This is a genomic window from Bradyrhizobium sp. ISRA430, from assembly GCF_029909975.1.
Taxonomy (GTDB): Bacteria; Pseudomonadota; Alphaproteobacteria; order Rhizobiales; family Xanthobacteraceae; genus Bradyrhizobium.
The window spans coordinates 3,844,378-3,901,064 of sequence record NZ_CP094516.1; the positions used below are offsets into that span (position 1 = coordinate 3,844,378).

At 60.2% G+C, this 56,687-nt stretch carries 57 protein-coding genes and 1 pseudogene (2 of these 58 only partly in view); 27 read left to right on the forward strand and 31 right to left on the reverse strand.

What is annotated here, in order from left to right; all coding sequences use genetic code 11:
• The 3 genes from MTX21_RS18320 to MTX21_RS18330 form a co-directional block, all read right to left on the reverse strand.
• Positions 1-454, reverse strand: partial view of a bifunctional DNA primase/polymerase gene (locus MTX21_RS18320; RefSeq protein ID WP_280966174.1) — the 5' portion only. Its footprint begins 2,141 nt before the window's first position; the window shows 454 of its 2,595 coding nt (coding positions 1-454); it begins with the start codon at positions 452-454; its stop codon lies off the left edge, out of view.
• 63 nt (positions 455-517) lie between these two features.
• A complete protein-coding gene (locus MTX21_RS18325; protein WP_280966175.1) occupies positions 518-760 on the reverse strand; it encodes an AlpA family phage regulatory protein in 243 nt (80 codons plus the stop codon).
• A gap of 81 nt (positions 761-841) precedes the next feature.
• Positions 842-1,606 (reverse strand): hypothetical protein, encoded by a 765-nt coding sequence (locus MTX21_RS18330; RefSeq protein ID WP_280966176.1) that lies wholly within the window; start codon positions 1,604-1,606, stop codon positions 842-844.
• Between the two features lie 335 nt (positions 1,607-1,941).
• Between MTX21_RS18330 and MTX21_RS18335 the strand changes: the two genes are divergently transcribed.
• A complete protein-coding gene (locus MTX21_RS18335) occupies positions 1,942-2,277 on the forward strand; it encodes an AlpA family phage regulatory protein (RefSeq protein WP_280966177.1) in 336 nt (111 codons plus the stop codon).
• A gap of 13 nt (positions 2,278-2,290) precedes the next feature.
• Complete coding sequence (locus MTX21_RS18340) at positions 2,291-2,428, forward strand: hypothetical protein (RefSeq protein ID WP_280966178.1); 138 nt, start codon at positions 2,291-2,293, stop codon at positions 2,426-2,428.
• A 111-nt stretch (positions 2,429-2,539) separates the two neighbouring features.
• On the opposite strand, the gene MTX21_RS18345 is transcribed toward MTX21_RS18340, so the two are convergent.
• From MTX21_RS18345 to MTX21_RS18355, 3 genes are all read right to left on the reverse strand, one after another.
• Positions 2,540-3,082: a DUF4760 domain-containing protein gene (locus MTX21_RS18345; RefSeq protein WP_280966179.1), complete on the reverse strand. Its 543-nt coding sequence runs from the start codon at positions 3,080-3,082 to the stop codon at positions 2,540-2,542.
• 20 nt (positions 3,083-3,102) lie between these two features.
• Positions 3,103-4,137, reverse strand: a complete 1,035-nt coding sequence (locus tag MTX21_RS18350) for a hypothetical protein (RefSeq protein ID WP_280966180.1) — start codon at positions 4,135-4,137, stop codon at positions 3,103-3,105.
• Between the two features lie 182 nt (positions 4,138-4,319).
• Entirely contained in the window at positions 4,320-4,862 is a 543-nt protein-coding gene (locus tag MTX21_RS18355; RefSeq protein ID WP_280966181.1) for a thermonuclease family protein, read from the reverse strand.
• Positions 4,863-5,008: 146 nt separating this feature from the next.
• On the opposite strand from MTX21_RS18355, the gene MTX21_RS18360 reads away from it, so the two are divergent.
• Positions 5,009-5,734, forward strand: coding sequence for a hypothetical protein (locus MTX21_RS18360; RefSeq protein WP_280966182.1), 726 nt, complete (start codon positions 5,009-5,011; stop codon positions 5,732-5,734).
• 7 nt (positions 5,735-5,741) lie between these two features.
• Here MTX21_RS18360 and MTX21_RS18365 read toward each other — a convergent pair whose 3' ends face one another.
• Entirely contained in the window at positions 5,742-6,149 is a 408-nt protein-coding gene (locus MTX21_RS18365; protein ID WP_280966183.1) for a hypothetical protein, read from the reverse strand.
• Positions 6,150-6,848: 699 nt separating this feature from the next.
• Between MTX21_RS18365 and MTX21_RS18370 the strand changes: the two genes are divergently transcribed.
• From MTX21_RS18370 to MTX21_RS18390, 5 genes are all read left to right on the forward strand, one after another.
• Complete coding sequence (locus MTX21_RS18370; RefSeq protein WP_280966184.1) at positions 6,849-8,636, forward strand: peptide ABC transporter substrate-binding protein; 1,788 nt, start codon at positions 6,849-6,851, stop codon at positions 8,634-8,636.
• Positions 8,637-9,188: 552 nt separating this feature from the next.
• Positions 9,189-10,196: an AraC family transcriptional regulator gene (locus tag MTX21_RS18375; RefSeq protein WP_280966185.1), complete on the forward strand. Its 1,008-nt coding sequence runs from the start codon at positions 9,189-9,191 to the stop codon at positions 10,194-10,196.
• Positions 10,197-10,804: 608 nt separating this feature from the next.
• Complete coding sequence (locus tag MTX21_RS18380; protein ID WP_280966186.1) at positions 10,805-11,431, forward strand: serine protease; 627 nt, start codon at positions 10,805-10,807, stop codon at positions 11,429-11,431.
• Between the two features lie 322 nt (positions 11,432-11,753).
• Complete coding sequence (locus MTX21_RS18385; RefSeq protein ID WP_280966187.1) at positions 11,754-11,993, forward strand: hypothetical protein; 240 nt, start codon at positions 11,754-11,756, stop codon at positions 11,991-11,993.
• A gap of 243 nt (positions 11,994-12,236) precedes the next feature.
• The gene (locus tag MTX21_RS18390; RefSeq protein ID WP_280966188.1) at positions 12,237-13,211 is read left to right on the forward strand and encodes an AraC family transcriptional regulator; all 975 of its coding nucleotides are present in this window, start codon (positions 12,237-12,239) and stop codon (positions 13,209-13,211) included.
• Positions 13,212-13,216: 5 nt separating this feature from the next.
• Here MTX21_RS18390 and MTX21_RS18395 read toward each other — a convergent pair whose 3' ends face one another.
• The 5 genes from MTX21_RS18395 to MTX21_RS18420 all read right to left on the reverse strand — a co-directional run bounded on the left by MTX21_RS18395 (position 13,217) and on the right by MTX21_RS18420 (position 18,835).
• Positions 13,217-14,833: an efflux transporter outer membrane subunit gene (locus MTX21_RS18395; protein WP_280966189.1), complete on the reverse strand. Its 1,617-nt coding sequence runs from the start codon at positions 14,831-14,833 to the stop codon at positions 13,217-13,219.
• A 166-nt stretch (positions 14,834-14,999) separates the two neighbouring features.
• Positions 15,000-16,301, reverse strand: a complete 1,302-nt coding sequence (locus MTX21_RS18400; RefSeq protein ID WP_280966190.1) for a biotin/lipoyl-binding protein — start codon at positions 16,299-16,301, stop codon at positions 15,000-15,002.
• The gene (locus MTX21_RS18405; protein ID WP_280966191.1) at positions 16,298-16,648 is read right to left on the reverse strand and encodes a DUF3302 domain-containing protein; all 351 of its coding nucleotides are present in this window, start codon (positions 16,646-16,648) and stop codon (positions 16,298-16,300) included. The genes MTX21_RS18400 and MTX21_RS18405 overlap by 4 nt, the downstream gene beginning before the upstream one ends.
• Before the next feature lie 246 nt (positions 16,649-16,894).
• Positions 16,895-17,515, reverse strand: coding sequence for a nucleoside deaminase (locus MTX21_RS18410; RefSeq protein WP_280966192.1), 621 nt, complete (start codon positions 17,513-17,515; stop codon positions 16,895-16,897).
• Between the two features lie 987 nt (positions 17,516-18,502).
• Positions 18,503-18,835: a hypothetical protein gene (locus tag MTX21_RS18420; RefSeq protein WP_280966194.1), complete on the reverse strand. Its 333-nt coding sequence runs from the start codon at positions 18,833-18,835 to the stop codon at positions 18,503-18,505.
• Positions 18,836-19,524: 689 nt separating this feature from the next.
• Between MTX21_RS18420 and MTX21_RS18425 the strand changes: the two genes are divergently transcribed.
• The 4 genes from MTX21_RS18425 (at position 19,525) to MTX21_RS18440 (ending at position 23,615) form a co-directional block, all read left to right on the forward strand.
• Positions 19,525-21,186 (forward strand): arylsulfatase, encoded by a 1,662-nt coding sequence (locus MTX21_RS18425; RefSeq protein ID WP_280971090.1) that lies wholly within the window; start codon positions 19,525-19,527, stop codon positions 21,184-21,186.
• A 131-nt stretch (positions 21,187-21,317) separates the two neighbouring features.
• Positions 21,318-22,094 carry a hypothetical protein gene (locus tag MTX21_RS18430; RefSeq protein ID WP_280966195.1) on the forward strand — a complete coding sequence of 259 codons (777 nt, stop codon included), beginning with the start codon at positions 21,318-21,320 and terminating at the stop codon, positions 22,092-22,094.
• 189 nt (positions 22,095-22,283) lie between these two features.
• Entirely contained in the window at positions 22,284-22,796 is a 513-nt protein-coding gene (locus tag MTX21_RS18435) for a DUF1269 domain-containing protein (protein ID WP_280966196.1), read from the forward strand.
• A 630-nt stretch (positions 22,797-23,426) separates the two neighbouring features.
• Positions 23,427-23,615, forward strand: coding sequence for a hypothetical protein (locus MTX21_RS18440; RefSeq protein WP_280966197.1), 189 nt, complete (start codon positions 23,427-23,429; stop codon positions 23,613-23,615).
• Positions 23,616-23,645: 30 nt separating this feature from the next.
• Here the strand turns inward: MTX21_RS18440 and MTX21_RS18445 are convergent, their stop codons facing one another.
• On the reverse strand, positions 23,646-23,873 hold the full coding sequence (locus tag MTX21_RS18445; RefSeq protein ID WP_280966198.1) for a hypothetical protein: 228 nt from the start codon (positions 23,871-23,873) through the stop codon (positions 23,646-23,648).
• Between the two features lie 415 nt (positions 23,874-24,288).
• On the opposite strand from MTX21_RS18445, the gene MTX21_RS18450 reads away from it, so the two are divergent.
• The 4 genes from MTX21_RS18450 (at position 24,289) to MTX21_RS18465 (ending at position 27,748) form a co-directional block, all read left to right on the forward strand.
• Positions 24,289-24,780: a hypothetical protein gene (locus MTX21_RS18450; RefSeq protein ID WP_280966199.1), complete on the forward strand. Its 492-nt coding sequence runs from the start codon at positions 24,289-24,291 to the stop codon at positions 24,778-24,780.
• Positions 24,781-24,835: 55 nt separating this feature from the next.
• Positions 24,836-25,264 carry a hypothetical protein gene (locus tag MTX21_RS18455; protein ID WP_280966200.1) on the forward strand — a complete coding sequence of 143 codons (429 nt, stop codon included), beginning with the start codon at positions 24,836-24,838 and terminating at the stop codon, positions 25,262-25,264.
• Between the two features lie 340 nt (positions 25,265-25,604).
• A complete protein-coding gene (locus tag MTX21_RS18460) occupies positions 25,605-27,236 on the forward strand; it encodes an arylsulfatase (RefSeq protein WP_280971091.1) in 1,632 nt (543 codons plus the stop codon).
• A gap of 134 nt (positions 27,237-27,370) precedes the next feature.
• Complete coding sequence (locus MTX21_RS18465) at positions 27,371-27,748, forward strand: hypothetical protein (protein ID WP_280966201.1); 378 nt, start codon at positions 27,371-27,373, stop codon at positions 27,746-27,748.
• Between the two features lie 255 nt (positions 27,749-28,003).
• On the opposite strand, the gene MTX21_RS18470 is transcribed toward MTX21_RS18465, so the two are convergent.
• The gene (locus tag MTX21_RS18470) at positions 28,004-29,095 is read right to left on the reverse strand and encodes a transporter (RefSeq protein ID WP_280966202.1); all 1,092 of its coding nucleotides are present in this window, start codon (positions 29,093-29,095) and stop codon (positions 28,004-28,006) included.
• A 381-nt stretch (positions 29,096-29,476) separates the two neighbouring features.
• Here MTX21_RS18470 and MTX21_RS18475 point away from each other — a divergent pair, with 381 nt between their 5' ends.
• Positions 29,477-29,671: a hypothetical protein gene (locus MTX21_RS18475; protein WP_280971393.1), complete on the forward strand. Its 195-nt coding sequence runs from the start codon at positions 29,477-29,479 to the stop codon at positions 29,669-29,671.
• A gap of 288 nt (positions 29,672-29,959) precedes the next feature.
• Here the strand turns inward: MTX21_RS18475 and MTX21_RS18480 are convergent, their stop codons facing one another.
• From MTX21_RS18480 to MTX21_RS18495, 4 genes are all read right to left on the reverse strand, one after another.
• The gene (locus MTX21_RS18480; RefSeq protein WP_280966203.1) at positions 29,960-30,811 is read right to left on the reverse strand and encodes a carbohydrate ABC transporter permease; all 852 of its coding nucleotides are present in this window, start codon (positions 30,809-30,811) and stop codon (positions 29,960-29,962) included.
• Between the two features lie 6 nt (positions 30,812-30,817).
• Positions 30,818-31,792 carry a sugar ABC transporter permease gene (locus tag MTX21_RS18485; RefSeq protein WP_280966204.1) on the reverse strand — a complete coding sequence of 325 codons (975 nt, stop codon included), beginning with the start codon at positions 31,790-31,792 and terminating at the stop codon, positions 30,818-30,820.
• Between the two features lie 70 nt (positions 31,793-31,862).
• Positions 31,863-32,894: an ABC transporter ATP-binding protein gene (locus MTX21_RS18490; RefSeq protein ID WP_280966205.1), complete on the reverse strand. Its 1,032-nt coding sequence runs from the start codon at positions 32,892-32,894 to the stop codon at positions 31,863-31,865.
• Between the two features lie 14 nt (positions 32,895-32,908).
• The gene (locus tag MTX21_RS18495) at positions 32,909-34,381 is read right to left on the reverse strand and encodes an extracellular solute-binding protein (RefSeq protein ID WP_280966206.1); all 1,473 of its coding nucleotides are present in this window, start codon (positions 34,379-34,381) and stop codon (positions 32,909-32,911) included.
• Between the two features lie 332 nt (positions 34,382-34,713).
• Between MTX21_RS18495 and MTX21_RS18500 the strand changes: the two genes are divergently transcribed.
• Together MTX21_RS18500 and MTX21_RS18505 are read left to right on the forward strand one after the other, a co-directional pair.
• Positions 34,714-36,324 (forward strand): glycoside hydrolase family 28 protein, encoded by a 1,611-nt coding sequence (locus MTX21_RS18500; RefSeq protein ID WP_280971394.1) that lies wholly within the window; start codon positions 34,714-34,716, stop codon positions 36,322-36,324.
• A 237-nt stretch (positions 36,325-36,561) separates the two neighbouring features.
• Positions 36,562-36,870 (forward strand): LysR substrate-binding domain-containing protein, encoded by a 309-nt coding sequence (locus MTX21_RS18505; RefSeq protein ID WP_280966207.1) that lies wholly within the window; start codon positions 36,562-36,564, stop codon positions 36,868-36,870.
• A gap of 167 nt (positions 36,871-37,037) precedes the next feature.
• Here the strand turns inward: MTX21_RS18505 and MTX21_RS18510 are convergent, their stop codons facing one another.
• The 5 genes from MTX21_RS18510 to MTX21_RS18530 all read right to left on the reverse strand — a co-directional run bounded on the left by MTX21_RS18510 (position 37,038) and on the right by MTX21_RS18530 (position 41,402).
• A complete protein-coding gene (locus tag MTX21_RS18510; protein ID WP_280966208.1) occupies positions 37,038-37,742 on the reverse strand; it encodes an ABC transporter ATP-binding protein in 705 nt (234 codons plus the stop codon).
• Entirely contained in the window at positions 37,739-38,989 is a 1,251-nt protein-coding gene (locus MTX21_RS18515; protein WP_280966209.1) for an ABC transporter permease, read from the reverse strand. Before MTX21_RS18515 ends, MTX21_RS18510 begins: the two co-directional genes overlap by 4 nt.
• A gap of 5 nt (positions 38,990-38,994) precedes the next feature.
• Entirely contained in the window at positions 38,995-40,392 is a 1,398-nt protein-coding gene (locus MTX21_RS18520) for a hypothetical protein (protein ID WP_280966210.1), read from the reverse strand.
• Positions 40,393-40,400: 8 nt separating this feature from the next.
• Complete coding sequence (locus MTX21_RS18525; RefSeq protein ID WP_280966211.1) at positions 40,401-40,769, reverse strand: hypothetical protein; 369 nt, start codon at positions 40,767-40,769, stop codon at positions 40,401-40,403.
• An 84-nt stretch (positions 40,770-40,853) separates the two neighbouring features.
• A complete protein-coding gene (locus MTX21_RS18530) occupies positions 40,854-41,402 on the reverse strand; it encodes a hypothetical protein (RefSeq protein ID WP_280966212.1) in 549 nt (182 codons plus the stop codon).
• A 300-nt stretch (positions 41,403-41,702) separates the two neighbouring features.
• Between MTX21_RS18530 and MTX21_RS18535 the strand changes: the two genes are divergently transcribed.
• Both MTX21_RS18535 and MTX21_RS18540 read left to right on the forward strand, forming a co-directional pair.
• Positions 41,703-42,386, forward strand: coding sequence for a response regulator transcription factor (locus MTX21_RS18535; RefSeq protein WP_280966213.1), 684 nt, complete (start codon positions 41,703-41,705; stop codon positions 42,384-42,386).
• On the forward strand, positions 42,383-43,798 hold the full coding sequence (locus MTX21_RS18540) for an ATP-binding protein (RefSeq protein WP_280966214.1): 1,416 nt from the start codon (positions 42,383-42,385) through the stop codon (positions 43,796-43,798). Before MTX21_RS18535 ends, MTX21_RS18540 begins: the two co-directional genes overlap by 4 nt.
• Positions 43,799-43,856: 58 nt before the next feature.
• Here the strand turns inward: MTX21_RS18540 and MTX21_RS18545 are convergent, their stop codons facing one another.
• The 4 genes from MTX21_RS18545 to MTX21_RS18560 form a co-directional block, all read right to left on the reverse strand.
• Complete coding sequence (locus tag MTX21_RS18545) at positions 43,857-44,630, reverse strand: hypothetical protein (protein ID WP_280966215.1); 774 nt, start codon at positions 44,628-44,630, stop codon at positions 43,857-43,859.
• A 13-nt stretch (positions 44,631-44,643) separates the two neighbouring features.
• On the reverse strand, positions 44,644-44,877 hold the full coding sequence (locus MTX21_RS18550) for a hypothetical protein (protein WP_280966216.1): 234 nt from the start codon (positions 44,875-44,877) through the stop codon (positions 44,644-44,646).
• 325 nt (positions 44,878-45,202) lie between these two features.
• Complete coding sequence (locus tag MTX21_RS18555) at positions 45,203-45,496, reverse strand: hypothetical protein (RefSeq protein ID WP_280966217.1); 294 nt, start codon at positions 45,494-45,496, stop codon at positions 45,203-45,205.
• 253 nt (positions 45,497-45,749) lie between these two features.
• Positions 45,750-46,049, reverse strand: coding sequence for a hypothetical protein (locus tag MTX21_RS18560; RefSeq protein WP_280966218.1), 300 nt, complete (start codon positions 46,047-46,049; stop codon positions 45,750-45,752).
• 1,219 nt (positions 46,050-47,268) lie between these two features.
• On the opposite strand from MTX21_RS18560, the gene MTX21_RS18565 reads away from it, so the two are divergent.
• The 4 genes from MTX21_RS18565 (at position 47,269) to MTX21_RS18580 (ending at position 49,580) form a co-directional block, all read left to right on the forward strand.
• The gene (locus MTX21_RS18565; RefSeq protein WP_280966219.1) at positions 47,269-47,649 is read left to right on the forward strand and encodes a sulfite exporter TauE/SafE family protein; all 381 of its coding nucleotides are present in this window, start codon (positions 47,269-47,271) and stop codon (positions 47,647-47,649) included.
• A gap of 50 nt (positions 47,650-47,699) precedes the next feature.
• On the forward strand, positions 47,700-48,008 hold the full coding sequence (locus MTX21_RS18570) for a hypothetical protein (RefSeq protein ID WP_280966220.1): 309 nt from the start codon (positions 47,700-47,702) through the stop codon (positions 48,006-48,008).
• An 81-nt stretch (positions 48,009-48,089) separates the two neighbouring features.
• Positions 48,090-49,127 (forward strand): Cj0069 family protein, encoded by a 1,038-nt coding sequence (locus MTX21_RS18575; RefSeq protein ID WP_280966221.1) that lies wholly within the window; start codon positions 48,090-48,092, stop codon positions 49,125-49,127.
• Between the two features lie 159 nt (positions 49,128-49,286).
• Positions 49,287-49,580: a hypothetical protein gene (locus tag MTX21_RS18580; RefSeq protein WP_280966222.1), complete on the forward strand. Its 294-nt coding sequence runs from the start codon at positions 49,287-49,289 to the stop codon at positions 49,578-49,580.
• 96 nt (positions 49,581-49,676) lie between these two features.
• On the opposite strand, the pseudogene MTX21_RS18585 reads toward MTX21_RS18580, so the two are convergent.
• Positions 49,677-49,763: pseudogene (locus tag MTX21_RS18585) on the reverse strand (SOS response-associated peptidase); the annotation flags it as partial.
• Positions 49,764-49,905: 142 nt separating this feature from the next.
• On the opposite strand from MTX21_RS18585, the gene MTX21_RS18590 reads away from it, so the two are divergent.
• Positions 49,906-50,235, forward strand: coding sequence for a hypothetical protein (locus tag MTX21_RS18590; protein WP_280966223.1), 330 nt, complete (start codon positions 49,906-49,908; stop codon positions 50,233-50,235).
• Positions 50,236-50,419: 184 nt separating this feature from the next.
• Positions 50,420-51,529, forward strand: a complete 1,110-nt coding sequence (locus MTX21_RS18595; RefSeq protein WP_280966224.1) for a cytochrome c peroxidase — start codon at positions 50,420-50,422, stop codon at positions 51,527-51,529.
• Between the two features lie 334 nt (positions 51,530-51,863).
• Here MTX21_RS18595 and MTX21_RS18600 read toward each other — a convergent pair whose 3' ends face one another.
• From MTX21_RS18600 to MTX21_RS18610, 3 genes are all read right to left on the reverse strand, one after another.
• Positions 51,864-53,246, reverse strand: coding sequence for an energy-coupling factor transporter transmembrane component T (locus tag MTX21_RS18600; protein WP_280966225.1), 1,383 nt, complete (start codon positions 53,244-53,246; stop codon positions 51,864-51,866).
• A gap of 94 nt (positions 53,247-53,340) precedes the next feature.
• On the reverse strand, positions 53,341-56,463 hold the full coding sequence (locus tag MTX21_RS18605) for an efflux RND transporter permease subunit (RefSeq protein WP_280966226.1): 3,123 nt from the start codon (positions 56,461-56,463) through the stop codon (positions 53,341-53,343).
• Positions 56,464-56,492: 29 nt separating this feature from the next.
• On the reverse strand, positions 56,493-56,687 hold the 3' end of the coding sequence (locus MTX21_RS18610; protein WP_280966227.1) for an efflux RND transporter permease subunit. 2,904 nt of this gene lie beyond the right edge of the window; 195 of the gene's 3,099 nt are visible here — the last part of the coding sequence; its start codon lies beyond the right edge, outside the window; its stop codon occupies positions 56,493-56,495.

Sequence of the window (56,687 nt, forward strand, 5' to 3'; positions counted from 1 at the left end):
TTTGCGCGCCCTTATCCCCGCCCCCAATGCGCAGCTCCAGCAACATGCCCTTGCTCTCAGGGTCCTTGAACGGCAACGAACCCCGCTCAGACGTCGATGCGAGCGACGTGTTGTACAAGTAGTGGCTGTGGCGCTTCGAGGCGCGACCGAAGATCGCGTGTGTCTTCGGCAGCACAGCCGACGCGATCTCGATTGCCTCCGCGCAGTCGAGGTCAACGTCGGTCAACCCGCCCGACTTCGGTCCGAGCTGCACACCAATGTTCTGCGGCGCATCGCCAAAAAACTGATGCGCATTTTCTTGTGTGATGGTGCGGCGTTGCCAGCCTTCGTCCTTCGGCGCTTTCTTCCGATACGGAAGAGGCAGCACATTCCAGCCGCGCTTGATGTAGCCGAGCGCAATGGCAAGCGGCGATGCTTGCGCGCGGGCATCGGCGTTGGTAAATTGACCGTGCATTGAATGAGTTCCTGAACGTAAGAAAGCCCGGCGACGCGCGAACGTCCCGGGCTTTTGCATGCTTTAGGCGTTGATCAGGCCGACCGGCTCGTCGTTCGAGCCAATGCGGGCCGGACGGCGAGCGATGGCAGCGGCGACGTGATGATCGATCTCGTCGGCAAGCCAGCCAACGCGACCGGGGCTGATTTGCACGCGGCGGGGAAACTTGCCCGCGGCTTCGAGGCGGTCGATCTGCCGGCGGCTAAGACGGACGCCGCGAGGCTTCAATTCAGGGAAAATGAGAATTTCCGACACAAGGCGCTCCATTTGACTTCGGATGGCGCGACAGTGCCGGACAAATCGGGGGGCGAGTAATGCACGTTTGGCCCCGACTTGAGCGCGAAAAAATCAGGAAGTCCGCTTGCCCCAAGGCTTTCTGAGCTCTGTTAGCTCTTCGGCAGAAAGGTTCATCTTGGCTTCTTTCTTGCGCAAACGAGACACGGTCAGAACCTTGGTCCCGAACTGCCCGTCGATATCATTTGCCAGCGCGATCAGGCCGGCTTCTGCGAAACCGCCCTTTGGATCGAGGGTCGAGGTATCATTTAGCTCGCGATATGTCAGACCCTTTTTGCCCGCAAGCGCGCGGTAAGCGTCGCGCACCCGCAGCACGAAGATGTCGGTCAGCTTGTCGGCTTCACGCTTGCTTGAGAACCCGCCTTTGGCAAGGGCGGCCTCGATGCGTGGGATGCTGTCTTGAGCTTTCGGGATGACGGCGCTCAGACCGCCGACGTTGACCAGCTTCATATTCCGCGTGTCGAGCGTTGCGCGGTGTCCATGAGTACGGCGAGGTGTCGGAGGCTTGATCATAGACCGAGCCGCGCCGGAGACGCCCAACCATGCTGTCTGCCACTCTTTCGCCGAGCCACCCCGCGCTGCTTTCAATAGCCGCTGCAGATCGTCCTTCAGCCCCCGCGTTGCCGGGACAGGCTCTGCCCGCCTCCTGATGTCTCCTTTGAGCTTGAAGCCGCGCTTGTCGGGGCGTCCGCGCAAGAATTGATAGGCCGTATTGATTTTGCGCGCATGCTCGACGATGAGCCGGGCATCGGCCGACGGATTGATCGCCCTCAACCGATTGACAAGATAATCCAGCTCGGGCGGGACAGGCTCGCCCATTATTACGTTCTCGACCCAAGCAGCGGCAGATTGGCCCTTCATTGCGAGCTACCCAATACACGTTAACCGGCGACGCGGAACGCCATAATCGGACACCGCGATCGAGTTTCACAAGCAGAAACTTGAAAATTTTGCACGCCGGGCGGCGGCGCACCTTGGGGAGAAGCAACGCTCTGGCCGAGCCGCGGCGCGTCGCTTTCGTGCTCAAGACGGGACCAAACGTGCATTACCCAACCCATGGTCCGTCAGGTTAGGAGCCGTTGTTGTTTTAAGGTGTTTCGGCGAGTTGCCCCGCATTCCAGTCAGCGGCGGCAGGCGCTGGCTAGGGGTTCGCGATGATCACGGCAAAGGGAGTAGGAGCGGAAACGGACGACGGCACGGCAGCGGCCAGCGCCGACGGCAGCGCGGATAAATCCCGTCCTCGCCGTATGCTCAACGAGAAGCAAGTCTTGGAGATCGTCCCGGTGTCGAGGACCACGCTTTTTCGGCTGGAAAAGGCGGGCAAATTTCCGCGAGCGACATACATTTCGCCGAACCGCCGCGTCTGGTTTGAGGACGAGATCATCGCTTGGCAGCATGCCGTCGATGAATTCAATCCCCATCGCGCTCGGGGCAAAGGACGCCGCGCGCATACGATCGCTGCGGTTGGGGGCAAACCGGACGCACGCTGACGAACGCGAGACAGTGCGACTGCGCATCGCCGACATGCAGGGCGACGCCATCAAGATCGTGCCGCGCGGCGGGCTTGCGGCGAAGAAGGCGATCCGAACGATGCGGGCTGGGTGGCAATCCGTCAGCCGCATGTTTTTCTCGCCGCGCTAGACAAAGTCGGTCCATTGTCGCTGTGGCGGTGCGGCGGTGACCGGATACGGCGACGGCTTAACGCGGGCCCGGCCGCCAGCGCTGGCGCAGTGACCGCGCCCGCCCAATCACCTAGCGCACGTTTCTTTTCGGAGCCCAGCGCTTCGCGATTTTCTCCATCTCCGCATAGACGTTCTGACTGTTCTTGAGCTTTTGAACGTATTTGATCAGAGGGAGCGCGTTGTTGTGCGCGAGCACCAGCTCTCCCGACCAGAAGTCGTAACACACGCCTTCATCGAAGACGCCGTTGAGAATCCCGACAGCGCATAACTCATGGAGATTCAAATAGTTTCGGATCGCCCAGTAATCCGGCGTATTCGCGAAACTATCCGACACTTCGCCTTTTTCGGTCTCAATCATTTTCAGCTTGTCGATCGCATCGAGGTACTTCTCATGCAGTTGCAGTAGAGCGGTATCCATTTCAGTCTTAAGGAAGAAATCAGTCGCAGCGCGCTTGCGCGCAACTTCGCGCTGGCTCCGGATCGACACGATCGCCGCGATGAATGCGCAGAGCGCAATCAGCACTGTCGCCCATTGCGGAACAGTGCCCCAGTCGGGAGCGCTCCTGACCCACTGCCAAGCCTGAGGAAACCAATTCAACTCACTATGTTCCATTGTAGCTTGCCGCTCTTTACTTACATCCACGTCGCGGCGTAATGTTTGAACAGCGACTTGCAACCGTTGCTGTACGGCTCAATCGACTTAGCCGGTCTCTTCTCGCCAAGCATCTTCGCTATGCGCTGTTCTATCATGCTGACTTCAGGCCCGGAGCGATCAAACGAATTCGCGATGACGGCCGGTCTGGGCGCTACTGCAATATCGGAAACCGTCATCAGGTCCATGTTCTGCTTGTGATAGTGGAAGCCCAAAAAGACGATCCTCTCAGCCGCGTTGATGGTTCCTCGTATGTGCTGAAGAATAACTTGGTCTTCAATTTGCTCATTGAACGTCTTGATCTCTTCGGCCAGAGCTTCAATCTCCCGATAATCTGAACCGCCGAACGCGACCTTTGTCCTTCCCTTCTGTTCCCAATTTAGGGAGCCGACCTGACCGTATGGTCGAAAAATTTCGAGCGAAGCCATTATCTCGGCAGCCTCTCGTTCGTCGAGCCGGTAGAGTCCCATGATGGTGTGATAAAGATAATGTTCGAGGCATCGGTCGTAGTTGAACGTGATGAAGGTCAGGCTCGAGAAAATCTTCCGGATGTCGTCGGCCCTACCAACCCCATCCTGCATGATGTAAAATAGTTCGGGAAACCAAGAACTGGCGACCTTGCTGTTGTTCCTCCAGTTGCCATTATCTCGGAACAGGTCGCAGTCCTTTTCCGCTTCCAAAATACTTTGCACGATGGCCAGCTTCCCGGCGATCTTTACCGCTTCATTCTCCTTATGGGTGTTGAGGTACGCATCGATCGATCGCGTTTCAAAAATCCCTTCGCGGATCGCGCAAGCCTCGGCACGCCAAGCGTTATAATCCAGCCCACGAGCCTTCGTTATTCGCTTCAAGGCGTTAGAGACGGCATAGTCGCCTGTTTGTAGCTCGGCGCCAAAGTCCTTATGCCGGATGTACGTCTTGTCCGCGATGGTGTGGCTGAGCTGGGTACCAACCGGCATGTTTATCTCGACACCCGCTCCTGCCCCGATAATGAAGACCGTCTTCTTGTCGAACATCGCTCCCCCAATCTCCTGCGATTCGCTTATGCCGCAAATTGTAACAGCTCGCACCTTGCGGACGCGCTGATCGCCGTCGCACCTTCGGGTTACGGGCGTTTTCCACAGCGTGCGGCTTCTATCCTGGCACCGATCCCGGCGGTCTGTTCACTTTTGCACAGAACCGTTGCGGCGCGTTCGCCTCAGCCCGCCTCGTCCGAGCACGTCGCCGGTCGCTTGCCGGGCTGTCGCAAGCAGGTGCGATAGCGCCACGGCTCTGCGAAGCTACCCTGCCAGATACCGCGCTTGTGTCGTTGGGCTTCCTGCTGTGCCTCGGCATAAGCCCGCTGGCTGTATTGCGGCCAATCCAGCGCGAGCCCCTGACGTACCATCCAGTCGGCCAGATCGACGCTGCCGACCGAACACACTGAGACACTGCGGCGATACCGATCGCGGTCGACCTCAACGCAATTGACGATGAGGCCACTGATGAAATCGTGAAGCGAATTCGCCGCCTTTGCGCCGCAGCGATAGTGCGCAGCATCCGCATCGCGACAAAGCTGGTTGCTCTCGGGCGCGTCGATGCCCCACAGCCGAAAGCGCGTTCCGTGGATTTCGATCGTGTCACCGTCGATAACGCCGGCACGGCCAGTCTCATCGACCGCCACCGCCGAGGTCGCCGGTAGCGACAGGATCGCGGCCGCAAGCCATTTCAGCAGGGGCTTGTACAGGGGGCGACTCCGCATTAATGAATTCCACCACATAGCTAGTTCCCCCGGTCTATCACGGGCTCTACTTTTCAAGCGATGCCGCCTATGCAATGCCGTAGCGAAGCGCGGGAGCGCTAGGCACAAGCGGCGCGATGCGAATTGATCCATTGAGGGGCAGGCTAATGAATTCCAAATTGGCGCTAGGCGTCGTGGCGTTGCTATGGGTTGGGATCACGTTTGCAGAGGCAACAGCGCAGCCAGAACGCTCACCGGGGGCCACCGAGAAGACCGCCCGGGTCGCGCTTGTTCGCGAGTTCATTCGGGAGATGGAAGTCCTCTACGCCCTGCAGGAAAATGCAAAGAAGGAATTTGCTGAGGACAGTTCGACGACTGGAAAACTAACTACGACCATCAGGGTCGGAGCCAGAACTCTTTTCGAAATGAAAGATGCCGTGAGTCGCCTCGATATGATCGGTCTCGATGCTCGCTGGGGTGAGTTCAGGGACATGCTCAAGGTGTTCCACAGCGATCGAATTGCACTTGTGCAAGAGGTGACCCAAACGTCCAAGGCGATGCTGAGCGGTCCAGCACCCGGTGTGAACTACGGCGCAATGATCGCTCGCGCACCAGAACTCACAGCTCAGGTCGAACAAATCGACAAGAGCATGTTTAAGATGTCGCAGGCCTTGTTCTTTGCGCTCATAGATGAGGGACGAGTGGGAGCCGACGGTAATCTCCATCATCTTGTGTTGAGCAAGAAGGATCGGGCAGACATGATCCGTACAATCGACACTGGCTTCGGCCAGTCGCTAGATGATGCCAAAAACTCCACCAGCTTCGTGAACGCAGCTTGGTCCATAAAGTACGGATTGACGAGGCCGAATTACAAAGCTGCGGATGAACCGTAGCTAGTCGCTAGTGCAAGCAGGCCCTCAGGCCAGCGCATCGAGTGCACACTCCCGTACTTTGGGAAGGCGCCAAAACCATACCAGAAGGATCGATTGCTTGATTTGATTTGATTACGCGCATGTTCTTCTGAACCGTAAGCAAACCAATTGGCGTGCCGTCGGTATTCAGTTCAACAAATGCGACCGCCCCCATGCGGTCGGCGACAACAAAGGCTCGGTCGCCGATGCCGGGCGAGAGGCCGATCCGGGCGTACTGACCGTCGTTTTGATTGGTGTCGGGTGCGGTAGTGATGAAAATGTCTTCGTTGGCGCCTTCGATTTTACATCTCAGCACATCGGCAAGCGAAGGGGTCGACGCGAGCGAGGCGAAGAAAAAGACCGCACCAGCCATCAGCGCGGCGACAACCATTTTCATCGAGGCCCCCAACCTTTGAAGCGAAAAGCATATACGGACCTGACAATGCGTCACAAGGACGGGTACCGGCTGATACACAGGTTGAGGTCGGCTGGCAGCACACCGGCCACCTCACCGAGCGCGCTCCTTGTGAAACTAGGGCCTATTGGGGCCCGCCGGTTTTGCCGAAGGTTGTTGCCGGCGGAGTCAACACAGCGCAAGCCATTGAAAAAACACGGCATTTCGCCATTCTCACGCAGCCTAAAATAGCGCTTGCAGCAAGGACCACACGGTTTTGCCGTACGCACGGCTCGCTTGCTCGCCACAAGTCACCGGCAGTGTGCACACGCGCCGGAGAGTGTTGGCGAGACGAACCTTGCAGCGCCGCTCGTCTGCACGCGGCCTCGGGCTCACAGGGACTACCCGCCCTGCCCGAACCTCTCGTGCCGACGCTGCCGCGTCCACCGCAACCCGGTCCGCGAAACGTGACGACGTACGATCGCCCCTCTTGGTGGACCAAGATGGGCAAACACATACGACAAATCCGAAGTTCGGTAAAGTAGAATATTTTTGTAGGGAGGGATTGACCGGACGGTGGAACGGTGCGTGTTTTGCCCGACGGGCAAATCCTTTGACTCCACGGGGTCCGACGTCGCAAGCTGGAGTGCATGTAAATCACAGCCGGTGGCAGCTTTTCTTTGTGAGGGTGGAGGTCATCTGATGAACGAAAACGACATCCGCGGTTTGATCGCGGAGGTGAAGAAAGGCACGCTATCGCGACGCTCGTTCATCCAGAAAGTGGCTGCGGTCGGAATCGCAGCGCCAGTCGCGAGCCAGCTCCTGGTCTGGAACGACGTGGCGATGGCGGACGCCACGCTGCAATACAAGCCGACCAAGGCCGGCGGCGGCGGCCCGCTCAAGATCCTGCTCTGGCAGGCCCCCACCCTGCTCAATCCGCATTTCGCGCTCGGCACCAAGGATCAGATCGCCTCGCGGATCTTCTTCGAGCCGCTCGCCGGCTGGGACAAGGAAGGTAACCTCATTCCCTGCCTCGCCGCTGAGGTCCCGACCAAGAAGAATGGTGGCCTCTCGGCGGACGGCATGGGCGTGACCTGGAAGCTGAAGCAGGGCGTGAGGTGGCATGACGGCAAGCCCTTCACCGCCGACGACGTCGTCTTCACCTGGACATACGCCGCAGACCTGGCAACCGCGGCCTACACCACGGGATCCTACAAGGATATCAAGGTCGAGAAGATCGACGACCACACCGTCAAGGTGAACTTCAGGGCCCCGACGCCGTTCTGGGCCGACCCTTTCGTCGGCTCGGTCGGCCAGATCCTGCCAAAGCATCATTTCGGCGACTATGTCGGCGCGAACTCGCGCGAAGCGCCCGGCAATCTGAAGCCGGTCGGCACCGGCCCGTACAGGTTCGTCGAGTTCAAGCCGGGCGACATGATCCGGGCCGAACGCAACCCCGACTATCACGTCAGGAACCAGCCGCATTTCGACACGCTCGAAGTCAAGGGCGGCGGCGACGCCGTCTCCGCGGCGCGCGCCGTGCTGCAGACCGGCGAATACGACTATGCCTGGAACCTGCAGGTGGAGGAGGAGGTCCTCAAGCGCATGGAGACCGGCGGGAAGGGCAAGGTCGATGTCACGCCCTCCGGCAACGTCGAGTTCATCATCCTCAACACGACGGACCCTTGGACCGAGGTCGACGGCGAGCGTTCGAGCATCAAGACCAAGCACCCGACGCTCTCCGATCCGGCCGTTCGCCAGGCGATCAACCTCCTGATCGATCGCGAGGCGATCCAGAAATTCATCTACGGCCGCGGCGGCATCGCGACGGCGAGCTTCGTCAACCAGCCCAGGCAATTCAAGTCGAGCAAGCTGACATACGCGTTCGACATCGACAAAGCGAACAAGATCCTCGACGAGGCCGGCTGGAAGAAAGGCGCGGACGGCATCCGCGAGAAGGACGGCAAGAAGCTCAAATACGTCTTTCAGACCTCGATCAACGCCCCGCGCCAGAAGACGCAGGCCATCATCAAGCAGGCTTGCCAGCGCGCCGGTATCGAGATCGAGCTCAAGTCGGTCACCGCGTCGGTGTTCTTCTCGTCGGATGTTGCCAACCCCGACACTTACTCGAAACTCTATTGCGACATGGAGATGTACAATACGACGCAGCCGCAGCCCGATCCGGAACGGTTTTTGAACCAGTGCGTCTCCTGGGAAATCGCCACGAAGGACAATAAATGGCTAGGCCGAAACGTCTCGCGCTATTCCGATCCCGAGGCTGACAAGGCCTACAAGGCTGCGCAGAACGAGCTCGATCCGGTCAAGCGTGCCGCATTGCTGATCAAGGTCGGCGAGATATTCTGCGAGGCCCATGTGTTCCTGCCGCTCCTCTCGCGCCACATCGTCGGCGCCGGCGTCAATAACCTCATGGCCGACATTTCGGGATGGGACGTCACGACGTGGAATCTGGCGAGCTGGTATCGGAGCTGACGGCGGAAGAGCTGACAACCAAGCATCGCGGTCAGTGCAATTCGCGCTGGCGGGCTCCGCCATCTTCAGGCGTGTGGAAAGGCCCAACTGCCAAGAGCGACCGTTAAGGTCAGCCCGGCCTCGTTGGACCCATCATCCTTACTTGCGCGGGGCAGGATCGTGAGCGGCTCTTGGTCAATCTGGCATTCTTGAACTTCGACTCAAAGACACAAGCTCTGGCATTCCAGGAATGACGATTTAGGCGAGGTTGCCGCGAAGACCGCAATTTGCCACGTCACAATCCGTGCGTTGATCTATGTCAAACAACCGCGTCGTTGATCAAAGGTCATCGCTGGCGCGCTCTTTTGCGGCATTTGCCGGAGTAAGTGTCGGCCACAATTGTGTCGCAAACACCACATTGATCAGGGGTAGTGGTGGCGCTAGAGTGCTACGTCCTAAGAATGGGCTTGATCCACGCCGTTCTATGAAAAGCTGACGAATTCATTTTGACGAACTGATTGTGTGTAACCGTTACGTGTAGCAGCGCACTTTTTCGCCTCGGGGGAGGCCGAAATGCCCTGGAGTAGAGTTCTTTCCTTTTCAGATCCGTTGGATTGCCAGGCGGCGATCCTAGCTGCCGATGTCGAGATACTACCAACCACGAAAGATGATTTTGAAGTCGAGATCACGCAGATCGGCGCCAACCGGCTCTGGGTGCAAGGTCTTCACGCATCCGCGCCAACAGTCTGCACTGTCGCCTGCAAACCCGAGCGGCGGTCGATCGGTTTTCTGACCGAATCTAATTCGTCGCCGCTCCAGCACTGCGGGTTGGACGTCTCGCCCGGCGACATCATCGTCAACAGGTCCGACGTCGTCCATCGGCGATCAGGCCACGATTTCAACTACGGCTCGCTCTCTCTACCAACCGACGAGCTGAATCAAGCAATCGAAGCGATCATAGGCCGAGAGCTCGTAGAACAATCAGATCCGCGCATTGTTCATCCACATCCTCAATTGATGTCACGGCTTTTGAAGCGGCATTGGGCGATCAGACAGCTCGCCCATCACACTCCAGATGTACTCCAAATCCCGGAGGTGCTTCGCGCACTGGAGAATGAACTCATCCACGTCATGGTCCGATGTCTCGCCGACGGCATCGCCCTAGAACCCACAACGGGTGACCGCCACCACGATGCGATCGTCGCGCGTTTCGAAGAGTTCTTGGCGGCAAATCCCGACCGGCCGCTTTATCTCACCGAAATCTGCGGCGCGATAGGCGTCGCGGAGCGAACACTTCGCGCCTCCTGCGAAGAGCATCTGGGCATGGGGCCGATCCGTTTTCTCACCCTGCGCCGGATGCACCTCGCGCGTTACGCGTTGCTGCGGGCAGATCCGTTGAAGTCGACCGTCACGCGCATTGTCGCCGATCATGGATTTTGGGAGCTTGGCCGCTTTTCGGTCGCCTATCGCGCGCTGTTCGGTGAATCGCCATCCGAGACGTTGCGGCGCCCGGCGGAGAGGATTGCCGTCCACCTTAATCGGCCATCGTCGCTTGCGGTCACCGAACCTGGATTCGCCTGAGTTCATGGGGCGCAAGCAAGCCCCCGTATGGGAGCTTCCGTAGCTTCCCGATGCCTACCGCGCTCTCTTTTGACGAGTCGCCGTCTGAGACATTGCGCAGCCCACCCGTCCGGCTGCAACGCAGCCCCGTCGTCTCTCGCCCCTGCCGCCGGCTACCGGTAAGCGCGTCTTGTCGTCACCCCCCTGGCCTACTTGAACCTTGCGCAGGAACCAGTGGGCGACGACCAGCTTCAATCGCCAGTCCCGTGGATAGCGCGCCATCAACTTAGGAACGCCGTGACTTTCCTGGCGTTACTCGAGCAGATTGCAAACCGGAATAGGTTGCTCCGGCTGGCTGCTGACACGGGAGATTCTCGACGCCTGTGATAAAGGCGCGACACCGGCCGCGAAACTTTCCGCGCCTTGGAAAAAGCTCCGGATAAGTCGGTCCGCTCTGTTGCCCGGCTACAGAGTCGCTCGTCCACTGCGGCGGGATGCGGAGATTCGTCAACATGCATGGACGTGCCCATCGTCTGGTGTTCGTTTCTTTCCTTCTGTTTGCGACCACCCAGCATGCTCGTGCCGCCTGCATCGATCCCGCACAGCTCGCGCACTCGACCGTCAGCATCATGCGCCATTTCGACGACGCCGAGCGCGAAGCGCGTCCGGATCTCATCGGCGTGCGAGGCACCGGTTGGTTCCTGTCTCCAACGACGATCGTCACCGCCGAGCACGTGGCCGCGGGAATGAAGCTCGCGAAGGAGGAGTGGAAGCCGCTTGAGATCGCGGACGGAGATGGCAGCCAGTCCATTGCTGCTCGGATTCAGCGCCTGGCGGGAGTCCAGGCGGAAAAGCTCGCAGTCATCGAGCTCGAACATGCCGCTTCCGCCGCGCGGAGCGTCGCCATCCGGAGGAAGCCGCTCGTGCCGGACGAGCAGGTCATGACGCTGGCGTATCCGGCCGGCAGCCTACATCCCGTGGGAGGACGGTTCGTTCGTTTCGGGGATGACGGGAAGCTCGCCGGCATGGCACTCCTGGAATTCTATGAAGGCGAGAACCGCTTGGTCATCGACCATGGCGCTTCGGGGGCACCAGTGATCGATTGCGACGGCCGGGTCGCGGCAGTCATCAGCAACGTGCTCACGCAGACTATCGTATGGGCGTCCCGTCAAATACGGATCTCGACGGCGTGGGGAATGCCCAACGTCGTCTCCGTGCCGGTCCAAGCGCTGGATGAATTTGCCCAAGCCAACTAAGACCAAAGTGCAGAACCAACCTTGTTCGCTCGTCTTGGGCGGGACGTAGCGACGAGCGACACCCGTCGTCCGCACGCGCAAGCTACGCAATGCTGTTGATCGCGTGATAAGCTGGGAGCACCCGCCGCAAGCAACCCCGCGTTCGGTCGGTTTGGTAGTCTCCTCTCACCGTCGACCGTTCAGCAAACAATTGCGTATCCTTGCCGTAATTGCATAGCCGCTCCCGCTCCGCCCCCAATATCGTTTCACAGGCGGGCTGACACCTCTCCGGGCACCGCTCGGCGTGCCGGCGAGTTGCCTAGTGTTCGTCGAGGAGGCAAATATGTTCTGGATGCGAACGGCCTTTGCTATCGCTTTACTCGTTCCATGTCTTTCAACCTCACTGCAGGCGCAAACGGCAAAAAAGATGGACGTCAGAGCGGCACGTGCTGAATGCTTCAGGCAGGCTAATGCCGCAGCAAACAACGTGTCGGTCGGTTTTTCCGGCGCGACTGCCGACAGGCAGGCTCTTGGAATGGACGCCTATCGTGATTGTTGCCGCAAAATGGGGATACGGCCATAAACATTCGGTCGTTCTCTGAAAGACCGCCCCTTCAGGGCGGTCTTTCAATTGATCGCCGCGCCTCGTCGAGATCCTTCCCGCCTGCCGAACTTGCATAGTCATCGGACTCCGCAATGCACCTTCGAAGTTCCGAAGGCGCATAGCCGAAAGGCGTCAATTGCCCAATGCTGGCTCCCTCGGTGCGACCTAAGAAGTTTCAACCGGTCGCAAGAACTGTTCCGCCGATCCGACGGGGCATGGGATATGGCCGAAGGCGGTACACGCACATTTTGCGATCCGGATGGTTACGCGGCCGCGTTTGGCAACGTAGGCGTCAACCTCACGATTGCAGGCGCCGGAGACTTCAGGGCCCGGCTGACACGGTTGAAACTGAATCATCTGGAAATTTATCGGTGTTGCGAGAGTCTCCCCCGCATAGCCTATATCTCGCTGCTCCCCGGACGGACCTTCCTGTCGTTTCCAGTCGCCAACGCATCCCTCAGATGCGGCGGATTGGCCTTGCGAAACGGCGACATGGTCCTTCACAGCGGCGGCGAGCGCGTGCATCAACGCTCCAACGGTGAGTGCCAGTGGGGCTTGCTCTCGTTACCGTCCGAGCAACTCGCCGATGGCGGCAAGGCATTGACCGGACGGCTGATCGCGTCGCCACGCCTCAACAGGATACTCCGTCCTTCGCGCGCGACAACGTCAAGATTCCAGAGCCTGTTCAGGCAAGCCTGCCATCTCGCGGAAACCCGAAAGGAGTTGACCGAGCGCCCCGAGATCGCAAGAGCGCTGGAGCAAGAAATGCTTCACGCTGTCACCCATTGCCTGGCTGCCAACGAGGCGGACGACCATCCCAGGAGAAGACATCATCATGCCGCTGTCATGGTTCGCCTCGAAGAAACACTGCGCAAACGCATTGATCAGAAGCTCAACATGCCAACGCTTTGTGCGGAGATCGGTGTAGCCGAACGAACCTTGCGGATGTGTTGCGCCGAGTTTCTTGGCGTGAGCCCTACACGATATCTTTTGTTGCAGCGCTTGAACAAGGCCCGCGCCGCGCTGCGGTCTGCCGATCCTTCAAAATCGAGCGTTGCTGAAGTCGCCCGAAATCATCAGTTCCTGGAGCTTGGCCGCTTTTCGGTGACGTATCGCACCACTTTCGGTGAATCGCCCTCGACCACACTGCAACGCGCTCGGCAGCCTGGAGCACAGGATTCTGCCGCATCGTCCTGACGCATTCACCATTCCGGAGGCCGGACCGTCGGTCCAATGTCTGCGGGCGAAGGAAGACCCGGGGCCGGCGGCTGCGGCTGGCTGGCCGGCGGCAGCAGTTCTCCCCAGTTGGTCCGCGCCCGCATTTGGTCGCGCGTCGCAGCGGTCACGAAATAGCTGTCCTCCCGTATCTGCCATCCGCCCCCGAGCGCGCGGTAGATGGCGGTGGCACCGAGTGCGACATTGGCCAAGGCTGTCGCCACGCTGCTCTCCGCCTGAAACAAATTCTGCTCGGCAGTGAGCACGGTCGTGAAATCTGTAGCCCCTTGCTCGTACTGTTCCGTACCAATTCTCAAGGCGCCGCGTGCAGCGTCGGCGCTCTTGCGCAAGTATCCGACCTGCAGGCGCGACTGCCGGAAGGCGGAAATGCCGTCGTCGACCTGCTGCTGAGCTTTGAGGACCGTGTTTTGATAGTCGACCAACAACTGTTGCAGCTTGGCATCTTGCAGACGCACGTTGTTGGTGATCTGCCCGTAGTTCAGGATATTCCATTGAAACGACGGACCGGCGGCATAGGTCACGCCCCTGGAGCTGACGAGTTGGCCCAGGTTATGGCCGTTGGCAGTACTGGCCGCGCCTCCGAACGTGCCGGTGATACTGATGGCCGGATAGAGCTGCGCCTCGGCCACGCCGATCTGGGCGTTCTGCGCCAGTGCGGCAAGCTCCGCGGCGCGAACGTCCGGCCGGCGACGGAGCAGATCCGCCGGGATGCCGACGGCGATCGTGCTGGGCGGTACTGGTATCCTGCCTCTCGACCGGGCGAGTAGCGCCGCCAGCGAGACGGGTGGGAGGCCGAGCAGCACACGGAGCGCGTTCTCTCCCTGTTGCAACTGGATGGTGAGCTGTGGAATCGCCGCTCGCGTCTGCTCGAGAACGTTAGTCGCCTGAAAGACGTCGCGTTCGCTGCTGCCGCCCCCGGTGTATTTTGCCTTCGCGATCTTGAGGCTTTGCTCCTGTTTGCTGATGTTGGAATGGGCGATCGCGATCAACTGCTCCGTGGTGCGGATACCGATATACGTTGCCGCGACATCACCCAGAAGGGTCACCAGAACGTCGTCGTAGCTCGCGATCGAAGCAAGATAGGCGCCATCAGCCGATTCAACACCACGCCGAAACCTGCCCCAGAAGTCCAACTCCCAGGCAGCCTGTGCGGCAAGCGAATCGGTCCAGAACTGCGTGGGTGTTGCGTTCGGAAGGGCAAGTGGCGTAGCAGCGCTGGGCTGGGTATAGATCAACGATCCCGTCCCCTGTTGCACCTGCGGATAGAACGAGCCGATGGCGATGCCCAGCACAGCACGGGCCTGGAGCACGCGGGTCCCCGCACTCAACAAAGTGAGGTTCTGGCCGTAGGCAATCCGGACCAACTCGTTCAGCGTAGGATCGCGGAACGTCTTCCACCAATCGCGATAATCCTGGTGACCCGATCTGATCGAGCCGCTCTTCGCGCTGAGAAACTCGTCGGCGATCGGGGCTGCCGGCGGAATGAAGTCCGGACCGACCGCGCAGCCAGCCAGCGGTAGAACTAGCGCTGCCGACAGGGCGCGACGTCTTGCTCCGCGTCGGACGAGGCGGAGAATCTCCATTGACGCAACCTCCCCCCAGTTGCTCACATGCCCCCTCTCAACCCTATCAATTTTGACAATCGCCCGTGCCGGACGTTCACGGCGTTGACTACAAAATCGCGCGCTGAGGCATTAATGTCACATGCAAATTCGGCAAATCCATCCCGGGCCGCCAAACAGGCTCGGCCTAACTCTTGGCCACGGTCGGCACGACGTACAGCAGCCACTTCTTCATCCGAATTGCGACCTTGGAGATGATGTGGGTTGGCTTGCCCACGTGGGTGTAGATGGCGGCACTTCCCCCAGAGCCGATGGACAGATTGCGTGAGACGGCCGGATCATCGAAAAGAATCTTGACCGCATAGGCGCCGGTCGATCCGACCCTCGCCGCTGTCGGGATGTCTCCGCTGGTTGTGAATTGACCGCCACCGGAGGCAGGTATGACGGCGTCCACCTTTCCGGTGAACAATCGGCCTGGATAAGGATCGAGCACCAATTCCACGTCGTCACCTGGCTTTACATTCACGAGCCAGTTCTGAGGATATACGGCCCCAACGGCGATGCTTGAGGTGTCGACGAAGGTCCCGGCTGCTGCGAGCGGCATAGGCACCAGCATGGTCCCCGCTTGGACCTGCCAGTTCACCACGTATCCATCAGCCGGCGCCGTCATCCGGCACTGCGCGAGGTTGAAGCGCGCGTCCCCCAATTGCGCCTCTACAGCGGGTACGCCGCTCTGGGCCACGACCACGGCGAAGGCGGCCTGACGCGCCGCTGCTTCCGCCTGCTGCAGCGTAGACTGAGCAGCGGCCAATGCGGCCACCGCCTGTTGCTCGGCAGCCTGTGCCTGCGTGACGCCAGCCGCGGCCTGCTGAACGGCGGCATCCGCCTCCTGGCGCTGCTGCTTGGCCTCGGCCACCTTAAGCTGGCTGATTGCGGCGACGTCAGCTCGCTGAATGTTCAAGGCGATCTGTTCCTGCGTCTTGGCCAGCTCAGCAGCCGCCTTTGTTTTGTTGAGGGCGGCTTGCGCGTTGGCGACGGCCGCTTTGGCTTGTTCAACCGCGGCTTGCGCCTGAGCGACTCCGTCCTTGGATTTCGCAATATTGGCATCCGCCGCTTCCGCACTGGCCTGCGCCTGCTCGACGTTCGCCTTCGATGCCTTGAGCTGCGCCTCAAGCTGATCAACCGTATATTGGTACGGCGCCGGATCGATCTCGAGGAGCAAGTCGCCTTTCTTCATCGGCTTGTTCGCCTCGGCATGCACGGCTCGGACCTGTCCTTTCACATAGGGGACGAGTTGGACGACGTATTGCGTCGTCACCAACCGTCCCGTCAGCGGCGCCGACACCGTCCATGCCACCACCACGCCGCCGATCAGGAGGACGCCGGCTAGGATCATGCCTGCGATGAGGTAAGGCCGCGGCTTCAGGCGCAATACCTTGAAGAGCACCAGCACGACCGCGGCATAGACGATGATCAGAAATGCAATCATTGCCGCATCTCCTCGTGGGCAGGGAGGCTGCGCAGTTGAGATTGCTGTTTGGTGGCCGCCTCTGGTTCGGCCACGTCCGGTGCATTCTGATCGTTTTGGGCTCTCGAAGCGGCCGATCCGGATGGCGTGATGAAGGCCCAGATCAATGCCAGCGGCCACAGCAATCCGCCCGTCGCGATGCCGATCCAGCCGGCGACGTTGACGGCAGAAGCCTGCGGATGCCCCCATTTCCGAGCGAGTCGACCCGGTAGTTGCCCCAAGCTGACGAAGATGATCACCGCCACCACGATCAGAACGGCAAACACCACAAATGCGAATGCGTCCAATACGCCAAATGAGGCATCCATTGTTGATCCACCTTCTGCCGCGACACGACCGTCAGCGGACGAATGGCGCTTAAGGCAACCCCTCGACGTTAGCAGCGCGCCAGCTCCTTCTTGTGCCTGCTGCAGTGCATCGGCGCGCGGAGGGTGCTCCGCTGCGAAGCGAACTCGACATCTCCCTGCTCTCGATTCTGAAGTTCACCGGAGCCAGGGACGGTGGCTATGCAACTTCGGCAAATTCGTTCCCCGGCTGCCCCTCCGGGCAAAATCCTAACTGCGCCAAAGGCGATCGAGAACCGCAGCCCTGACAAAGTTCGCGAGACGGGACCGACGGCCAACGCGCGACTTACTGATCAAAGTGGAGTGCTCAACATCGGGGCTCTCGACGAAGATCTTTCGAGCTTTCATGAATCGCCAGCTAAGCGGATTTCGCTTCTGAAAAATCATCTCAACATCCTGTTGCAGGTATCCGGACAGGACGATGGGCGGCCGAGCAAACACCTCCGGCAGCACCGAGGACAGATTGCTATCGGTCAAAACCTTCCATCGCGAGTGGCCACCCATGAGCGGTGACCGCAAGCTGAACACCACGCGTCCGATCCTGGTTTCGCGGATGGCATAGGAGCACATCGCACAAGGCTCAATGGTCGAATAGAGCGTGCAATCATCGAGGCTTGTCGCGCGGAGCTTCTTCTGAGCCGAAGCAATTGCAACCATTTCGGCGTGTCGCGTAACGTCTCCTTCGACTTTGACCATATTGAGGGATTCGCAAATGAATTCGCCCCGGCGCGCAATGACGGCCGCAAACGGGTACTCCCCGCTTTTGCCTGCGCATTGCGCGAGAGCAACGCAGCGACGCATCATGATCGCATCTGATTCTGAGTCAGACATTCTCATGGCGCGAACAGGCCTTTGCGCAATCGGAGCTGTGGGCGACGCTCGTTTGGTTGCGTGCCCGCGCTACGGGGAAATGCTCCGGCTCTCGATTGCATAATCGCACTCAAAAGTACGTCAGGACAATTTTCCTTCCGATAAATGATGCAAAGCTAGTTTTGGTTCGCAGTGCTGACTATGCAGATTCGGAATCTCGAAGGCCCGCAGCGAGGCGGGAAGCGCGAGTGGCTGAGCGGAAGTTTGTTGAAGAGGGATAAGCGAATTCCGCCGGAATCGCATAGCCGGATGCTAGGCTCGCGCCCAGAATGCCGGCTCTGTGTCCTCGCGAACCACACAGTTCAAAGCGGGGCGCAAGGTCGGCTGTGCCATCCTAGGCCGGAGCGACTGGCTAAGCGCGAACGCGTGGCGAAAACCGATGCGGATTTGCGGGGCCGTTGTTTCAGTGCAGTTCTAGCAAGGGAGAATGGCCAATGTTGCGAAAGGCTTTGATTGGCTTTGCAGCCACCGTCCTTGTAAGCGCAACCTTTGTCCCCGACGACGCGTTGGCCCGCGGTGGTTTCCGTGGCGGCGGATTTCACGGTGGCGGGGTTCGCGCGGCACATTTCCGAGGGGGCGCTGTAGCCGGGCGTAGCGTGGCTTATCGCGGCGGCGCCTATCGCGGGGCGGCTTATCGTGGAGCGGCTTATCGTGGCGTCGCCTGGCGCGGAGGATATTATCCCTATCGTGGAGCGGCGGTAGGAGCGGCGGCGGTGGGTGCGGCGGCGGCCGGTTATTACGGCGCCTACGGCTACAACAGCGGCTGCTATCGTAATGCCTACGGCGCTTGGGTCTGCCCAAATCAGTACTGACGCGCCCTCAATACGCTTCGGACGACGGCACTACCATCGGCAGTTGCCGCCGCCACATCCGTCATCTTCGGTCGTTTGCGCCCGGAGTGACGCATTGTGGCACGCTCGATACCTAGTCTAACATAGGCGTAGCGTTCTATCTGCGTTGGGGCGGCGGCAAGCCTCGTTGCCAGATGGTCCCATTGTCGAACTGAATGACCATACCATTCGGTGAATAGACCGCGCCTTCGTTGAAGGCATCAATCCAGATCCGGCTTGTCGGCGAAAACCAGTCCGGCCATGCCTGGGCGGGGACGCCTCCTTCGGTCAAGAGATTGAGCGCAGCTCCGTTCTGCGTGATATGGGCAGGTAGGTTTCCCCGGCATCTGTCGACGCAAGTATAGATGCCGGTGAGATTGATCGATTGTGCCGACGCCCCCGCGCTGGCAAGGGCGGGCAGGATTGCAATAGCTAGCCACAAATGCCTCATAACTCACTCCATTGGTCAAATCGTGAGACTGGCCTAACTGCGGCGCTAGGCTCTCGTCCGGCCCCACTCCCGCCGCCGTCCATCGTTTTCAGTCCGTGTGCAGCGTTAGCGCAAAAGCCAAAAGTACTCTTGTTTGTCAGCAGGAGGCCTCAACTTACGAAATATCTAGTATCCAGCTTGCAGCGCCGTCTATGCAGATTCGGAAGCGTCAGGTGCCGATTTACTGTCGTTTGATTGCGCTCCTACTGGCTGCCAGCGGAGCCAGCCTGCGTTGGGATCGTGGCGCGCACAATGCAGATTCGGCACGTAGCCGCTGAACGAGCCGCCGCTAAGTAGACGTTCGGAGTGGGAAACGAGCTAATCCCGACGGCGCCAACTTTGGTGTTGGCCCCTCCCCCGCGAAAATCGGAATGCCTCGGGTCGCCCAGTATTTTTTGGAAGACTGCTTCTGAGACGCCGCATTGCGCTTGCCGGAATCGCATAGCGCATCGAGGCCCCTTCAGCCAATTTCGTGCGTGCATGGCGACTGAGTGCTCGCCTGATCCTGTATGGATCGGCAAAGACCGTCAGTGGGTGGATGGGGGGCGAAGGCTGCGGCCCGGTTTCGGCAGCCGACATCAAGGAAGCCAACTATGAGCCTGTTCAGAGCAATCTGGGGCGCTATTGTCCTGGCGTGTACGGCCACGACAATGGCGAGCATTCCTGCTTCCGCCCAGCAGGGGCAGAAGCCCAACATCCTCTTTATCATGGGCGACGACATCGGTTGGATGCAGCCCAGCATCTATCACCGCGGCCTGATGGTCGGCGAAACGCCGAACATTGATCGCATCGCCAACGAAGGCGCGATGTTCACGGACTATTACGCCGAGCAGAGCTGCACGGCGGGGCGTACAGCCTTCTTCACCGGCATGCAGCCGGTCCGCGTCGGCATGACGTTGCCAGAAATTCCCGGCAGTCCATCCTATCTGCGGCCTGGGACCCCGACGCTTGCCAGGTTTCTGCTCGATCTCGGCTACACCACCGGCGAGTTCGGCAAAAATCATCTCGGCGACCACACAGAATCGCTGCCGACGGCGCACGGCTTCCAGGAATACTGGGGTTACCTCTATCACCTCGACGCCATGCAGGGGGTGAGCTTCCCCGATATCAACAAAACCCCGACCCAGCAGACCCTCGCGCCGCCATGCAAGAACACGCCGATCCCTGGATTGTCCGAGGTCCCCGGCGCGGTGGATCCCAAGACCACGGTTTGCCTGACGCCGCCGCGTCCGGTGCTCGCGTGCACGTCATCCGACGGCAGTAGCGCCAAGCAAATGTGCAAGGACGAGGGACCGCTGACACTTGAGCGTTCGAAGACGGTGGACGAGGAAATCTCGGCCAAGGTCGTTGACTTCCTCGACCGCAACGATCCGAAGAAGACCAACAAGCCATTCTTCGTCTGGTACAACCCGGCGCGCATGCACATCACGACCGTGCTTTCGGACAAATACTTGGCGATGGTTGGCGAAGCTGGCGGCAAGGACTGGGGCGTCAACGAAGCCGGCATGAAGCAGATGGATGACAATATCGGCGTGGTGCTGAAGAAGCTCGAAGACATGGGCCAAGTCAACAACACGATCGTCGTGTTCACCACCGACAATGGCGCCGAGACCATCACCTTTCCGGACGGTGGCACCACTCCGTTCAAGGGCGGCAAGCTGAGCACCTGGGAGGGCGGCATGCGGGCTCCGATGGTGATCCGCTGGCCGGGCGTCATCAAGCCCGGCACGGTCAAGAACGAAATGTTCGCCGCCCTCGACTGGCTCCCGACGCTTGTCGAGGCCGCCGGCGGACCAAAAGGCAACGCCCTGAAGCAGCGGATTGAGGCCGGCCAGTATCCCGGTATCGTCAAGACCACACTCGATGGCGTCAATCAGATCGACTATCTGAGCGGCAAGTCTGACAAGTCGGCACGCGACCACTTCTTGTATTATTCCGGCAAGGAGCCGTCGGCCGTCCGCTACAAGAACTGGAAGATGTACTTCGCAATGGTGTCCGATGCACCGTCGGGCTTCATTTCCGGAGTGCTGCCCTTCCACTGGACCCAGGTCGTCAACGTCAAGCGCGATCCCTTCGAGACTTCCATTGGCCAACAGCAGAAGACGCTGTTCGGTATGGGCGGGGCGATTGCTTCTCCGTCTACCGCGTATGTCTATGACTGGAACATGCTGCCTATCGGGCAGCAGTTGTGGCTGATGCACCTTGAGACTTTCGTCAAATTCCCGCCGCTGCAGAATCCAGCGAGCTACAATCTGGAACAGGTCATGCAGCAGGTCAGGGAGATGAAGACGAGCAGTCACGCTGGTGAATAGAGGCGTGAGCAGACGCGACGACCATGCGGACGCCCCCACGGGCGTCCGCCCACCACCGGTGAAGCGATGCGTTTCCCATGCAATCCCTGAGAGACCACCAATCTGACCGATGTGAACGTTAGGAGTCGCTCATGACCAGAAGAAATCGAGCCGGTCACATGATCATCGCTCTCCTGCTCTGCGGAGTAGCGCCCGCGCTGGCTCAGACAACGCCTTCGACACCGCAGCACGTGCCGCTGCAGAAGACGATCGGCCAGGCCAGCCCGGACATCGTGCCGTCGTTGATCGTCATGAACGCCCGCGGCGCCAGCCTGCAGGGCGGGAAGCTGACGCTGACGGGCGTTGCGCCCAACTCCATCGTTTTTGCGGACCGCCCGGTGCGGGCGGCCGGGCATGCGCTGACGACGCACCTCTTGGAGGAATGGTCGCCCAGCAATGAAAGCGATGAGAGCTTCACCAAGGATCCGCCGAACGGCACCATCTCGGTATTCAACACGGACGGATCGAAAATCCGCGATGCCGTCGTCACGCTGAAGACTGCGAAGCTCGAGGGCGACAAGCTGACCTTCGACGTTGACGTGCTCGAAGGCGAGCTCACAGGCGGCGATGGGCCTGCGGCGCTCTTCATCGATCGTTTCGGCTTCGGTGGCTTCCATGCTGGCGGCTTCCACGCCGGCGGGTTCGGTGGCTTCCATGCCGGTGGATTCCGTGCCGGCGGCTTCGATCGCGTCGGGTATGGTCACGTCGGCGCTGTCGGCTACCATCCCTACGTCGCTCGCGGTGCCTGGTATCGCGGGGCTCCGTATGCAGCCGCCGCAGTTGGTGGGGCCGCGCTGGGTGCAGCGGCATTAGGCGCCGCGGCGGCCAATCCGTATTGCGGCTATTACCCCTACCCGCCTTGCTACTGAGGCAACGCGAAATGTGCCGGCTCTGCGGCACGTTCACGCCGGTGCTCTACGATAAGGCGAGGAAGAACGGTTGGAACGTGATCAGCATGAACGATTGGAAGCGCATCTTCGCGTTCGAATAGTACGCTTGGCGGCCCACCTGCGCTCTTCTTTCGTGCAACGAGGAAAATGTCTTAGAGGAGGATCGCAATGAGTGATCTCGTCGTAATCGCATTCCCAACTGAGGCGAAGGCGGAGGAAGTCAGACAGAAATTACTGGCCATGCAGAAGGAATACTTGCTCGAATTGGGTGATGCAGTGGTCGCCGTGAAGGACGCCAAGGGCCATATCAAACTGAACCAGATGATCAACACTACCGCCGCAGGAGCCGTCGGTGGCGCTTTTTGGGGTACGCTGATTGGCCTGATCTTTTTGATGCCGCTCGCTGGCGCGGCCTTGGGCGCCGCCTCCGGGGCTGTGGGCGGTGCTTTGACCGATGCTGGCATCAATGACAAATTCATGAAAGATACGGCGGCCGCCATCCAGCCCGGGACAGCGGCGCTATTCGTCCTGGCGCGGAAGGTCACAGCAGATAAGGTGCTCGAAGGCCTCAAGGGCGAAGGCGGTACAGTGCTGAGAACCTCGCTCGATCATACGAAGGAAGCGGCCCTGCAGACGGCTCTGGCCGGCGTCCAAGCGGCCGTGCCTGCTCCGCCCTCCTGAGTTCGACCTGTTCACGAACTAACTGGGTTCCCCTTGGGCCACATGAGGGCTTCGCGTCGAAGACTTTGGCGCCACCGTCAGATGGCGCGTGCCTTAGGCCCGCGCACAGATTCCCGGGATCTGACGAGGCGAAGGTCGGCTGGACGGTGATCAGCATGAAGAATGATTGGAAGCGAGCGTTGCCGTTCGAGCAGCAGCACCGTCTCCGCAAGTACGTTTCGAGAGCGGCCCTGTCATTTGGAATGCTTCATTGGCTTCGCGTGCCACAATTCGCGCTGTCGCGCTCATCACGGCTCAATGCAAATGCCGGCGGCGCTGCCTCGGATTTGTGCTCGCGCTCGTCATGCTCCTTTGTTGCTCAGCGGGGCAAAGCTACAGTTCCGACACTCTCGAATGTCCGGAAATCGGTCCGGGATCGGTTCCCAGTCTCATCGGAGACGCTTCCGGTGGCGCGCTCTTCACCACCGAAAACCGCGTCGATCTCGCCAACGAGATCAACGAGCAGATCAACAGGCTGCAAATCGCCAGCCCCGATATCTCGTGGTCCGAGGTGCAGAATGTCCTGATCGCCGCCTATTGTCGCGTCGTCGCCCGCGAGCCGGGCTCACCGCTGCCGAGAAATGGGACCGCATGCGCCGGTTCGACAGCATCCTGGAACGCCAGATCGCGGCGAACATGATGCCGGCGGGTACGCTGATCATTGCGAACGTTCCTCTTCCTCCCGACGTCTATCGAGAACTCAAGAGGCAAGCTGTTGTCTCCAGCCAGACGGCCGCTCAGTTGATGGCAGCCATCCTGACACGTGCTGCAGGCAGGTAGTCGATCACCAAGCAACAGCCGGTGCCGGGATCATCCACCTTGGCACTTCAGCTTTGCGAGATCGACGTTGACGTTGCATTGCTCGGCGATCGTCTTGACCGCTCGCGTGAAATCGGGGTCGTGCAGCAGATCCTGGTAGCTCATTCCGCGGACGGCCGCCCTGGAAGGCTGCGAAAGATTGACGACAAGCGCAATCGCGTTCATCGCGCCCAACAAACACAACAGTGCAATCAAGGCATTCTTGATTCTGTCTGACATTACCGATCTCCCGATTTCACATCGCCGCCGAGGGCAGCGAGACGCCACGCCTGCCCGCCGGCTGAGTGGGCAGATTAACATTTGCGATGCCAGCTCGATATTGCCCATCGGCGCCAATCCCCGCGGATCGCCCGCCATGGGGAGATCGTCACGCTCGGCCTGCTCGCTTGTGATGATGTGGGTCTAGCTTCACTGCGTATGCTAACATGGCGCACAAGAGCTTGGTCGCGCATCTCACCGCGCTGAATTCAGCCGAAATCGCATAGCCCGTCGGGAAAGTTTAGGCCAGCTTTCAGAATTCGCTGTCTGAGGCAACGCGAAGACGCGGGCTCGTTGGACAACGGCGCCAGCGGCGCCGGCCGATCGGCGGAGCTGGAGTCTGATTTGGAGGACCGAAAGAACAGGAGTGCCTGCAATGCGCAACAAGAGATGCACGATTCTCATTGGTGTCGCGATCGCCGCATCAATGCTGGCGCTGACCGCGGATCCTGCAGCAGCAAGAGGAGGCTTCGGCGGCGGCGGATTCCATGGCGGCGGCTTTCATGGCGGCGGATTTGCGGGAAGAGGTTTCGGCGGCGGTTTTAGAGGCGCCGGATTCACAGGAAGCCGCGCCATGGCCGTTGGTGGCTTTCGCGGCGGCGCTCTGGTCGCGCGCCCCGGCTGGGGCGGTGGATGGCGCGGCGGATGGCGCCCGGGCTGGGGCGGAGGCTGGGCTGGATGGCGGCCCGGCTGGCGCGGTGGCTGGGGCGGATGGGGCTGGCCGATTGCGGCTGGCGTCGTCGCCGCCGGTGTCGCCGCGAGTAGCTGGGACTACGGCTATCCATATGCGGGCTACGACCAGTGCTTGTTCTGGGACGGCTTCACCTGGGTGAACGGCTGCGATCAACCTTCTGGCTACTGGTGGTGAAGCAAGCCTGAGGGAGCGCGTAATACGCATCACAATCACCTAGGGGCGGCAAAACATGAAGCTTCTCAGCGGAATGTTCGCGGCAGCGCTCTTGATCGCGTGCATAGGAGCGTGCCAGGCAGCGGTTCGGATTGCAAATGACCGTGGGGGACTGATCGACAGCTACCTGGACAGTTATGAGGAGCTGGGTGCTTCCGGCCAAAGGGTGATGATCGATGGCCTTTGCGCGTCGGCTTGCACCATCGTGCTTGCAGCGATTCCGCGCGATAAGATTTGCGTAACCTCAAGGGCCAACCTCGCCTTCCACGCCGCCTGGGAATTCGGTGCTCACCGACGCGCCATCACGAGCCTCGAAGCAACCCGGATGCTCTTTGCGATGTATCCGGTACAGGTGCGGCGCTGGATCGCGCGTCACGGCGGGTTGACTCCGAGAACAATCTTCCTCCGAGGCAGACAGCTTCAGGCGATGTATCGCCCGTGCTGACTTGATGCAGAGATCTCCGCGCGGCGCTGAGCAAGCCATCGCCCAGCGCTGGGCCTGGAGCAAAACGAGCGAAGCCTGCTGTCATGCCGATTTCTGCGTGAGAATGGTCCTGCCGAAAGTGCATAGCGCATCCAGGGCGTTTCGACCAATTTCCTGTCCGCGAGGCGTCCGACCGATTGCCGACATGTGATCCTCCATTGATCACGATGCAAATCGGTTGGTGGGTGGAGTTGGGCGAAGGCTGCGGCCCGGGTTTCTGCAGTCGGCATCAAGGAAGGCTTCCATGAGAATGTTCAGAACGATCTGGGCTGCCATTGTCGTGTTGTGTAGCGTCACGACAATGGCGAGCATTCCCGCCTTTGCCCAGCAGGAGCGAAAACCAAACATCGTTGTGATCATGGGTGACGACGTTGGCTGGTTCAACATCGGCGCCTACCACCGCGGAATGATGTCGGGCAAGACGCCAAACCTCGACAAGCTGGCGTCTGAAGGCATGATGTTCACCGACTACTACGCCGAAGCGAGCTGCACGGCGGGACGCGCCAACTTCATCACTGGCGAGTTGCCGATCCGCACGGGGCTGACGACTGTCGGTCAGGCCGGTGCCGATGTTGGCATACCGGACCAGGCCGTGACACTCGCCACCGCCCTCAGATCGCTCGGCTACGCCACCGGACAGTTCGGCAAGAACCACCTCGGCGATCTCAACAAATATCTGCCGACGGTGCACGGCTTCGACGAATTCTTCGGCTACCTGTATCACCTCGACGCGATGTCCGACCCCTACTGGTACTCGTTCCCAGTCAACCAGGACTACTACAACAAGTACGGGCCGCGCAGCCTGATCCACAGCTACGCGACGGACAAGGACGACCCCACCGAGATGCCGCGCTGGGGCAAGATCGGCAAGCAGCGGATCGTCGACGAGGGGCCGCTGCCGCCGTTTCCCGACATGCAGAACGTGCCGAATATGCATGACCTACCGTTCCTGAAGGCGAAGTACGACATGACCACCTTCGACGAGGTGTTGGTCAAGGCGTCCAGCGACTTCATGGATAAGGCCAAGCGCGACGGCAAACCCTTCTTCGTCTGGCACAACACGACGCGCATGCACGTCTGGACATTCCTGTCGAAGAAGTACAGCGCGATGCAGAACCACGAGTCGAATTACGGTCTCGAGGAAGCCGGCATGGCCCAGCTCGACGACAGCGTTGGTGCCCTGCTCAAGCATATCGACGACATCGGCGAAACCAACAACACCATCGTCATCTTCACGACGGACAACGGCGCCGAGGTGTTTACCTGGCCGGACGGCGGCATGACGCCGTTCAAGTCCACCAAAGGGACCGCCTTTGAAGGCGGCTTCCGCGTGCCGGCCATCATTCGCTGGCCCGGCCACATCAAGCCCGGTTCGGTCGAGAATGGAATCGTCTCCGGGCTCGATTGGTTCCCGACATTGACCGCTGCAGCCGGAAACCCGAACGTTACCGACCAGCTTCTCAAGGGCGTGACGCTGGAAGGCCGCACCTACAAGAATCATCTCGACGGCTACAATCAGATGGATCTTCTGACGGGCAAGGGTCCCTCCGCTCGCCATGAGATCTTCTATTTTGCCGGTCCGCATTTGGGCGCAGTTCGCCACGATGATTTCAAGTTCCAGTTCTTCCAGCAGCCATACGGGTGGCCCGGCGAGAAGGACACGACCGACATGCCAGCCATCATCAACATCCGCCAGGATCCGTTTGAGAGGCTGCCCATCCTCCGAGGCGAGACGCTGAACACCGGGTCGCCCGGCTACTTCAACGACTTCATGGCCCGCGAATTCTGGCGCTTCGTGGTTGTTCAACAGGAGGTCGCCAAATTGGCGCAAACTGCGATCGAGTTTCCTCCCATGCAGGCGCCAGCGAGCTTCAACCTTGAAACCGTAAAACGGGAGATTGAGGAGAAGATCAAACAACATCAAGGGCAGTAATCGGCCCGGTCTTTCAACACGCGGGCGCTCTCAAAAAGAGCGCTCGCCCCATAGCGAACCGGCAGGGGCAGCCGGGAGCGAACTCGCGCTGGAAGCTTCCGATCCGTGCTTCAGCGCACTCGAAGGAGGCCGCAATGAACGGGGCATTCTTGTCACTCGTACTGGTCACTCAGCTTGGAAGTCCATTGGTGGTGCCCGTCGGAGATGTGGTGCCCGTTATCGACGTCGAAAGGACATGCAAAGAAACGGCGGCCACGGACAAGGCCATGAACCTCGATCTTCCCCAATCTGTCGAGAATTGCATGCGCGACGAGAACGCCGCGCGACAGCAGCTTGCTACTATCTGGTCAAATTATTCCGCGTCCATTCGTGACCGCTGCGCCGCCGAAGCGACGCTATTGGGAACGGGCAGCTACGTTGATCTATTGACCTGCATGCAGATGAACGACCCCGCGACGTTGTCGCCAGCGACGGCGTTGAAGGGCGCGAGCAAGAATCGAAACAGGAACTGACACCAAGCCGCCACGCATGCCGACGCAGTCCGCGGCGATCACTGGTTCACCGCGCGGCGGATGCCGAGCCAAATCTGATCCTTCAATGCTGTCAGCGGCGGCGGAGGCATCGTCACCGGCGTTCCTCCCATCCGGCTTCTCGTGGGCGAGCTCATCCTTTTTCCCGTGCGAGATGTGCCAAAGCTCATCGCTTGGTTCAGCATTCAATTCAACCAGATGCTCAATTCGTCACAAAGATGGGCGTCACCTGCGCTTCTATTTTGTGAACCTCGGCCTCGGGGACGTAGGCGGTGTTGCCGCCGTAGGCTGAAGATTGAACGTCAGCCAGACATTCCAGCCTGCTGGCCGATTTTCATTGGCGAATTCGCCATAGGCCTTCAGGTTCAGGTATCCCTGCATGTCTCCGACCGGAAAAATATAACCAACCTGCGGTCCGACGCCGGCCACTCGCGAGCGGAAGCAGCCGACGCGATCACCGGAGCCGCTGTCGCAGCCAAGCTGCTGATAAAGGTAACCTACGAGGCCGACCTGCCACTGCTTGGTCAGGAATTGCGACGCACCCCAGTCGAGATGCATGTCGACGCCGCTTTGATATTGGGTGGAGGGGTTGACGAAGTTGTATGTGAATCCCAGCACCGCCGAAGCTTCATGCCCGGTCTTTGGGTCGAAATAGGTGTAGCCGCCGCCGGCGTCGATCGCCCAGTGCCCAAGCCCCAAATTCGCAAGGCGGGTCGACTGGTAGGCGCCGACCGGGAGGTCGGCGGTAATGTAGGTCATGTAGTTGTTGACACCGGCATTCCAGCGCAGCGCGAACTGCGGGACCAGATCGCCAAATGCAATGAGCGAGCTGTCGATGCTGTCGAAGCGCGAGAAGGGGATCGTGCCGCCGCCCGGGAGCGTCAAAGCTCCAGTCAGAGATCCCGCCAGCGACGTGGAGTTGGAGCCGTAGGCCGTCAGCAAGCTGGCGGAGGCCTGACCACCGAGCACCGGCGTCTCGAAAGTGTAGGTCCCGGCCAGAAGGCCAAGATTCACGTTTGCATTGACGTTCGCGCTCGCGTTGACGCTCAGATTTGCGGGAATTCGGCCAATCGTGATCTCGCGTGCCCGCGCCACATCGCCGCCGGCAGAAACCGAGGTGTGATAATAGACCGAAGTTACCGACCAGCCCGGCGCCTGCTGGGGAACAGCCGCGAGGCTGCCAAAAAATCCGGGTATCCAAAAGCTGATGCCGTCTTCATCGGCTCGCGCTGCATCATTGGGGAACGCGAGCAAAGCGGCAATTGCTGCCGCGCCTAACCGCCAAACGAAACCAGCCGTCGATAGCGATTTCCCGCCCTTTATCTGCATCTGCCGATCCCCATTCTTCGCCCTCCTGTCACAACCGAAGAACAATCGGGTCGTGCGAGGAGCCGGAAAATGAGCAGATGCTACTACAGCGCGGCTATGCAGAATCGGCACATTCTCAGCTTGTGCATATTTTGCGGGAGACTGTACCTTCCTTGCCACAATTTCCGGATGTGTAGCTCGACGTTCTTGCCGTTTTTGCATGGCACATCTTGCCGACAGAGACGTTCGACCAAAGCGACCAGTTTTGCCGTTTTTGCGAAGGCACACCGAAATCGATTATCTTACGTTTGAGAGGCGGGGTCGGCGCCTTTCGACCTGACGACGCGCTACACCATCGAGGCCATTGCCGAGCGCGACCGCATCAGGTTTGAGGTCGAAGGCGTGGACTTACTCGACAAACGTCATCCCGCCGTGATCGAGGAGATCAGCCTGCGCCACTTCGCACCGCTGTTTCGTCGCCAAGGCGGAATCACGTCCGTGACATGGATCGAGGAAGCTCGCGTCGATGCCGCTAGGCGCCTACGTGAGTTTGGGCATGAAGCAGGCGGCCAGTCATTGCGGATTTGGATTTACTGACGTGCTCGTCGTGCCGGCGTTGACGCCGCTGAGTATCCCAAATGTTTCCGAAGCGCTTCATTGGCACGAGAGTCCGCTCTCGCGAGGCACGGACTGTCACGTCCCTCTGGCAACACAACGCCAGCGGGCTCCGACCGCTACTCGCAGAAAGTACAAAATCGCGGGAAAATCGGAGTCTGGCGTGCAAAATCGCAGGATTGGTAGCGGGGGAGCGCTACCGCCTTTCCCCACACTCACCGGAGCTGCGATACCTCATCCAATCTTTCGCATGACGCAGTCGAACACCCCTTAAGCCCGTGGTGAGCGCGGCAGCTCGACTTGAAAACCTTTGACTAGCCAGTCGAACAATAGGCCATAGACCACGGCAAGCGGGAGGCCGACAATGGCGGTCGCCGCCATCAGTGCCTGCCAGTAATAGATGTCGCCGCGGATCAATTCGGTCGGCACCCCTGCGCTCACGGTGCGACTCCCGGTCGAACTGACGAACACAGCCGCATAGATGTAGTCGCTCAGCGACAGCGCGAAGGCGAAGACGACGCAAGTCGTGATGCCCGGGATGGCAAGGGGCAGCGCCACCCGGAAGAAGACGCCGACGCGGCTCCAACCGTCGGTCAAGGCCGCCTCCTCGATCTCGCGCGGGATCGAGCGGAAGAAGCTGAGCAGAAGCCAGGTGCAGAACGGAACCGTAATCGTCGGATAGACAAGGATCAACGACCACACTGTATTGGCGAGGTCGAGCAGGGTCACGACCTCGTACAGCGGGATGAAAAGCAGCGTGGGAGGAATGAGATAGACGAGGAAGATTGCGATGCTCGAATGCTCACCCCAATGCCCCATCAGCCGCGCCAGACTGTAGGCCGCAGGCACCGCGAGCACCAGCGTGATGGCGACGACGATGACGCCGATGAACAACGAATTCCAGAGAAAGACCGGATAATTCGTCTCTGTGAACAGGAAGCCGATGTGGCTCAGCGTTGGGGGAAGATTGAACAGAAACGGATTGTTGGCCGGATCGTACAGATCGGCATTGCGCTTGAAGGCCGTGATCAGCATCCACGCCGCCGGGAAGATTGCGAAGGCGCAGAACAACAGCAGCGCAGCGTAGAAGCCGACCGTGCGAAGCGTTTGTCCCGTGCGCATTGGTTGCTACTCCTGCCCGCGATAGGCCATGCGCAAGGCGAGGATGGAGACGGCGAGCAGCACTGGAAACAGAAACAGCGCGATTGCCGCGCCCTGGCTCAGCGCCCCACCCTGGATGCCTTTGAGATAGGCCCAATATGGGAGAATTTCGGTCGTATAGCCGGGTCCGCCCCTGGTGGTTAGCGCCACCACAGTCATGTCACCGAAGATCACGAGAACTGTGAACAGGATGGCGACGATGAGCAGGATCGCCAGCGCCGGCAGGGTGATCTGAAACAAGACGCGGAAATAGCCGGCGCCGTCCAGTTCGGCCTGTTCGAACAGTTCGCCCGGAATGGCCGTGCGGCCTGCCATCACGATAATCGTGGACAGCGGCAGCGTGCGCCAGACATTGATGGTCACGACCGCACCAATACCAAGCCATTCGCGCCCAAGATAGAAGAGATTGTTGGCCGGACCGAGCATGGTGCCGGGGCCGAGCAGGCCGACCGCGCGAATGATCCAGTCGATCGGGCTGAACTCCGAATCGAGCAGCCAGAGCCAGCCGACGGCGGCGAGCGCCACCGGCATTGCCCAGGGCAGGATGAGCAGGATTTGCGCAAGTCGCTTGCCGGGAAAGTCGCGGGCGAGCAACTCCACCTGGAGGATCGTCAGGATCGTGAGAAGCACCAGCGTCGCCACGGTGATGATGATGCTGTTACGCAAAGCGAACATGAACGCGGCGTCGTAGACCACGCTGATGAAATTATCGAGGCCCACAAACTGTTGAATCGTGGGATTGCCGACAGTCGCCTCACTGAGGCTTAGCGCAATGGCAAGGAAAAACGGCACCGCGACAAGTGCAATCACATAGATAACGGCTGGCGCCAGCATGATGGCACCGACAACGCCATCGCGATCGGCTATTCCGATGCGCGCCTCCCGTTGCGGCGGCTTCCCGTATCCTTCTCTCCGCCCGCCGAAGCCTTCTTCGTTTCTCACGACAACTCCTCGCCGCCAGGCCATTCGGCACGTCGCGACGCAGTGTCTTTCCGCGTCGCAGGACCGCGCTTCAAATTGGCGCGGCAGCCGTGCGCATACCGGTTTGAATGTCGAAAAACCGTAGCAGTGAACGCGGCACCACGAATTCCTGCACCTCGCCGACCTTCACTTTGCCGATCGCTTCCTGCCGTAGCTTGCACAGCACCTTGGCGTTCCTGAATTCGCCATCCGCGTTGCCGTAGGCGAGCCATTCGGAGCCGAGAAACTCGATCCGCGTGACGCGCACCTGGAACGTCGCCACGTCGTCGGATTTCGCCACAGCCGCTCGCGGCGCGAGGTGCTCCGGGCGAAAGCCGACGATTGTGGCGCCGTGCTCCAGCAGGTTCATCGGCGGCGTGCCGATGAACCCGGCGACGAACGTGTTTGCCGGCTCCGCGTAGAGCTCGTGAGGCGAGCCGATCTGGCGCAGCACGCCGGCCTGCATCACCGCGACACGATCGCCAAGGCCGATCGCCTCGACCTGATCGTGAGTGACGTAGACGGTGGTGATGCCGGTACGGTCGTGCAGCTGGCGGAGTTCGGAACGCGCTACCGCCCGCACCTGCGCGTCGAGCGAGCTGAGCGGCTCGTCGAAGATAAAGAGAGACGGTTTGCGCACGATCGCGCGGGCCAGCGCCACCTTCTGTTTCTCGCCGCCCGAAAGTCGTGCCGGGCGGCGGTGCAGGAGGCCTTCGATGCCAAGTATTCCGGCTGCCCAGCGGATCAGACGCTCTTGCTCCGCCTTCACCGCGCCGCGCGCCTTGAGGGGAAACGCGATGTTGTCGGCCACTGACATGTGCGGATAGAGCGCATAGCTTTGAAAGACCATTGCTATGTTCCGCGCCCGCGGGGGCAGCGGAGTAATGAGCCGGCCGTTGAGAAAGACGTCGCCGGCGGTCGGCTTCTCGAGGCCGGCGATCGATCGCATCAGCGTCGTCTTGCCGCAGCCGGAGGGACCGACGATGGTGAGAAACTCTCCCTCCCGCGTCGTCAGGTCGATACCCTTGAGGGCCTTGAAATCACCGAAGTGTTTCGCCAGCTCTCTGACTTCCAACACGGCCACGGCGCTGATCCTCGCTAGTCCTTGCTGGCTTCCCGACCGCACCCGACGTAGCCAAGCCGTTTCCATTTCTCGACGATCTTCTGCATCTGGGCAGCGGTATCCTTGACGGCCTGCTCTGGTGTTTTCTCGCCGCGCGCCGCCTGCGCCATCATCGTTGACAGCAGGAACGTGTTGTAGACCTCACTCGTGGCTGGATTGGCGTAGCCGGGATAGCCGAGCCATGCGGTCCAGGCGAGCGCTCCCCTGAGCACCGAAAGCTTGTCGGGCGGGTCCGAGCCCCACGGATCGTGATCGATCCAGCCGCCCTTCTGTTCGAGCTGCGGTACCGTCGGCGGATAGGCAGGGAAGTCATAGAGTTTGCTGTAGTACGTATCGCTGCTGTAATTGGCAGCGAGGTCGAGCATGAACTTCTTCGCCGCCAGAATCTGGTTCTTGTCAGTCACGTATTTCGGAAGAACGTAGATGAACCAGACATGCGCGGTCTGGCGCACGTCGCCGTTCGGCCCCTTCAGCCCCGGCCTGAAGCCGGTGTCGGTCGCATTCTTCGGGTTGGATTCCTGAGCCGTCCGATAGAAGGAGATCGAGTTCTGGATGTAGGAGGCTCGCCCGGACACGAACGCCTGATTGTTCGAAGCCGCATTCCAGGAGAACACCTCCGGAGTTTCGGCAGCGTGGAAGAGCTTGGCCTGATACTTCACCGCGTCGAGTACCTGCGGCGAATCGAGCGTTACGTTGCCGCAGGCGTCCTGCACGGTGCCGCCGAACGACCAGATCAGCGAACGCGCATAGAACTCCGAGTCGATCTCGGGCGACATGCCGACGCCGACCGGAATTCCCGTTTTCTGATAGATCTTCTGGCCGCCCTTGAAGAGATCGTCATAGGTGGCCGGTCCTTGTGGATAGCCGGCATCCTTCCACAGCGAGATGCGATAATCGCCGGGATCGACGACCCAGCCCACGCAATAGGCGTACCACTGCTGTTTGACCGGGAGATAAGCCTGATGGGTGCACGGCGCGACGCCCGCGCCATAGGCCGCCTTGGCCGCGTCATTGACGTCGTCCAAGGGCTGCAGACCCTGGATGAATGCGGCTGGCGTCGCGTTCATCTGCATCAGCGCCGGCCCCTTGTTGGCGGCAATGGCGGCCGCAAGCGTCGAGTTCAGGTCGGCATAACTGATGTGCTGCACGGAGACGTTGACGTTGTGTGCGGCTCCCCATTGTTGAGCATAGGCATCGAACCACTTGTCGTAGCGCGGAACGAAATGGCTCCATTGCGTGATCGATAGCGTCGTGCCGGCCGGGAATTTCTCGGGAAAGGTCAGCGCCCCGTATTTTACCGGGAAGTGTATCGCCGACGGCTTGACGCCAGAAGTTGGTTCATCCGGCGTTTCCGCCGCGGACAGATTTGCACTCGCTCCGAGCACACAGAGCGCAGCAGCGGCGACCGACACCGCTAGGAGCGCTGGGCTATTCCACCGCTTGGCCATGGTTTCTCTCCCTTTGTCCGAAAAATTTTGGACGGGGATCGAACTCGCAGCCCCATTTGTACACGTTTTGTTCGATCGCTTTCCGCTCATAAAGCCCGTTGGACCATCAATTAACGGGGTTCGGCGGCAGGAGTTTCTGCGACGAAGGGCTAAGCCGCTGCATCTGGCGCGCAAACGCCGTACCGTACCTTGCGATCGCCACGGTAACGGGCACCCGCAGCTTTTGAGGCTCGTCGCATGATTCCCCGCCCGGGTGGTCCTACCGCTTGCGCCATTCCATGGTCCGCACGAAATGGTGAGCCTCCGCCATCCCCCTCTCGGCCAGGCGTGACATGGACCGCTTCCGCAGAGAATTTCTCACGCTAGCCAGCAAAGCCGCCGCGTCGATCGGGTGCGCGATGATCTCGCCCGATACAAGCGCGGCCGCCGCTCCGACTTCCGGTGCCAGCACAGTCTTCGACGCGCGCAGCTTCGGGGCGATTGGGGACGGCAAAGCCATCGATTCGCCGGCAATCAATCGGGCGATCGAGGCAGCGGGCAGCATGGGCGGCACGGTATATTTTCCCGCGGGTCGCTATGCGTGCTACTCGCTTCGCCTGAAAAGCGCAGTTGCGCTTTACCTTGATGAGGGCTGCGTGATCATAGCCGCCGACACCCCGCGTGAGGGGACAGCGTCAGGCTACGATCCAGCAGAATCGAACGGACCCTGGGAGGCGTTCCAGGACTTCGGCCATAATCACTGGCACAATAGCCTGATCTGGGGCGAGAGCATCCATGACGTCGCAATCTTCGGACCGGGCTTGATCTGGGGACGGGGGCTTGCCCGCGGACACGACGACCCCGACCTGCCGCTCGCCGAGGCACCAGGCGTGGGAAACAAGGCGATCGCCCTAAAGAATTGCCACAATGTCACTCTTCGCGACCTGTCGATGCTCGCCTGCGGACACTTCGCCGTTCTGGCGACGGGTGTCGACAACCTGACGATCGACAATCTGAAGATCGATACCAATCGCGACGGAATCAACATCGATTGCTGCCGCAACGTTCGCATCTCGAACTGCAGCATCAACTCGCCCTGGGACGACGCGATCTGCCCGAAAAGCTCGTTTGCTCTCGGCTATGCGCGCCCGACCGAGAACGTCACGATCGCCAATTGCTACGTTACGGGCGGCTTCCAGGTAGGCTCGCTCATTGACGGCAGCTTCAAGCCTTTTCCCGGCACTTACGAGGACCACGGCTGGCAGCGCACCGGTCGCATCAAGTGCGGCACTGAATCGAACGGCGGATTCCGGAACATCGCCATTTCAAGCTGCGTCTTTGAAAGCTGTCGCGGCCTTGCGCTCGAGACAGTCGATGGCGGAATTATGGAGGACATCACCGTGACAGGGGTCACCATGCGCGACATCCGCAACGCGCCGCTATTCCTGCGTCTCGGATCACGCCTGCGCGGCCCCGCCGGCATTACGGTGGGCGCACTCAAGCGCGTTCTGATCAGCAATGTCACCTGCAACGCGCCACTGAACGATATGCCATCGATCATTAGCGGTGTTCCAGGACATGCGGTCGAGGACGTCAAGATCAGCGACTGTTACTTTCTGCACAAGGGTGGCGGTACTGCTGAGATGGCGGAGCTTCAACCGGTCGAGCGGCCGAACGACTATCCTGAGCCTGCTCTGTTTGGCCCTTTGCCGGCGCAGCATTTCTACATACGTCACGCTCGCAATCTCGAATTCAACAATGTGGAGCTTCGAGCTGTCACCGCCGACGCGCGCCCGTCGCTTTGGCTCGGCGACTTGAACAGCGCCGATCTCACGCACGTCAAGTTTCCCAGTTCGATCGGTCCGACCGTGTCGTTCAATGACGTTTCCGATTTCCGCGCCTTCGCCAACCGCGGACTGAAGGACGTGTCGATCGAGGGTCGGATCTCACATATGCAGCTGTGAACAGAGGGCTCACGGCTTCGGCCGTGGTGCACGACACATCGAACAAAGCGTGAGAAATCGCAGGTTGGCGTGCAAAATCGCACGTTTGGTAGCGGGGGAGGGACGCGCTACCAGGCCCAGATTCGAAGCGAAATCCTGATATTTTCCAGCACGTTGGCCGGAATGTGGTAGCGGATTTGATGGTGTTACATCCCACCCGGATGTCTCACCCGCCCGCGCCCCGGAAAGGCTGCCAACGTGGCTCGTCCCTCCTACCTCGCCCGGCGCGGCGACGGTCGTTATTTCCTGCAGATTCGGTTGGGGAAGACGATCTCGATCGAGCTAACGACGTCGCTGGTGGCGAGCGGTGAATTTGTAGGTATCCTCCCGATATCGGTCGCGCGGCGGAAAGCCAGTCAGGCCGCACTGCGCGTCCTGCCGATCAGATCGGTAGGGCCGCGGGTTTCCGCCGAAGTCGTTTTTGTCAAGAACCGGACGCTCAATCCGCCTGTGGTGTCGTTCATCGATTGCGTGCGGAATGTCGTCAAGGCTTCCCGCCTTGAGTGACGACGCCGTTCAAGTTCGGCCGGATCGGCACCTTCCGCTGATGATGCTGTGGACGGCTCCTCCGCCGACGCGAGAGCGCCAAGGAGGGGCGCCGTTTGAGGCTCCCACGATTCGGAGGAGCAGCCTATGCAGTCAATTTCGGACGAGGGGCAGCGCAAGGCGCAATCTCAAGAGACCCCCTCTTGGGAACGCTCAACCTGGTAGGAGCTGAGCACGCCATTCCTGAGCTCGAGGGACCTGTCAATCGCTTGAACCCCTTCGCGCTCGTGGGTGACGAGCAGCAGTGTCTTTCCACGTTCACGGACCGCATTCGTAAGCATTACCATAACGCTTTCTGCGCTCTGGTCATCAAGGTTTCCAGTGGGTTCGTCGGCTAGGACGAGCGCAGGATCGTTCGCCAAGGCCCTTGCAACGGCAACTCGTTGCTGCTCTCCACCGCTGAGTTGAGAAGGATTGTGATCACTGCGATCGGCGAGGCCAACAACGTCGAGCAGTTCGCGGGCTCGAGCGCGATTGGCTCGCCCCACGGCAATCATCGGGAGCAGAACGTTCTCCAAGGCGGTGAGCTGTGGGATCAGATTATAGGACTGAAAAATGATCCCGACCTCCTTGGCCCGGTACTTCGAGGCCTGGGTCATCGATAGGCGACCGATATTGATCCCGGCGACAACAATGTCCCCCTGGTCCGGGCCATCAAGGCCTGCGATAAGATTCAGAAGTGTGGTTTTGCCTGATCCGGACGGACCGCTGACGCGCACGAACTCGCCTTGCTCAATGTCGAACGAGACGTCGCGCAGCGCGCCAATGGTGGAGCGCTCACCTCGATACGTCTTCGAGACTCCGCGCACCGATACGAATGGATCTTGGGTCATGAGCGTCCTTCCGACAGGCTTGTTGCCAGGGCATGTCGCAGAAGACGGCGGCCCGTTGGTGCAAAACCGACGATAACGGCCGCGATCCCGATCGCGACGATCGATCCAACGACCATCAGATCAAGCGCGGGCTGCGTAGTGCCAAGATCAGCCATCAGCGACGGTATCGCGAAGGACCGCGGCACAAATAGAATTGCGACCACACTACCAATAGCAGATCCAGCGGCGCCCAATACCAATCCGAACACAACAGCCGGTGCGATACCCACTGCAGGCGGAAACCCGAGCGTAATCAACGTGGCGTATTGCTTGCGGCGATCAACGTAGATGTCATGCAAGAGGTTTGCGGCGAATGTTCCGGCCAATAACACGGTTGCGACGCTCACGGCCGTGAACACCGCCAATGTCAGGACGAAATCACGCACCTTGCGTTCATATTGACTATATCGCTCTGTGACGAAGATGCCCGGCTCAAGCCGGAAGGCTTCCTGCAGTTTGGCGACAAGAGAGGGCACATCGGACGTGCTCCTTGCAATCACAAGCGCGTCAGTCAGTGTCGGTCGACCAAATATATCCTCGCTCGTCTGAATGTTCACGAACGCCCCGCTCGAAACGTCGGTCGCCTCAGGGTTCAGCGAAGGGGCTTCGGCCGATCTCGGCGGTGCTCCCCGCAATTCCAGTTTGTCGAAGATCCCGATAACCGTAAGCTCCAGATCCCCTCCATCCGCTTTGCGAATCGGGAAGGTGGCGCCGACGTCGACGCCAAGCGTGCGAGCCGACACCTGATCGAGAACTGCAGCCGCGCGATCGTCTTTGCGAAGAAATCGACCACTCGCGAGCTCGAAGCGGCTCACTTCCCGCTCGACATCCGGATCGATGCCAAAGACGTAAATGTTGAGAAATCCATCGCCGGAAACAACGTTTCGAAAAAGCGATTGTCGTCTGATAACCCGATTGCTGCCTGCCGCATGTTCCAGGTCAGCCGGATCAATCAGCGGCTCGTAAACCGGTATCGTAAGAGGCGGCAGATTTCCGCTACGCGGCGTTTCGAACAAGGCACGATTAAACCGGCTCTTCACGTGAATGATGTCGGGGCGGTCCTGGTGTATGGCTCCGTTTAATGCGTTCCTGGCACCTTCGACCACCATCAGTGACGCAGCCACAGTCGCACTGGCGGCCGCTAAAATCATAATCGCAGCTATTGCCTCGACAAACCGTCGTCCCATACCTCCGAAGGTGAGCTTCACCCAAATCATGCCGATACCCGCAACAGCTGCGCCGGGCGTTGCGCGAGCGGCCAGAGTAACGCCGGCACCGTCGCGATGCTTGACGCAGCAAGCGCCATGCCCACGGCAAGAGTGAACCCTGAAACGGTTCGCGCGAATGGCAGAATGGCTATCGCCGCTGCCGCAACCAGTATGCCAGCGGCAAGGACACCGTAGAGACGCAGCGCGGAATAGCGCAGCACTTGACTCCGCGAAAAGCCAACGGCTTGCATAATTCCAAACTCGCGCCAATGGCCAAGGACCCACTGGATTTGCAGACCCGCTGCCCCGGCTGCCACCAATACAAGCAGGAGAAAGACGAAGAACGAGCCACCCATCTCCAATTTCCTTTGCTCCCGGAGTGCCGCCTTAAAGTTGTTTCGCTCCGGCACTCTTAGACAGAAGGAGGCTTCACGGGCAGCGCCGCAGTCTTGTTTAAGGCCACGCTGGTCGAGCAAGGATATCGCGTCGCGTTCGACCGGAGGCACGGCGCGAACTGAGTTGGCGCGCACGACCAGTTCCTTCGGTATCACCTGCTTCGCGGGTGGCGTGCCGCGAGCGGCCAATTGCTCGTCGACAAATCCGAGAAATTCTTTCAACACCTGTCCGTTCAGGAGGATAGGCAACGTGGTTGCCATGCCCTCTGGCGCATCCGGGCGACGCACAGTGAGGACTTCGCTGCCTTGCGCAGCCAGGCGCCAGAATGGCTCAAATCGCCCCTGATCCGGTCCGACGAGCTCGAATGTGCCGATCAGGCGTAGCTTCTCGAAGCGCCGAACTATTGGCGGATTTGCATTCACATACATCAGATCGACGGTCGCTTCGGCACCAGGTCGAACTCCGACGTAGTCCGTGACTCCCGATGGGACAACGACCTCGTTGCGATCCGGCGGACGCACCGTTCCGGATCTTGCAAACAAGGGGGCTCCGAGAACCGCCGAGGGCGCCTTCGGATTCAGATCGTGGAAATTTACATAATAGTCGCGCACTGGATCGAATGACCCATCGATGCCTAGCACGGTCGTCTGGGCACCGAGAGATTCCTGTTGCTTCTCGTTTTCAAAGACCACAAACGCGGTGTCGGCCACGAGGCCGAGTTGCGTCCCGTTGTAGGGAGCCTCGACCGACTCCACGCCGGCGGCCGACCGTAGCGTCTGGACGAGGTTTGTGACTTCGTCTGCAGGCACACGCCCGAGCTCGATAACAAATGTCGCCGCTCCGGACGCTTCATATCCGGCCAGGAGCTCCGCCCGCCGAAAGCCTATCTGCCCTACAAAGAACGTGACTGCGATCAGTGCAAGCGCGATCGCTAGTGCGGTTACCGATGACCGCAGCCACGCCCTTCTCAGATCGACGAAGGCGAGCCAAATCAGCCCGCGATTCACGACTGCTCCTACCTCAGTTCGCGCTCGATGTCTTCGTGGAGCTCGCCGATCATGCCGGAAACGGTCGATTTCACCTTGGTGGCTGGCGCGCCACTCTTAAGCTGATTGCCGAGGGAATCGAACAGTAGCTGTTGCTCGCGAGCCTCGCGCGCTGAAATCCTCGGCGCAACGCTGTTCCAGGCCGCACGCGCTTCCCTGAATCGGGTTTCAGCCTCAGTCGCGTTGCCTGACGCATAAGCTGTATCTACTGCGCGTAACGAGGTCACGATCCTATCCACGGATTCCCGCCCCTGGGACTTCTTCTGCGCGACGGCGGCGCCGCTCCAGCCAGCACCATCAATTCCGAGGCCGATCGTCACTACGCCGGCCGCCAGCACTAGGCTAATCCATGTTCGGGCAGTTCTCATCGCATCCTCCTATAAGATGACAGTCAGCACGTCGACTGGAGCAGTCGTGGACTTCTAGTCGAGCCGCTCTGAAGTCGTTGAGAATTTCTTTCTTTGCAGCAGAACAATCGTGGCCTCCGGACGGTCGTCCTTCAGCTCTGGCATTGCACTCACAACAAGCACCTCCCCTGCTTCTCCTTTCGCCTGTCCTTTCGCCTTGGTCGCGGCGTCCGCCAGCTTGACCTTTGCCCTCTCCATTGCGGCCTTCTGCGATTTGGCGTGGGCAAGATCCTCGCCCTCGGTAATCGGCTCGACTTTGGCGATAGCTCCAGTCATGTGATCGACAATGACCTCGAAGAACTTTCCTTCTTTTGCCGTATAGACGGAGAGCTGGAGCTTGCCCTTATCCATCTCGAATTTCCCGGAAATCGGCTGGCCCTCCCGTTCGCTGGTCGTGAAGCCCTGCTGCAAGGTGACCTTCACGCCACTTAGGGCGTTTGCCAATTCGGCCTGTTCCTGGTCTGGGCCGATCGCAAGAGCCGATTGATGACTGGCAAGCGAGGTCGCCAAAGCCACGATGACGAACCCATAGGCGGAGGTCAGTAGCATTTGTCGTCTAGTCATGATCTCCTCCATTGATCGGGATGCCCAGCGATCAAAAGCCGCTGTCGCACAATTACCTATGTCGGTTCCGACGATTGAGCGGCCTGGTCACGCGACATTGTCGTCGCCAATTTTTCCGCCGGTCGGACGCCTCGAGGCCGCTTTAGAGCCAGCCCGCCCGTCCAATCAGCGATTGGATTTTGGTCGTGCTTCAGCGCTGCCACCACTGAAGAGTTTCTGAAATCCCTGTCAGGAAGGCTGCGACAGGGAGGAACCGGTCTATAATACTGGCTCAAGAGCAGCTCTCTGACGGAGCAGATCGTGCGTATCCTGATCATTGAGGACGAAACGAAAGTCGCTAATGCGTTGCGCGAGGGCCTTGAAGCAGAGCACTACGAAGTCACGATCGCTCCGACTGGAGAAGAGGGCTTCTTTCTCGCCAGCCAGCGTTCTTTCGACCTTCTGTTGCTCGATCTTATGCTGCCCCGCCGCGACGGTCTCGATGTCCTCGCGACATTGCGCAGGTGTGGCAATCAGACGCCGATCCTGGTCGTCACGGCTAAGGACACGGTCCAGGACCGGGTGATCGGCCTAGACCAGGGCGCTGACGACTACCTCACAAAACCCTTTGCATTCTCCGAGCTGCTTGCCCGCATCCGGGCGCTCCTCCGTCGTGGACGCATGGACCAGATCCTCAAGCTGCAGCACGAGGATCTTGAGATGGATCTCGTCACGCATAAAGTCTGCAGGGGAGCTCAGTCTCTCGACCTGACAACGAAGGAGTTCGACCTGCTCGAATACCTGTTGCGACACAGCGGCCGCGTCGTGTCGCGGGAGATGCTTGCACATGACGTATGGCATGCAACGGCCAGGGCGACGCCGCTCGATAACGTTATTGACGTTACGATAGCGCGGTTGCGCCGCAAGGTCGACGAGCCCTACGAGAGAAAGATGCTCCACACCGTCCGCGGCCTTGGGTACCTCTTGAACGGGAGGCAAGGATGAAGATCCGCCCGCCAAGCGTGCGCGCGCGGCTTACGTTCTGGCATGCTGGCGTGCTGACCCTGATCGTATGTGTGTTTTCCGCGGGCATTCTGCTTTTCGTCCAGGCTCGCCTCTACGCCGGCCTGGACGCGCAACTCAGTCACGAGATCGCGACCATCAGTAAGATATATCGCGAGGAGCCGGACGAACTGAGGGATTTGGCCCCCGACTGGGGCATTACACTGTTCCAGGTGGACGACGGCGGCGCCCGCCAGCAGAGCGAGGCATGGGAACGAGAAGGACTATCGCGTGCGCTGCAAAGAGGCGAACCGACGTCGCCGCTGTCTTGGACCGCGCCAGACGGTCGTCGCTATCGCGTCCAGAGTGCCTCAGAATCGTCGTATCACGTGGCCGCCGCGATTGACGAGACCTCGCTGCGGGACACGCTCTGGACACTCGCAATCATCCTCGCGACTGGCATTCCGTTCGCCGCGGGCCTGGCGATCGCGGGAGGTTACTTCCTTGCGGGCCGCGTACTCTCCCCGGTCGGCGCCATGGCGCAAAAGGCTCGGGAGATCACCGCTGAATCGCTCGCCAAACGGCTTCCGGTCGATAACGCCGAGGACGAGTTCGGGCGGCTCGCGACAGTATTCAACGACACGCTATCCCGTCTGCAAGACGCGTTCGAACGATTGCGCCGTTTCACGGCCGATGCTTCGCATGAGCTGCGCACCCCACTCACCGCGATGCGCAGCGTGGGCGAGGTGGCGCTACAGAACCCGCTTGATGCTGTTGCGTATCGCGACGTCATCGGCAGCATGCTGGAGGAGGTCGACAGGCTCACGCGGCTCGTCGAGAGCCTTCTGATCCTCACGCGGGCCGATTCGGGCAAGGTCCAGCTGGCTCCCGAGGCCGTGGACCTCGGAGCGTTGACAGGACATGTTATCGATCAGCTCCGGGTGCTCGCCGACGAAAAGCACCAAGACCTCAGGTTCCGAGCTCCCGTCCGAGTCCATGTTAGAGGAGACGCCGCGCTCATTCGGCATGCGCTCATGAACCTGATACACAACGCGATCAAATACACTCCAAATGGCGGCACGATCAGCGTCGAAGTGAATGCGGCCAGCGGGCGGGCCATGATCGAGGTACGAGATACGGGACCGGGAATTCCTGCCACGCACCAGGATCGTATTTTCGATCGGTTCTATCGCGTCGACACCAGCCGCTCGAGGGAAGCGGGCGGGGTTGGACTGGGGCTCGCGATCGCTCGATGGGCGGTCGAGGCGAACGGCGGCCAAATCGAGCTCGCAAGCGATGTGACAGATGGAAGCTTGTTCCGGATCATTCTACCCGATGCTTCATTCGGGGTCAGCGACGATCGTCAGTTTCCGAATGAGCTGCGCGGAGGGAAACAAGAGATCGCGTCACCGTGAAACGGTCTGCCGCAGGCCGGTGCCATCACTCCAGAAATTCATATGCGGCCTCAATCGATCAGCGGTTGTGGGCGCCTTCGAACCGAAACGGAACAGCGAAGGTCAACCCAGCGCGAATTTCGTTAAGCGGATGAGCGTTGATAGCTGCGTGGCGGTACGCCACATCGAAGGACAGCTTATCGCTAACCTGCCAAATTAAGCCCACCAGCCCCGACACGGTCTCCGCCAAGCCGAACTCCTTCTCGTAAAAGACTTCTGCGACCGGTCGCAGCTTCCACTTCGACGGCCCTTCGACGATGGTGCCAACGAACACATCGGCGCGGTGCTCCCGCGTCAGCAAGGTTTCCACGTTGAAGTGAACTGTGCCCCAATCCCGGCGCTGGGAGACGATGCCCGCCCAACTAAGGCCAGCACCGCTACTACCCGTGCTGTTCGGCAGAAGCACGCCGAATTCCGTCGCCACGCTCGGTCCGGACTTTTCTTGAAGGCTCCCGGGCACCACGACATGCTTAACGAACGCGCCGGCATCCATGAGTTCGGTGGGGCCGGAGGGCGAGAGGGGCGTCTCACCTCGCCCTTCGAAGACCGCCTCCCATCCTTCGCTCAATCCGATGTTCAGGACGGTCCACGGCGCAATAAGCGTGCGCGTATCCTGCTCATGTTGAACGCCCGCCGGCTGCAATTCGATCTCGAGCTCGCCAGGTGCGGCGACAGCCGCATCCGTGCCGTCAAACGGCCGATATGCGAAAGCAGGCCCAGAGCACACACTGCCGGCGAGAGCGATTAAGGAAACCGCAACGCACCGCATAGACGTCGACTTTCTGACGATCATGATCGGCGCGCCCTCATGGCGACGGGCGAAACACGAAAATAGCAGCTACGTCATCCGCTTTAGCCGGAGCAGCCACCAGCAGGCGATCGAGCTCAGGCACAAAAAGTGAAGTTCTTGCACCAGCTGCGGTGGGTATGCGATCAATTTGCCGGTAGGTGTCGCCATCCACGGCAAGCACGTCGACAAAACCATCACCGCAACTGACGTAGACCCGATCGCGCTTTGCGTCGAGGAAGACATCGTCCACATCTCCGCAGGTCGACACTCCCCCGACAAAAGCTCCATCGCTCAAAGACACCACTGCGAGTTCTGCCGGGCGCCGAAAGGCTACAAGAAGAAGCTGATGGGCTTAATCGAGCACCATGGCAAAATTCGCACTCCGACCTTCCGTAGGCCAAGATGCAACCTTTTGACGTGAGGTGCGATCAATAACATCGATCGTGCCAGCACTAGGCACGTTGACGACAATCCGGGCTGCGTCGAATTGAAAGCTCTCCGCGTTAGGCGCGGACGGTTACATGCCGTGGGATCGCCGATGTCACCTATACCTCACAACAAAGGAAGCCTACGAATCAGTCATCGTCATCGTCGTCGACGGCCGGTAGCCGACCGGTTTGCGAATTGACGGCAATCTTCGTAGTCTGCCCATCCTTCGACCCGATAGCCTCAAAATACTGCCCATCGCGCACGATCTGCACATTCGACCAGCCGTCCGCTTGGAGCTTTTGCCGTACCTGATCCTCGGTGACCGGTTGATCTCCCGCTATGAAGGCTGGGCCCTTGCTCGGCTCCGCGGTCACTACGGCTATGCCGGCTATGCCCATCAGCAACAGACCACCACCGGCCAGTATCCATCTTCGATCCATCGCAATTCTCCTCTTCGCGGTTTCAATTGCTCGAGCTCCCCGCCGACGATCATCAGTCGTCGGGCTGGGGCTCTTCCCAGAACGCATTGCGGATCTCTGAACCGTCCTGACCAAGTTGATCTTGCCCTTCTCTCAGGGCCTCACCACTGAAGAGTTTCTGAAATTCCTGTCAGGAAGCCACGGCGCAAGATCGCCTTCCTTGCAGCGCCGTCCGCTCTCGCAGGTCGCGTCAAACCTCTCGACCGGAGTGCTCTCAGCGTTTGTCGTCGGGATGCGCTCGCCAATCGCGGCCGACCGTTTGATGGTTCTCGTCCATCTTGTCCACGCTCCCTGCGCGATTGGTGTCGTTGTCCTGGGCTTTCCAGTCGCGGCCAATCTGCACTTCCTCTCCGCGCGCCCGCTCTTCCGTACGCGAGTGCTCGGCTTGTTGAGGAGTTTGGTCCGGCTGTACCGGAACCATTTGCGCCTGGTTGGTTCTTCCCATCTCCTCAGCGCTGGCGGAGCCGAGGCCACAGGACAGCAGTAGTGCCGTTATCACCGCGAGACTGCGCATGCGTTCCTCCTCCATTTGGACGAACGCTAACGATTTTCTTCAGCTCCGGTTCGAAGGTTCCGCGCTGCTTCGCTGCGTCGGCCCCAAGGCGAGTAGCCGTCAGCGACCACAAGCGGACTCGTCATTTCTCTGATGGGCGGCACATCCCGATCTGAAAAGACGACCTATCCGGCAACTGACGAAACACGGCATAGGTATTCCTATTGACGGTTCGTAAGACGCCTCGCTCGTGCCAGCTAACGGCGCGGCTAGTCACTTCCGCCGATACGACTCCTCTTCCAGTTTTGATGGTTCTGTTCGTCAAGTCGGCTTCGAAACGCGCCGCTGCCTCTTGACCGCCGATCGAGCAGTTGAGCTTGAGCGTCTCGGCATTTTGCATCGGCGACAGCCAGCGCGTCGGCGCAGAGCAGTCCCGCCGTAGCAATTGTCACAGTCAGTGCACCCATCGGTTACTCCGTCCTAAGCACGCAATATCGGGGTTGGGCGTTCAAACCATGATTGCGCTCGGCTGCTCAACTTATTTCGTCGTATCCCGTCATTTTCAGTCAGATGGCTTCCCGCCTGAGCAGGCGTCCCCTCGATCGGTCTGAGCAACCGGCGTGCACTGGCTTCCGATCACCGGACTGAGACGCCAGCTTTTTGAGCTGCGGAAGCGTTCGATGGCCCGCGCCTCGCGCCGCCAGAGATCGCGAGCGCGAATGAAGCAATGGATCAGCGTGGTCAATTCCTACGTCTACCCGTGCATGATCACGTCACGCACGAACGCCTGGTCTTCGAATCCCGTCGTGTGCCCCGTGGGCCATGCACTATCGAGTTTGAAGGCGAGTGTTGGTGTGATAGCCGCTCAAAAGCGCCGTTGATGCGGGCCTCTTCGACGTAGCTGGCCCTGCACCGGGTAGTTGAGATAGCTGAAGTTTGGGGAGGATGAGTTCATCGGCGACACCCGAGCATGCGCGAACGATCCCCAGAGGAGCGGCGCAGCGAGCATCCATCGGATAATCCGGCGATGTTAAGTGGTCGCTGCCTCGGGCGACAAGCCCTGCCTGGATTGGATCTCTCCGAGTTCGGCCAGGTAACGGTAAATGATTGGCGGCACGCGTTGACACGCCAATTGAGTTCTTCCGGCGTTCGGGTTAATGTCTTTCTGGGGACGTAGCGGCCTCGCCGTGAAGTGGGTTATCCCATGCAAGAGCTGTTCGCTTGGTGATGGAGCGAACACATGGATGGGATATCTCTTGAGATTCCGCTGTTCATTATTGCGACCTTTGCCGGTGCCCTCGTCGCGGGTCTCTCGGGCTTTGCATTCGGCCTAGTCGCCGCCTCGATCTGGCTTTACATCCTGACTCCCCTGCAGAGCGTCAGCTTAATCATTGCCTTTGGGCTGATCGTGCAGGCCTACTCCGTTTGGAAACTGCGGAGTGCGCTGGATTGGAGACGGCTCTGGCCGTTCATCCTTGGTGCAGCACTCGGCGTGCCGGTCGGCGTATCGATATTGACCTGGGGCGATCCTCGGCACGTCCGCGCTGGTGTCGGCGTGTTTCTCGTTCTCTACAGCCTCTATGCGCTATTTCGTCCTGCGATCGCGCCAGTAAAGCAGTAAAAGCACCGGGCGCCGCGGCCGATGCCGTTGTCGGATTCCTCAATGGCGCGTTGGGCGGCATCACGGGGCTCGCCGGAATACTCGTCACGATCTGGTGTGGACTGCGCGGCTGGCCCAAGGATGTTCAGCGTGCCGTGTTTCAACCAGTCGCCGTGGCGACGTTCCTGGTTAGTGCGTTGTGGATCGGTGCCAAAGGCGTACTCGGCGCGGATACGGTCGGGCTTTTTCTGATCGGCCTGCCAGCCCTGTTCGCCGGTACCTGGCTTGGTCTCAAGTTGTTCGGCCGGCTTGATGAGGCTGCATTCCGCAAGATCGTACTGGTGTTGCTTCTGGCTACGGGCGCGGTCCTGATTGTCTAGGGTTCGCCTGTGGAGTGCCCCGCCCTGCTGGACACATGACGAATACGCAATCACATCGATCAATGAATCCGGAGTAGTTCCATGTCTAAACCCTCAACTCGCCTCGGCCGGGTCGCTATCCTCTGGCGGGGCGATGAAGAAGCGCGCCGCAGTGCCGCGCCAGAGACCAGCCGGTTCAGGAATGTCTTCGCCGCGCTCAAAGATATCGGCGTCGATGCCGAACCGGTGGTCTATGAGGACGATGTCCGCGACGCCGTCAGCGCACAGCTTGCCACGTTCGATGGCGTGCTCGTCTGGGTCAACCCTATTCACGAGGGGCGCAACCGTGCGAACCTCGACGCGCTGCTGCGCGAGGTCGCGGCGCGCGGCGTGTGGGTGAGCGCCCATCCCGACGTGATCCTCAAAATGGGCACCAAGGAGGTGCTCCATCGTACTCGCACGATGAGCTGGGGCTGCGACACGGCCCTGTATCGAACGGCCGAGGCGATGCGCGCTGAATTGCCGTCACGGCTCGCCGCCGGGCCTCGCGTCATCAAGCGCAACCGCGGCAACGGCGGTCAAGGTGTGTGGAAGCTCGAGGCGCTGGCCGGTTCTAGCAACCGACTTACGGTACGCGTGCTTGACGCAACGAAGGATGTATCAGAGGTAGTGACGCTGAACGATTTTCTCGACCGGTGCATCGCGTATTTCGAAGACGGCAACGTGATCGATCAGCCGTTCCAGACGCGCCTGAGCGAGGGTGTGGTGCGTTGCTACATGGCAGGCGATCGCTGCGCTGGCTTCGGCCACCACAAGGTCAAAGCCCTGGTCGAGGCACTGGCCGCGCGCGCCGAAGCCGGCCCGCGGCTCTACACGTCCAAGTCCCACCCGCGCTTCCAGCGCCTGCGCCGGCTGATGGAAGACGAGTGGACGCCGCAGCTTATGTCCTCGCTAGATATTCCGATAAGCGATCTCCCGATGATCTGGGACGCCGACTTCATGCTCGGCCCGCCCGGCACCGACGGAACCGACAGCTACGTGCTCGGTGAGATCAACGTCAGTTCAGTCTTCCCGATCCCGGATGAGGCACCGGCGGAGATCGCCCGCCGAGTTGCCGATCGCTTGCAGTCGAAGCTCTGAGCAGTCAATCGTTACCGTACCGCGTCAGTGACTAGCTGGCCGCCAACAACGGTATCCGGACCACCCCACATGGGGGCGATCACGTCGTGTCTTAAAGGGGTTTTGGAACTTAGGGACCGACTTTAGAGTTTTCATCAGTTTCCCATCTGGAGGAGTGCCATGCGGAAAACGATTCTGGCTCTGACAGTCATTTTTTTGGCGCCTACGGCAGTGATGGCGTTGACGGCCAGCCGAGAGCAGGTCGGAGCCCCTGAATTGGGAGCAACTGGGGCTGCCATTCAAAAGCGCCAAGTCGCTCCCGGCGACGTCGCCGGAAGCGGTCACGGAGGCATCTTGGGAGGCAATGTGATCCTCGCCAAGGGTGACAAGTCTGGTACCGGTCCTGGTCGTGGCGGCCACAAGGGCGCCCACAAAGGTGAGCACAAGGGCGGCCAGAAGCATGATAAATCCTAAGCGTGTCTTTTAGGTCGTCTGTCGTTTTGCGCAGTCACAAGCTTCGCGCGGCAAACCTGAACACACGCCACCGCCGACACGGTGCCCTAGTCCGTGCACCGGCGCCGGATAGCCGGGAAACACGCTTGGCATCGGCGGCAGGTTGCCGACGTAGCGATTGATCACGCGGAAGAGCGCGAGGATGCTGCTAAGCGCGGCCCGAGGATAGTGCCATCTATCGCGAACTCGATCCTGACGTTATCCGGATCGCGCGCGATCCCACGCCCTCAACTTCGTGTCGGCGTCCCGACCAAACATTCCCATCGTGCAAGGCGATGCCCGGCTGATGACCGCAAACGCACCCGATGGCGGTTACGATATTATTCTTATCGACACCTCTCTCGGCGCCGCAATTCGGATGCACCTCCTCACCAATGAGGCGACGGCGGTCTATCTGCGCAAGCTCAAGCCAGGTGGCATCGTGGCTATGCACGTGTCGAACTATTACCTCTATCTTGCAACCGTCGTTGCCGGCATCGCCAACGCAAACGGCGCGATCACGCGGCTCTATGACGGCGGCGACGTTCCGGAATATGCCAGCGAGCAGAAGTGCGTCCCTACAGTCGCCGCGGTGGCGCGCAAGGATTTCGACGCACTCGCGAACTCGAGATTTTGACAGGTTCTGCCACCCGATCCCGCTCGTCACCTCTGGACCGACCTAACGTGTTGGGAGCTCTTATCCGCCGGCTGCGACAAATGCAGTGAGTTTCGGGGAGTTGCGGGAGCTGCTGTGGACGCCGAGTTGCTGGAACTAATTTGGGAATCGGGCATTGCTATCCAGGCATGAGTGGGAGGGACGGATGGGCGCAAGTCCGGTATCCCGCTCTCGTTGGAGCGCGGCAGCGTTGATCGCAGCTGGTTCGGTAACGAGCCTCTTCGCGTTGAGCTTCGCCGTGAACGGCGCGGCAGATGATTCCCGATTGCTGGCCGACGCGCAGCAGACTTTTCAGCCATTGCCTAAAGACATGGCGACGTCGGAGTTCCCGATCACGCCCGAGCGCGTCGAACTGGGTCGTATGCTGTTCTTTGATTCCCGTGCCTCGTTAGATGGCACTGCGAGCTGCGCTCGCTGTCACGAGCCGTTTCTCTATGGGACCGATGGACTGAAGAAACCTCACGGTGCGCGGGACACGATCAACCCGCGCAATGCGCCAACTGTGCTTAACGCCGCACTGCAATTTAATGCGCATTGGCGCGGCGACCGGAAAAACGTCGAAGACCAAGCAACCCAAGCGTTAGTCGGGCCGACAAGTTTCGGCAATCCCGACTATGACTCCGCGATGAGAAACATAAAGGCGATTCCCGGCTATTCGGAGATGTTCGCCAAGGCATTCCCGGGCGAAGAGGATCCCGTAACGCCGGAGAATTGGGGCAAGGCAATCGGCAGCTACGAGCGCACACTGGCTACTCCGTCTCGCTTCGATCAATATCTTTCGGGCGATGCCCAGGCTCTCTCAAGCGCCGAACAGCGCGGGTTGAGAACGTTCCTCGAGACTGGCTGCGCAGCTTGTCATGGTGGCCCAGCCGTCGGGGGCGGCATGTTCCAGAAATTTGGGATCGCCGAAGATTATTGGAAGGAAACTGGAAGCACCGAGATCGACAAGGGCCGCTTCGACGTCACCCATGATGACGCGGACACGTACGTGTTCAAAGTGCCCAGCCTGCGCAATGTTGCAATGACACCGCCTTATTTCCACGACGGAGCGGTCAATACCCTGCCAGAAGCCGTTGGCATTATGGCCAAGGTGCAGCTGGGAAAGGATCTTGCTCAGCAGGATATTGCGGACATCGTTGCTTTCTTGGGAAGCCTAACCGGCCAGTTACCGGACAATTTTCGCGAAGTGCCTGTGCTGCCCCCCAGCGCCTTCGCAGCAGCGGGGAATCAATCGACCGGAGACAGCAAGCACTGAGCCGCACGGAACGCCTGGCCTGATCCGCCAGGTCACCCAACACGAGAGTGAATTATGATACGCACCATTCTCAGCATGCTGATTTTGATCAGCTGCGTGCAGAGTGCAACCTGTCAAGATCAGCGCAGCAAAGCGTCGAGCGATGCAGTTCGCGGCGAGGGTCCGGTTCGGAGCGCTTGTGGGGCAGAGATCGAGAAATTCTGCCGCGGCGAAGAGCGAGCTGGCCGCTGTCTGCGAGAGCAGAACCCAAATGAGTTGTCAGAAGGATGCAAGGCCGCATTGGCGAGGCGGGGATCGCAATAGCGTAACGCCAATCAGCTTGAAAAACCATTCTTTAGGTCTTCGGTCCGTCCATATCACCACGCTCGGACTTCTGCCTGCGCCCGACGCCACGGCCGTGGCGCGACGATGATCCCTTCCCGGCCAACCCTGCGTCCTCCTCATCCGGCTGGTGCTGCTCGGGTCGTTGCCCCAATTCGCTGCTGTGTGGCTGTACAGCTGCTTCGCTTGAGGCCTTCGAACCCGACTCGGCGATAACACGCAGCACGATCACCGACACGAAGCCGCTGAGCACGCCGGCGATCAGATTCGGCACCAGCTTGACGGCGGGAAAGAGGTAGATTTCTGCCCGGGCGCCGAGCAGCAGCACGACAACAAATTCGGTCGCGGTGCGCGCGATGGCCGCGAAGAACCCAAGCACGCAATAGCCGAGCGCCCACGGTGGCCATCGCCGCACCAACGGCTCGCCGATGTCAATAACGAGGCCAGGTGCGACGTGCTTGAATATTTCCAGAACGCCGAACCGGCCGTCGCCCTGAAGAAAACCGATGATGCCCATGATCGAACCAGCCGCAGTGGCGCCCCACCGGGCCTGAGTCAGGCGCGCGGCGAGAACATACAGCGGAAACAATAGAAACGTCTTGTGCCCCGATGCGAATGGCAGACCCGGCAGGATCTTGAGCATCTTGAGTGACGCCATGCACAAGGCGATTCCCGCAATGACCGCGACATCATGAGCAAATTGAGCTTCAACCCGCGGATCGACATCGGAAGCTGCATGGGTTTCCGCAAGCGCAATGTTCTGTCGGATGATGTCGGCAAACGCGCCAATGTCACCTCGCAAGACCTGCCGCAAAAAAGCAAAAACTCCGGGCCTGGATGTGCGGCCGCGTGCGCCGCCCCGCCCGCGCCCCGTTCCGTGCGGGCCTTCGAGCAGAGCAAGAGTCCGGTCGAGCGCATGCACGAACAGCGGTGGCAATCGGAATGCATGCAGGCCATTGACAAAATCGCGACCGCTCCCGGTCAGGCGCACGACAGCCGATGCCAGCAGGACGGTCACGATCTGGAGACACATCAGCGCCGCTTTCTCGAGCCCGCTCATGTTGATCGTTAGCGACCAGCCAACCCATGGAACGGGCCACTCCGTCAGCACGTCGCTTGCAGATGGGCTCTCGGGCGGCAGCAGGGCATACATGCCAATCAGGAAGACGAACAGCCACTTGAGCCGCAAGGCCATGCGTGTGACATCTCGCAGACCGACTCGGCAGACCAGGAGAATGATGGCCTGGATTCCTGCAAGGCTGGGAATCACAAACCAGCGCGCCGGCGCGGTCAGCGAAAGCGCCGGCACAGCGAACGCAACAACCGTCACCGCGAGGAGGTACGAGACCTTCAACACGGCGGTCCTGGTAGGGGTCTCGTGCTGCATCTCGGTCACGCCGCGTCACTCCTCAGCCAATCCAGCGATGGCAATGAACGACGCGCTGGATCACGCTTGATCGGGACCGCTCCGATGTGCGTCTCGTTACCCATCACTTAGCCTGGATACCTCCCGCTGCGCCCGCGTTGGTACGCGTGCGCGAGGCGCGGTGTTCAAATCTGCGCTTTTCGACATCGGGCCGCAGGCGGTCGAGTGCCAAATACACGACGGGCGTCGTGAATAACGTCAGCACCTGGCTCACCAACAGCCCACCGATAATTGAGATGCCGAGCGGCTGCCGCAGCCCGGAACCGACACCCAGCCCGACCGCCAGTGGCACCGCCCCAAGAATCGCTGCGATGGTAGTCATCAGGATGGGACGAAATCTCAGACTACACGCCTCGAAAATCGCCTGCTCCGGCGAACGGCCGTATTCGCGCTCAGCGACGAGCGCATAATCGATCAACATGATCGCGTTCTTCTTAACGATGCCAATGAGCAGAATGATTCCGATCACGCCAATGAGATCGAGCGGGCGCCCAATCGCCCAGAGCGCCAGGATGGCGCCGACCCCGGCTGACGGGAGGGTCGACAGGATCGTCACGGGATGGATAGTGCTCTCGTAGAGAATACCGAGCATCACGTACACGGCGAAAAGCGCCACGGCGATCAGCACGGGCTGCGTGGCGAGTGAGTCCGTGAATGCTCGTGCATTGCCTTGAAAACTGCCCTGGATATGGCTTGGCGGGCCGAGTTCGCGGACCACGCGCTCGACGATCTCTGTACCCCGCTGGATGGGTAGGCCGGGCCGCATCGAGAACGTGAGCGTCACCGCCGGGGCTTGCCCTTGATGGGCGACGGCACTCATTTGGACGCCATGCTCGATTCGAACGACATTCCCCAGCGGGACCTGCTTGCCGCCTGGCCCCGCGACGTACAGCTTCGCCAACGAAGACGGGTCTTCCTGCAGCTCAGGAGCGGCCTCAAGGACGACGTGATACGTGTAATGGGGAGCGTAGATTGAGGATACAAGACGCTGGCCGAAGGCATCATAGAGAGTCTGGTCGATATCGTTCGGTGCCACCTGGAGCCGCGCGGCCGCGTCGCGGTCGATGACAAGCATCGCCTGCAAGGCGCCTACCTCGAGATCGGTCGTTACGTCGCGAAGATCCGGGAAGTCATTCAGACGCTCTACAAGGCGCCCTGCCCATATCTCCAATTCACCCAGATCTCGTCCCGTGATGGTGTACTGATATTGTGCCTTGGAGATCCGGCCGCCGACGCGCAACTCCTGGACAGGCACCATATAGAGTGCAACTCCCTGCACCTCGCGCGTCGCTCGGCGCAGGCGCGCGATGACGTGATCCGTGTCGAGACCGCGCTCGGCATGTGGCTTTAAGGCGATAAAGATGCGGGCCTGGTTCGAACTGGTGCCTGATTGACCGGTGTAGCTCCCCACCCTCGCGACCGCCGGATCATTGAGAAGGACGCTCATGAGCGCCCGTACCCTCCGCGTCATCGCTTGGAATGAAACGGTCATCGGCGCTTCAGCGATGGCAACAATGGCGCCCGTGTCTTGCTGAGGGAAAAATCCCTTTGGCACTTGGATCCAGAGAACAGCGGTGGCGAGGACGGTTGCCCCCATCGCGGCGAGAGTCGCGTTGCGATGTTGCAGGACGACCACGAGGGCGGCTTCGTATGCGGCGAGAAGCTTCTCGAAAATGAGATCAAACGCGGGTTTCCCCGTTCCCCTGCGCGCATGACCGAGATAGGCGCTCATGACCGGAATCAATGTCAGGGACACCATCGCGGAGATCGCGATGGCCAGCGCCAGCGTGACGGCAAACTCGCGGAATAGCCGCCCGATCATGCCCCCCATAAACAGAAGCGGGATCAAGGCGGCGATCAGGGACACACTGATCGAAACGACGGTGAAACCGATCTGGCGAGCGGCTTGGCGCGCTGCCTGGAGCGGCGACTCGCGATTTTCCATCCGACGGCTGATCGCTTCAATGACCACGATGGCGTCATCGACAATGAACCCTGTTGCAACCGTGAGCGCCATCAAGGACAGGTTGTCGATGCTGTAACCGAGCAGATACATCGCACTGAAGGTACCGGCAATCGACAGCGGGATGGTAATTGCTGCGGCCGAGGTGGCCCAGAGCCGCTGCAAGAACAGGAATACTGTAGCCACAATAAGTCCGAGGCTGATCAGGAGGCAGAGTTCTATCTCGTGCACGCTGGCGCGGATCGTCTCCGTTCGATCGCTCATCACCGACAGATCAACGGCCGGCGGGAGCCATGCCTGTAGTGTCGGAAGAAGCGCGCGGATGCGATCCACCGTCTCGATCACATTGGCGTTGACCTCCTTGAAAACGAAGACCAGCACGGCCGGCTGATTGTTGAACCACCCCGAGGTGCGGACGTTCTCGACGCTGTCGACGACCGATGCGACCGCATCGAGTCGGATCGGCGTGCCGTGGCGGGTGGCGACGATCACTGACTTATATTCGTCGGCCCAGCGCATTTGATCGTTGACGCGAATGACATATGAGCCGTCCGTTGCGTCGATGCGTCCCTTGGGTCCCGTTGCGTTGATGGCATTCAAGGCGGCTCGCACATCCTCAAGACCGAGTCCCATCGAGGCAATCGCAGCCGGGTTGACCTGCACACGCACGGCAGGCTTCTCGGAGCCGTTGACCGTGACTTGACCCACGCCCTCTACCTGGGAAAGCTGTTGCGCCAGAATCGTTTCTGCCGCCTCGTAGACCACGCCAGACGGAAGCGACGTGGATGTCAGCGCCAAGATCAGGACCGGCGCTGCCGATGGATTATTCTTGCGCCAGGTTGGTGGGTGCGACATACCCGCCGGAAGATCGGGTGCTGCCGCGTTGATGGCTGCTTGCACGTCGCGAGCCGCGGCGTTGATCGGGCGGTTAAGCTCGAACTGGGCGACGACGGTGGTGATGCCGAGAAGGCTCGTGCTGGTGAGCTCTGTAATACCGGCGATTTGCCCGATGCGCCGCTCCAGCGGCGCGGCGACGGCGGTGGCCATCGTCTGCGGTTCGGCGCCCGGAAGTTCCGCCGTTACCATGATGGTCGGATAATCCACCTGCGGCAGTGATGCCACGGGCAGAAATCGAGACGCCAGTGCACCGCTCAGCAGCAGCGCGAGCATCAGCAAGCTGACGCCGACGGGTCGTCGCAGGCACGTTTCCAGATAGCCCACCATGAACTCCGATCGTTTTGGCTCGTGCTACCTCATTCCGCAGCTCCCGGACTCATTCGCAAGCGATGGCGAAGCAGCGCCCGGACTTGGTCGAGCGCAACGTAGATGACCGGTGTCGTGTAGAGCGTCAGGAATTGGCTGAGCAACAAACCACCGATGATCGCAATGCCAAGTGGACGGCGCAGCTCTGATCCTGGACCGGTCCCGAGCGCGAGAGGAATGGATCC

Bases quoted from the DNA above. Each gene is read 5' to 3' on its own strand.
- MTX21_RS18455 (WP_280966200.1), top strand. From the start codon at position 24,836: ATGAAGCTTCTCAGCGGAATGTTCGCGGCAGCGCTCTTGATCGCGTGC.
- MTX21_RS18430 (WP_280966195.1), top strand. From the start codon at position 21,318: ATGACCAGAAGAAATCGAGCCGGTCACATGATCATCGCTCTCCTGCTC.
- MTX21_RS18410 (WP_280966192.1), bottom strand. From the start codon at position 17,515: ATGTCTGACTCAGAATCAGATGCGATCATGATGCGTCGCTGCGTTGCT.
- MTX21_RS18375 (WP_280966185.1), top strand. From the start codon at position 9,189: ATGCCCTGGAGTAGAGTTCTTTCCTTTTCAGATCCGTTGGATTGCCAG.
- MTX21_RS18480 (WP_280966203.1), bottom strand. From the start codon at position 30,811: ATGCGCACGGGACAAACGCTTCGCACGGTCGGCTTCTACGCTGCGCTG.
- MTX21_RS18370 (WP_280966184.1), top strand. From the start codon at position 6,849: ATGAACGAAAACGACATCCGCGGTTTGATCGCGGAGGTGAAGAAAGGC.
- MTX21_RS18555 (WP_280966217.1), bottom strand. From the start codon at position 45,496: ATGGATCGAAGATGGATACTGGCCGGTGGTGGTCTGTTGCTGATGGGC.
- MTX21_RS18495 (WP_280966206.1), bottom strand. From the start codon at position 34,381: ATGGCCAAGCGGTGGAATAGCCCAGCGCTCCTAGCGGTGTCGGTCGCC.
- MTX21_RS18385 (WP_280966187.1), top strand. From the start codon at position 11,754: ATGTTCTGGATGCGAACGGCCTTTGCTATCGCTTTACTCGTTCCATGT.
- MTX21_RS18420 (WP_280966194.1), bottom strand. From the start codon at position 18,835: ATGAGGCATTTGTGGCTAGCTATTGCAATCCTGCCCGCCCTTGCCAGC.
- MTX21_RS18470 (WP_280966202.1), bottom strand. From the start codon at position 29,095: ATGCAGATAAAGGGCGGGAAATCGCTATCGACGGCTGGTTTCGTTTGG.
- MTX21_RS18530 (WP_280966212.1), bottom strand. From the start codon at position 41,402: ATGACTAGACGACAAATGCTACTGACCTCCGCCTATGGGTTCGTCATC.
- MTX21_RS18450 (WP_280966199.1), top strand. From the start codon at position 24,289: ATGCGCAACAAGAGATGCACGATTCTCATTGGTGTCGCGATCGCCGCA.
- MTX21_RS18330 (WP_280966176.1), bottom strand. From the start codon at position 1,606: ATGGGCGAGCCTGTCCCGCCCGAGCTGGATTATCTTGTCAATCGGTTG.
- MTX21_RS18445 (WP_280966198.1), bottom strand. From the start codon at position 23,873: ATGTCAGACAGAATCAAGAATGCCTTGATTGCACTGTTGTGTTTGTTG.
- MTX21_RS18425 (WP_280971090.1), top strand. From the start codon at position 19,525: ATGGCGAGCATTCCTGCTTCCGCCCAGCAGGGGCAGAAGCCCAACATC.
- MTX21_RS18325 (WP_280966175.1), bottom strand. From the start codon at position 760: ATGGAGCGCCTTGTGTCGGAAATTCTCATTTTCCCTGAATTGAAGCCT.
- MTX21_RS18575 (WP_280966221.1), top strand. From the start codon at position 48,090: ATGTCTAAACCCTCAACTCGCCTCGGCCGGGTCGCTATCCTCTGGCGG.
- MTX21_RS18395 (WP_280966189.1), bottom strand. From the start codon at position 14,833: ATGGAGATTCTCCGCCTCGTCCGACGCGGAGCAAGACGTCGCGCCCTG.
- MTX21_RS18560 (WP_280966218.1), bottom strand. From the start codon at position 46,049: ATGCGCAGTCTCGCGGTGATAACGGCACTACTGCTGTCCTGTGGCCTC.
- MTX21_RS18460 (WP_280971091.1), top strand. From the start codon at position 25,605: ATGGCGAGCATTCCCGCCTTTGCCCAGCAGGAGCGAAAACCAAACATC.
- MTX21_RS18435 (WP_280966196.1), top strand. From the start codon at position 22,284: ATGAGTGATCTCGTCGTAATCGCATTCCCAACTGAGGCGAAGGCGGAG.
- MTX21_RS18500 (WP_280971394.1), top strand. From the start codon at position 34,714: ATGGACCGCTTCCGCAGAGAATTTCTCACGCTAGCCAGCAAAGCCGCC.
- MTX21_RS18440 (WP_280966197.1), top strand. From the start codon at position 23,427: ATGCGCCGGTTCGACAGCATCCTGGAACGCCAGATCGCGGCGAACATG.
- MTX21_RS18345 (WP_280966179.1), bottom strand. From the start codon at position 3,082: ATGGAACATAGTGAGTTGAATTGGTTTCCTCAGGCTTGGCAGTGGGTC.
- MTX21_RS18355 (WP_280966181.1), bottom strand. From the start codon at position 4,862: ATGCGGAGTCGCCCCCTGTACAAGCCCCTGCTGAAATGGCTTGCGGCC.
- MTX21_RS18565 (WP_280966219.1), top strand. From the start codon at position 47,269: ATGGATGGGATATCTCTTGAGATTCCGCTGTTCATTATTGCGACCTTT.
- MTX21_RS18510 (WP_280966208.1), bottom strand. From the start codon at position 37,742: ATGACCCAAGATCCATTCGTATCGGTGCGCGGAGTCTCGAAGACGTAT.
- MTX21_RS18405 (WP_280966191.1), bottom strand. From the start codon at position 16,648: ATGGATGCCTCATTTGGCGTATTGGACGCATTCGCATTTGTGGTGTTT.
- MTX21_RS18605 (WP_280966226.1), bottom strand. From the start codon at position 56,463: ATGGTGGGCTATCTGGAAACGTGCCTGCGACGACCCGTCGGCGTCAGC.
- MTX21_RS18380 (WP_280966186.1), top strand. From the start codon at position 10,805: ATGCGCCATTTCGACGACGCCGAGCGCGAAGCGCGTCCGGATCTCATC.
- MTX21_RS18365 (WP_280966183.1), bottom strand. From the start codon at position 6,149: ATGAAAATGGTTGTCGCCGCGCTGATGGCTGGTGCGGTCTTTTTCTTC.
- MTX21_RS18335 (WP_280966177.1), top strand. From the start codon at position 1,942: ATGATCACGGCAAAGGGAGTAGGAGCGGAAACGGACGACGGCACGGCA.
- MTX21_RS18390 (WP_280966188.1), top strand. From the start codon at position 12,237: ATGGCCGAAGGCGGTACACGCACATTTTGCGATCCGGATGGTTACGCG.
- MTX21_RS18595 (WP_280966224.1), top strand. From the start codon at position 50,420: ATGGGCGCAAGTCCGGTATCCCGCTCTCGTTGGAGCGCGGCAGCGTTG.
- MTX21_RS18540 (WP_280966214.1), top strand. From the start codon at position 42,383: ATGAAGATCCGCCCGCCAAGCGTGCGCGCGCGGCTTACGTTCTGGCAT.
- MTX21_RS18465 (WP_280966201.1), top strand. From the start codon at position 27,371: ATGAACGGGGCATTCTTGTCACTCGTACTGGTCACTCAGCTTGGAAGT.
- MTX21_RS18580 (WP_280966222.1), top strand. From the start codon at position 49,287: ATGCGGAAAACGATTCTGGCTCTGACAGTCATTTTTTTGGCGCCTACG.
- MTX21_RS18350 (WP_280966180.1), bottom strand. From the start codon at position 4,137: ATGTTCGACAAGAAGACGGTCTTCATTATCGGGGCAGGAGCGGGTGTC.
- MTX21_RS18400 (WP_280966190.1), bottom strand. From the start codon at position 16,301: ATGATTGCATTTCTGATCATCGTCTATGCCGCGGTCGTGCTGGTGCTC.
- MTX21_RS18590 (WP_280966223.1), top strand. From the start codon at position 49,906: ATGACCGCAAACGCACCCGATGGCGGTTACGATATTATTCTTATCGAC.
- MTX21_RS18360 (WP_280966182.1), top strand. From the start codon at position 5,009: ATGAATTCCAAATTGGCGCTAGGCGTCGTGGCGTTGCTATGGGTTGGG.
- MTX21_RS18545 (WP_280966215.1), bottom strand. From the start codon at position 44,630: ATGATCGTCAGAAAGTCGACGTCTATGCGGTGCGTTGCGGTTTCCTTA.